Genomic DNA, 56,383 nt, shown 5'->3' on the forward strand with positions numbered 1-56,383 from the left:
GCCGGCTTGGCCGAAAAGCCCGCCTTGCGCGTCACGCCCAAGAAATCCGCCCCCCGCGCCAAGACGCAAGAGCGTATGCGCGTTGAGGCCGAGGCTGCCGCTAAGGCCGCTGCCGAAGCCTCGGCAGCCTAAGCCGCCCGAAAGCTCCAGGCCTTAGGCCCCGCCGATGGCGACACATGAATTGCTGCTGCGCCAGCGCCGTTATCCCTTTTGGTATGCGGCGTTCTGTTCGGTCAGTGACGAGAAGGCGCGTATGACCCAAGGGTTGTGCGCCCTTCTCGATCACTTGCACGAAAGCGGCGTGCGGTTGTCGCCATGCCTGATGGACTGGGCCAGCGGCAACGGCGTCGTCCTGGCCGCCGTGGCGGCGCATTGGCGTCGGATTGCCAAAAAGCCCCTCCACATTCTGGCTTGCGATCGTGAAAGCAGTTTTGTCAGCCAGACTCGCGCGGCCTTGGCCGAGGCGCAAGTGACCTCGTTCGAGGTGCTGCGTTTGGATACGCTGCGCGAGACGTTGGATGCCGAGATATTGGGCGGACAGCCCATCGGCATAAACCTGATCGCGCATCTGGCCTATGAGGCCGACGACATTCATCAATTGGTGATGCTGGGCATGGAGCATCTGGGCCGCATGGGCGTTGCGGTCTTTGCCCATAACCGGCCGACCGAGGATTTGCGCGCCCTGGGGCTTGCCGCCAATAGCGACCTGATGCTGCGCGCGGATCCCGAATTGCGACAGGCCTTTGCGGATCTGGGCGTGCCCTATGTGATGCGGGAATGGACATCGTGTTTGGATATTCCCCCTGATGTGCGCGAAGAAATGTGCGATGCGTCCGCGCTGATGGCCCAACCGTCGCAACTGTCCTTGGCGCGCGCCTTGGCCGAGTTTCTGGTCGAAAGACCTCTCGAGTCCTTGCTCGAGGAAGGACGGCTTGACGCCTATGTCGAGGCGTTGGCGCGATGGCTGAATCGGTCCCCCGGCCCTCTTGAAATGCAAGGCGTGTTTCATATCGCCGCTTTGCCGGATGCCGAGGCTGAGGTCTTGGCCGCCTTGCGGGGCCTGCAACAGAACGAGGCGTCTGTGTCATGACGGACGAGTTGATCTGTCTGGCCGAGATTACCGGCGTGCATGGCATACGCGGCGATGTGCGATTGCGCTGCTTTACGCAAGAGCCGGAGAGCGTCGATCAATACGGCGCGTTGGTGGACGAAAAAGGCCTCAATCCGTGCCAGGTGACGGTGCTGCGCCGCGCGGGACCGGGACAGGTAATCGCGCATATCACCGGGATGGATGATCGCACGCTGGCCCTGGCTCAAAAGGGGCGGCGCTTATATGTGCCGCGCGCGCGTTTGCCCGCGCCCGAGCCGGACAGTTTTTATCACGCGGACCTCATCGGTTTGGTTGTCCAAGATCAGGCCGGGGCCGCTTATGGCCAGGTGATGAGCGTGCAGGATTTTGGTGCGGGACCGGTATTGGAGATCAAGACAGACCCCAAAGCGCCCACTTTATGGCTGCCTTTTCGCGCGCCTTTTATCGTCGATGTGCAGGTTAGTCAAAAGATTCTGATCATTGATCCGCCCATCCTGGTCGATGCGCCGCCGCCTGCATCCGGGGATGAGTCATGAACGAGGCTCCCGCCGTCTGGACAGCCGATGTCTTGACCCTGTTTCCTGACATGTTCCCCGGCCCCTTAGGGGTAAGTTTGGCGGGGAAAGGCTTGGAAAAAGGGCTGTGGCGGTTGCGGACCCATCATATCCGCGATGCGGCGACCGATCGGCACCGCACGGTGGACGACACGCCTTTCGGGGGCGGGGCCGGCATGGTGATGCGTCCGGATGTGGTTAATGCGGCGCTTTTAGCGGTGCGCGAACAGGCGCCGACGCAACGCTTGATTTATCTGACCCCGCGCGGCAAACTGCTGCGCCAGACGCTGGTGCGCGACTTGGCGGCCGGGGCGGGCGTTATTCTGCTGTGCGGTCGCTATGAGGGCGTCGATCAGCGCGTGTTGGACGCCCACGAGGTCGAAGAGATCAGCGTGGGCGATTATGTGCTTTCGGGCGGTGAGGCTGCGGCGCTGGTTTTGATGGATGCCTGCGTGCGCTTATTGCCGGGAGTGACCGGCAATCCGGATTCGCTGAGCGAGGAAAGCTTTGGCGATGGGTTGTTGGAATATCCGCACTACACGCGGCCCGCCGATTGGCAAGGCCGCCTTGTGCCGGAGGTTTTGGTTTCGGGCGATCATGCCAAGGTCGCCGCCTGGCGCGACCAGCAATCTCGTGACGTCACGCAAGCACGACGTCCGGATCTGTGGGAAGCTTGGCGCAACAGGCAAGGTTCAGGTTAGGGCGGCGCGGGTCGCTTTGGGTTCAAGAATGGAAGGTCTCGAAAGGGTAAGGGTCATGCAGAACATCATTGAAATGCTCGAACAGGAAGCCCAGGCCAAGTTGGCGCAGGGTAAATCCATCCCCGTCTTCTCGCCCGGCGATACGCTGCGGGTGAATGTGAAGGTCATCGAAGGCACGCGCGAACGCTTGCAGGCCTTCGAAGGCGTGTGCATCGGGCGTCGTGACGCCGGCGTGCATTCGTCCTTCACCGTGCGCAAGATCAGCTATGGCGAGGGCGTGGAGCGCGTGTTCCCGCTGTTCAGCCCGCGTCTTGAGTCGATCACTCTGGTGCGTCGCGGCGAAGTGCGCCGCGCCAAGCTGTATTATCTGCGCGGTCTGCGTGGCAAATCGGCCCGTATCTCCGAACGCACCACGGGCCACAGCCTGGAAGCGTCCAGCAAGTCCAAGGCCGCCGCCAAAGGCTGACGCCTCTGGAAGGACAAGTCGTTTTTCGAACAAGCCGGGCCTTCTTCGTGAAGGTCCGGTTTTGTCGTTTGTGGTGTCGCTGATTTCTTTTTGCTTGACCGGAGTCACTCCCTCCCTGGCCGATGGAATTTATGGTCCAGACATATCATTCCCATACAAGCTGATGTGGAAATGAAGCGAATTGAGTCTATATCCCCGTTCCCAACACCAGAACGGTCAGATTGATGGATATGTGGGGAGGGTAGTCGCCTTGTGCATATAGGCTTTGCGCTCTATCGAACAAACGGCGCGGGGCGGGTTGTCGTGGCCTATCGGCCAGGCAATTGGTGGCACCGATGGCGCGTAGGCTGTGGGCCAGGTCTGTCACATGGTGGCAGGGCCAGGACAGGCGCTCTTGCGTGGCGACGACGCTGGGAAACCCCGCTTCCTGTCCCCACTGAGCCAACCCGGCGGCAGAGGGCAGGGGATGAAAGCGAGGGCTGAGGCCGCCCGTCAAGGCCAATTCGGCCTCTTGGAAACAGGCGCGGAAATTCTCCAAGCTGCCTTGCGCATAGGCCGCGACCAAGGCGAAGCCGCCAGGACGCAACATGGCGCGCAAGAGACTCAAGGCGGCCACCGGTTCATCCTGACTGTGCAGAAAAGGCAAGCTTATAATCAAGTCATAGCCTTGGGGACGAAATGGGATATCGCCGCCCAAACGGGCCGAGACAACATGTTCAGCGCGACCATGGAGCCTTGCGGATAGGCTGTTCGTCCCATCGTCCAGCACCAAGGCATCCGTCGCATGTGGGCAAGGCAAATCGGCGGCGGCTTCAAGAAGATGATCATCAATGATCGGTAGCCATGCGCGCGCCTGGTTCCATTTCGGCCCTTGTCGAAGGGCGCGTTCTTGGATGCGCTGGCGCTGAAGGGGGTCGATGCGGGGATGGTGAGGCATGGCGCGGCGGCGATCCATGACGGCATGTGGCTTGAAGCTACGCGCCAGGATGCTATCATATCCTTATGTCAGAGCTTGAGGTCATCCTAACTGAACGCGCCGCCGCACGCATCGCCCGTCTTGCGCAGATCGAGGGCAACCCTCAATTGATGCTGCGCGTCGCCGTGGCAGGCGGCGGATGCTCGGGCTTCCGCTATGACCTGACCTTTGACGATCAGGTCCAACAGGGCGATGTGGTCATCAGCCAAAACGGCGCGCGCGTGGTGATCGATGAGGTCTCCTTGGGGTATCTGGAAGGGGCTAAGATCGATTATGTATCTGATCTTATGGAAGAATCATTCAGAATTGAAAATCCGAAAGCCAAAACCTCCTGTGGCTGTGGTGCATCATTCTCAACCTGATAAGAGACATGTTTTCGGCTCGCTTCACGGACGTGTTAGCATCCAAGGATGATTCTTCATATCGACTAGGGGGTTGGCATGCTGCTTTTCCCAGCCCTGGACATTTACAAAGGCTGCTGCGTGCGCCGCAGGCATCACCGTGTGTCCGGCGCGCCCTTGATTATCAACGAGAACCCGGTGCATCAGGCCAAGCGCATCATGCGCCAAGGATTTTCCTGGCTACATTTGCGCGACCTGGATGCCGACCGAGACAGGCGTGAGGTTAACCGCGAAGCCATTTTAGCCATCCTGGCGGCTTCGAATGTGCCGGTGCAGTTGGTGGCCAATCCCAGCACGGTGATCGAGATCGAGGAATGGTTGACGCATGGAGTGGCGCGTTTGGTCTTATCCAGCATGCGGTTCCCCGATGCGCGCATGGTGGCTGAGCTGTGCCGAAGATATCCGGGACGTTTGGCCATCCATATCGAGGCGCGAGATGGTTATGTCCTCTCAGGTAACGGATATACGCCGCCGCGCCGCGCGCTGGATCTGGCTTTGCGCTACGAGGATTGCGGCCTGGCGGCTCTTTTGTTCACCGACACCACCGACGAAGGCGCGCTGGGCTGCGTGAATATCGAGACCACCATCGACCTGGCGTTTTCCCTCAGCACGCCGATGGTTGTGATGGGCGGCGTGTCCAGCCTGACCGAGCTTGCGGCTCTGAAGGCCCATGAGCAGGCCGGGATCGAGGGTGTGGTGTGCGGCAGCGCCCTCCATGACGGGCGCATCCGTCCGGCCGAGGCGCTAAGCCTCGTTGAAAGCTGCCCAATTCCCCTGGCATGATTTTCTCCTTCGCGTGGGCGCGATTTTGCGCTTATATCCTGCCTCCATGAGCAAAAAGAATTCCCCCCAGCAAGCGACGTTGTTTTCCGAAACTCAGGCTTCGGGATATGACGCCCAGGATATCGAGGTCCTCGAAGGCCTCGAACCCGTGCGCCGCCGTCCCGGCATGTATATCGGCGGCACGGACGAACGCGCCTTGCACCATCTGCCCACCGAAGTGCTGGATAACAGCATGGACGAGGCCGTGGCCGGCCATGCCGACCGCATCACCATGCATCTATCTGCCGATGGCACGCTGGCCATCCGCGATAACGGGCGCGGCATTCCGGTGGACGACCACCCCAAATTTCCTGGCCGCTCGGCGCTGGAAGTCATCATGACCATGCTGCATTCGGGCGGCAAATTCAGCGGAAGGCTCTATCGCACGTCGGGCGGCTTGCACGGTGTGGGCGTGTCGGTGGTGAACGCCCTGTCCGAGCATATGGAAGTCGAAATCGCGCGCGAGGGGGTGTTGTGGCACCAGACCTATGCGCGGGGCATTCCCCAAGGCAAGATCAAAAAGATCGGCCCGGCCCAACCGCGTCAGCGCGGCACCTGTATATCCTTTCGTCCCGATCCGCAGATTTTTGGCGAGGAGGCGCGGTTCAAGCCCGCCACCTTGTACCGTTTGGCGCGGGCCAAGGCCTATTTGTCGCGGCGCGTTACCATCGCTTGGTCTTGCGACCCAGAATTGGTGGCGGATAATCCGCAGGTCCCGGCACAAGCTTTGCTGCATTTCCCCGGCGGTTTGCGCGACGAATTGTCCGAAATTCTGGGCGCACGTCCCACTTTGTCCGCCGCGCCTTTTGCGGGCGAGGCCGAGTTTCCGGCCGAGGCCGGGCGGGTGGAATGGGCGGTGGCCTGGCCCGAAGAGGGCGGCGGCTCGTGCGCCTCTTTTTGCAATACCATCGAGACTCCTCAAGGCGGCACGCATGAGGCCGGATTCCGCAGCGCCTTGTTGCGCGGCCTGCGCGCCCATGCGGAGATGACCGGCAATCGCAAGGCGGCGGCCATCACGGGCGAGGAAGTCTTTGGTGACGCGGTGGTGTTGGTCTCGGTGTTCTTGCGCGACCCACAATTTCAGGGCCAGACCAAGGAAAAGCTGACCTCGCCCGAAGGAGCGCGCCTGGTCGAAGCGGTCGTGAAGGACCATTTCGAGCATTGGTTGGTCGAGGATCGCGTCGGCACGGCGGCCCTGCTTGAGACACTGTCGGCGCGGGCCGAGGAACGCTTGCGCCGCGCCCAGGAATCGCGCGATACGCTGCGCAAATCCGCCACGCGCAAATTGCGTTTGCCGGGCAAGCTGACCGATTGCACGCGCCAAGACGCCGTGGGAACGGAAATCTTTTTGGTCGAGGGCGACTCGGCGGGCGGCTCGGCCAAGCAGGCGCGTTCGCGCGAAACCCAAGCCGTGCTGCCTTTGCGCGGCAAGATATTGAACGTGGCCAGCGCATCGACCGATAAATTGCGCGGCAACCAGGAACTGGCCGATCTGACTTTGGCTTTGGGTTGCGGCAGCGGAAAGAGCTTCTCTCTGGCCGGTTTGCGCTATGACCGCATCGTCATCATGACCGATGCCGATGTCGATGGCGCGCATATCGCCGCGCTGTTGATGACGTTTTTCTATCGTGAAATGTTGGGGCTGATCGAAACGGGGCATTTGTATTTGGCTCAGCCGCCCTTGTATCGCCTGACCCAAGGCAACAAATCGGCCTATGCGCGTGACGATGCGCATAAGGAAGAATTGCTGCGCACCGTCTTTGCCGGTCGCGGCAAGGTCGAGATTGGCCGGTTCAAAGGCCTTGGCGAAATGTTGCCCGCGCAGTTGCGCGAAACCACCATGGACCCGGCGCGGCGCAGCCTGGTGCGCGTGATGTTGGCCGAGAATGACGGCAACTCCCCGCCCAATGACGAGCGCGTCCGCACCGAGGATCTGGTGGAAAGCCTGATGGGACGCAAACCGGCGTTGCGATTCAAGTTTATCCAAGAAAATGCCACTTTTGCACGCGATCTTGACGTATAGCCTCGGGTGGACGGAAACTCTGCGCGAGGTTCTTTTGTGTTCACCCCCTCTCTAAGGAAACATCCTATGCGCAACCGAGCTTTGATCCTGGCCCCCGCCTTGGCCTTGGGCCTATTGGTCGTGACGACCGCCCCTGCCGGGGCAAACGGTTTGACACCCTCCGTCCATGCGCCAACAACCCCGGTTCCTCCCGTAGCGCCACAGGTTCATGCTCCGTCCGCCCCTCATGGGGCCGCCGAGACGATCAAAGACCCCGTGGCCTATCGCCAAGGCGTCATGAAGGAGATGGGTAAGGCCATGGGCGCGCTGGGCAAAGGCTTTAAGGACGACAAGGCCACCGCCGCCGATCTACTGCCGCATGCCGAGCATCTGGCGGCGCTAAGCCACATGCCCTGGGATCAGGCCTTCCCCGCAGGCACGGCCAAAGGCCAAGCCGCGATGGAGAGTAAGGCTTCTTCGAAGATATGGACCGATAAAAAAGCTTGGCAGGCCGAGATCAAGGAGTTCCAAGAATCCACCGCCAAGCTGGTGACTGTGCTGAAGTCCGGCGACAAAGCCGCCGCTGCCAAGCAGATGGAGACGATCGGAAAGATCAGCAAATCCAGCCACGGCAATTTCATCCAGCATTAAGCCAAAGTATCCCCGCCGCTTGGGACGATTATCGCCATAAGCGGCGGGATGATTGGCTTATACTCGTTACACAAAAAATCTCATGAGGCCGCCCTGAGGGGTGCTTTTGCGCGCTGCTGAAAAGAGGTTGCTCCTAGATTGAGACAGAACTTGCCGATGTCTATCTGTGCTACAGTCCGTGTGTCGGTAATATCCCGTGGTATCTCATTTCCGCCACATGGCTCCTGTTCCCCAAGGAGCTTCCTGCACCATTCGGATACGGCTTCCGGTCCAATTCTTTTCTTGTGTTGTAATAATGTAGTGCCTCTCCGTAGTTATTTGGATCATTCATATCTAGAATGGAACTCCTATGCAGTTCGAGCGCGCATTCCATGACGCTCATGTTCCATCGCGGCAAATTCTTATGAGTGGTGTCATTGAGGAATACAATGAAACCGGGAGCATCAAAGGGAAGCGTATCTGCATCGGCAGGTTTTGCCCTTTTTGCTTTTCTTGGATTATTCTGAGATTTCGCTACTGTGGCCCTCAAACCTTTCGCTGCCACCCTCCACATCTCCGATCTTTCTAGAGCGTGCATATCTGTCATTGTGACTGGCTTGCTCATTTTATCCTCCTTGATCGAATTTAGCCTTGACATAATTATGCCCGACCATCCCCAAACTAATTATGCATAGAAACGATATAGGAATGAAGTGCGAATTTACTTTCGTGGGGTGTCCACAGCCAAGCAGAAGCGAGACAGGTTTGAACCCGTTTTTTTTGGCTTTTCCAGATTGGACGATTTCGGCGCGGAGAGCGCCGAATCTGTTACCGCGCGAAGATGTCGTCATTCAGCACCGTGTTGATGGCGGATTCGGCGGACACGCTTTCCTTCCGGCCCGTGGCGCGGTGTTTGAGGTCCACGGTGCCGCTCTTGAGGCCGTGATGGCCGATGGTGATGCTCCAAGGCAGACCGATGAGGTCCATGGTGGCGAATTTGCTGCCCGGACTGTCCTCGCGGTCGTCCCAAAGCGGTTCGGCACCGGCCTGGGTCAGGCTTTGAGATAGAGCATTGGCCACTGAGTTCGAATCGGCATGGCCGGGCCGCAACTGGATGATGCCGACGGAAAAAGGGGCAATCTGGTGCGGCCAGACGATGCCCGCCGCGTCATGATTCGCCTCGATCACCGCTCCCACCAGGCGCGAGACACCGATGCCATAAGCCCCGCCATGCGGCGCGATGGGATCGCCTTCCCGAGAGGCCAGTTTTAGGCCCATCGGCACCGTGTATTTGGTGCCAAAGGAAAAAATATGTCCCACTTCGATCCCGCGCGTAGCCAAAAGCTGGGTATCGGGCACCGGACATGTGCGCGGATCATGCTTGTCCTCGGTGGCGGCATAAAGCTGCGTCACATTCTGAAACCAGCTCTTGAGGGCGTCCGTATTCCCGGTGTCATGCGGCATCGACGCGCATGTGTCGAATTCTTGCCATGCTTTGTCGCAAAACACGCCGCTTTCACCGGTTTCAGCCAACACGATCATCTCATGGCAGCAATCGCCGCCAATCTGGCCGCTATCCGCTCGCATCGGAATGGCGCGAATACCGAGCCTGGCAAAGATACGCATATAGGCCATCATCATCTTCATATAGGTCTGCTCAGCAGACACCGCGTCCAGATCAAAGGAATAGGCGTCCTTCATCAGGAATTCGCGCGCGCGCAATACGCCAAAGCGAGGGCGCAGTTCGTCGCGGAATTTCCATTGAATCTGATAGAGCAAGCAAGGCATATCGCGCCATGATTGAGCATGCGCGCGAAAGACATCGGTCACTATCTCTTCATTGGTCGGGCTGAAGATCAGATCGCGGCCTTGCCGGTCTTTCATGCGTAGCATTTCCTGGCCATAGGCTTCCCATCTTCCGCTTTGTTTCCAAGGCTCGGTCGGCTGCAGGATCGGCATGGTGATTTCCTGGGCACCCGCCTCATCCATTCCGGCACGGACCAACGCCTCGATCTTGCGTAGAACACGGTTACCCAAGGGAAGCCAGGTAAATAGGCCAGCTGCATGCTGATTGATCATCCCAGCGCGCAGCATCAGTTGATGGGAAACGGCCACCGCTTCCGAAGGATGGTCCTTCATCGTCGGTAGAAAGAATTGACTCATTCTCATGGGAATCCCCCTATGTCAGGGAAGTTTGAACAAAAACACCAATTTTATGGGGAGTCGCGCATATCCATCCCTAAAGGGATGGTGGCTGGAAACCAAAGGTCATGGTCAAAACGCGCAAAGACGCAGCGCCCTGCCCCAATTGGGGCACAGCCATTTTCTGATCAGCCAAGATGCGATCACGAAGCGCCATAGAAGCCAGACTAAGGGAAGAATGAGTCTGGGGTCAATTCATTCCTGATGGATGCATCCAGCTTCACATGCCTTCAATAGTCTTGTATGCCACATCATAAGGGGCATTCCTGGAGGGGCGGGTTATGACGGCGGATGAAGGAAAGAGATGGGAGATTGAAGCCGAGCGGGTCGCGGCGCGGCTGGTTCAGGCGCGCGAACGAATTGCCGAGGTCATTTTCGGTCAAGAACGGGTGATCGAGCAGGTCCTGGTGACACTGCTATGCGGCGGGCACGGATTATTGGTCGGGTTGCCGGGCTTGGCCAAGACTCGGCTGGTCGAGACTTTGGCCACCGTGTTCGATCTGAGCGCGCGGCGTTTGCAATGCACGCCCGATCTGATGCCCGCCGATATTCTGGGGTCCGAGATTCTGGACGAGGGCGAACATGGCCGCCGCGCCTTTCGCTTTGTGCATGGCCCCATCTTTTGCCAATTACTGATGGCGGACGAGATTAACCGCGCCAGCCCGCGCACGCAGTCCGCCCTGTTGCAGGCTATGCAGGAACATGAGGTTAGCGTGGCGGGACAAACCTATCCCTTGCCCGCGCCGTTCCATGTGTTGGCGACGCAAAACCCGATTGAACAAGAAGGCACCTATCCCTTGCCCGAGGCGCAGTTGGACCGCTTCTTGATGCAGATCGACGTGGATTACCCTGACCGCGATGCCGAGCGGCGCATGTTGCTGGCAACCACCAGCGTTCAGGTGGACGCGGTGGCCAATGTGTTCTCTGCCGATGAATTGCTGGCGGCGCAGCGTCTGGTGCGCGCCCTGCCCATTGGCGAAGACGTGCTGGAAGGCATTTTAGACGTGGTGCGTCAGGCCCGTCCTTCCTTGACCGAGATCGAGGATATTCGCCGCCATGTCAGTTGGGGACCGGGGCCGCGCGCGGCTCAGGCCCTAAGCCTGGCGTGCCGCGCCTTGGCCTTGCTGCAAGGACGTTATTCGCCGTCGCTGGATGATGTGCAGGCTCTGTTGCGGCCTGTGCTGCAGCACCGCATGGCATTAAGCTTCGCCGCGCGCGCCGATGGCGTCGTGTTGGAAGACGTGCTGTCGAGGCTTTCCGAGATTCTGGACTAACTCCCCGCCGAAAAGGTCGCCGATCATGTTGACCGGACACAAACTGGTTCGAAGCTATGAAGGTCGTCGCATCCTGGACGAGGTGGATGTTGAAATCGCGCCCGGCCAAATCACCACTCTGATCGGCCCCAGCGGATCGGGTAAGACGACCCTGCTTCGCGCCCTATCGCTGATCGATCCACCCGATTCGGGTGTGGTGGGCTGGGACGAAACATCCCTTTCCTTTCCCTTTCCAAAAGACGCGCCCTTAGCGCCGCCTTGGCCCTATGTGACCGTGGTGTTTCAACAGCTATTCCTGTGGCCGCATTTGACCTTGCGTGAAAACATCCTGCTGCCCGCGCGTAATGTGTGGGAGGACCAGGACGCCCTGGTTGTCGAGTTGGAAAATCTGGGCCGCTCGCTGGATATGGCGGCCTATCTGGACCGCTTTCCCAATCAGGCATCATTGGGCCAGCGTCAGCGCGTGGCCTTGGCGCGGGCTATTCTGCTCAAACCCCGCTATATCCTGATGGATGAGGTGACCTCGGCCTTGGATGTCGAGCAGGTTCATAAAATCCTGACCTATCTGCCCACATTGCGCGAGCGTGGCATCGGCGTGTTGTTGATTACCCATCTGCTGCATTTCGCCACACACGCTTCAGACCACATCCTGTTCTTGGATGGCGGACGCATTCAAGAATCCGGTCCGCCGTCTATTCTGTTGGAGCCGCAAAGTCCGCGCCTGCGGCAGTTCCTGTCGATTGTGGAACAGGTCAGTTAGGGCATGGCTGGCGTTGCGGGTTGAATCTGCCTAGGATGTCTGCGGCGATTCGCCGGAAATTCGTGCGTCACAGGAGAACCCAGCCATGCGTCCGATGTTCGCAAGCGTGTTGATCTCGGCCATCGTATCGACGGCCATCGCCTTTAGCGCGGTGAATTTGGGTTTATCCGGCCAGGCCCAACCTGTGGCGGCCAAGGCCAAGGAAAGCGCCCATGATCGCGTGATCCGCACCGGCACGTTGCGCTGCGGCTATGCCTTGCTGCCTGTGTTGTTAGAGAGGGATCCGAACACAGGCGCGTTCTCGGGTGTCTATCACACCCTTGTTCAGGAAGTAGGCCGCCAGACCGGGCTTAAGATCGAATGGACGGAAGAGGTGGGATTTGCCAACGCCTTCGACGGCTTAAAGTCGGGGCGTTACGACGCGTTATGCTCGCCCTTTACGCCTACGCCCGGACGCGCGCGGGTGGCCGAGTTCACCATGCCGTTTGCCGCGTTGCCCTATTACATGTACAGCCGCGCCGATGACCGCCGCTTTGACCGCGACTATTCCAAGGTCAATCACCCCGAGGTCAAGGTGGCCTTCTTGGAAGGCGAGATGGCGCAAACCGTGCAGAAAGAGGATTTCTCCAATGCCACGGGCGTATCCTTGACCAATATGACGGACTACTCGCAGGTATTGTTGCAAGTGGCCACCGGCAAAGCCGATGTCGCCATGACCGAGCCGATGGTGGCGGATCTGTTTATCGCCAAAAACCCCGGTAAGTTGCAGCGAGTGCCAGGGGCGCCCGTGCGTATGGAGCCGTTCGGCCTGGTCGTGCCTGTGGGTGAGTCGGCTTTGAAAAGCCTGCTGAACACCACCATCGAGACCATGATCGCCGTGGGTTTTGTGGAAAAGACTCTGGCGCATGCGGCCACGGGGCCTGAGCTATACTTTATCCAAACGCCCGCTTGGCGTTCGGTCAGCCCTCGCTAGAGATGATGTTCTCAACCGTCCTTGATATTTTGTGGACGTATCGCCAGGGGTTCTTGAACGGCCTGGTCGTGACGTTGCAGATGGCCGCGATCATCTGGGGCGTGGGCATATTGGGCGGGGCGGCGCTGGGCTGGCTGGGCGCGCAGCACCGCATGGCCATCGGCCTGCCGTCACGCGCGTTCTCGTTCCTGCTATCGGGCGTGCCGATCCTGGTATTCCTGTTTTGGCTGCATTATCCGTTGCAGGCCATGTTGGATGTGGTGGTCGATCCCTTCATCACCGCCACGCTGACATTCACCATCGTCAATGTGTTTGCCGTCAGCGACCTGGTGCGCGGCGCGATCAACGATTTCCCGCGCCAATACCGCATCTCTGCCCGAGTCTGCGGCCTGACGCCTTCGCAGATCGCCTTCCGCATCGAGCTGCCTTTGCTACTGCGTGAGATTCTGCCCGGATTGATGATGCTGCAAGTGGCCATGCTGCACACCACTCTGTTCGCCTCGCTGATTTCTGTGGAAGAGATTTTCCGCGTGGCGCAGCGCATCAACGCCAGCATCTACAAGCCGGTCGAGATTTATACCGCTCTGGGCATGTTCTTTCTGGCCATCTGCCTACCCATCAACGGCATCGCCCTTTGGCTGAAAGGCCGTTTTACTAGGGATATTTCTGAGCAATAGGGCTCTACATGCGCCAGACTCGCGGCGGCCGCGTCAACCAATCCCGGACACATCCCGGGCTTATGTCGAGACGATAAAATTGATCAGCCTATCGACCAGAAAGATGGTCTTCTTAATCTCCTTGCCTTCCAGCTGGCGTTGCACGGGGGCTTGGGCTTTGGCTAGGGCGGCGATGTGGGATTCGTCAAGGCCCTTGGTGACATGCAGTTCGGCGCGGCGTTTGCCGTTTACATTGACAATCACGGTCACCGTGTCGCTGACCAGCCAGCGCTCCTCGGCCTGGGGCCAGGGGGCATGGGTCAGGCTTTCGCTATGGCCCAGGCGTTGCCAGATTTCCTCGCACATATGCGGGGCGAAGGGGGCCAGGACCAACACGAACATCTCGGCCAGGGACTTGGGAAGCACGGCTTGGCGGCGCGCCAGATTTACGCATTCCATCATGCGCGCGATGGCGGTGTTAAAGCGTAGGGCTTCGATATCGCGCGTCACCTTGTCCACCGTGGCGTGAATCTCGCGCAATAACGCCGGATCGGCGCTGTCGGCGGGCAGGTCTTGGACGGTGGCGCGCATCTGGCCGGTTTCAGTGTCCAGGATCATCGCCCAGGCGCGTTCCAGGAATCCATAGACGCCTTCGATGCCGTTGGTCTGCCATGGTTTGCTGGCCTCCAGCGGTCCCATGAACATTTCATAAAGGCGTAAGGCGTCGGCCCCGTATTCGGCCACCACGTCATCCGGATTGACGACGTTGTATTTGGACTTGGACATTTTTTCGATCTTGCTGACGACCGGCGTATCCGTGCCTTTGACGAAGTTTTGCGCATCGCGCGTTTCGACGTCTTGGGGCAGATAATATTTGCCGTTTGCATCGCGGTGACTGGTGCCCAGGATAAATCCTTGGTTGAACAGTTTTTGGAACGGCTCCTTGGTCGAGACCAGGCCGCAATCGAACAAAACCTTGTGCCAGAATCGGGCATAGAGCAGATGCAGAACCGCATGTTCGACGCCGCCGATATACAGATCCACCGGTCCCCAATATTTCTCGGCCTCGGGGCTAAAGGCTTGCGCGGCGTTATGCGGGTCCATGAAGCGCAGATAATACCAGCACGATCCCGCCCATTGCGGCATGGTGTTGGTCTCGCGCTGCAAGGTCTGGTTATCCAGGGAGACTTCGACCCAATCTTGCGCCCGTGCCAAGGGCGGGCGGCCATCATCGGTGGGGCGGTATTCGTCGATCATGGGGAGCGTCAAGGGCAGGCTATCCGCCGGTAAGGGCAGGATGCGGCCATCGGGATGATGCAACAGCGGGAACGGCTCGCCCCAATAACGCTGGCGCGAAAACAGCCAGTCGCGCAGTTTATAGGTGATTTGACCCTCGCCCAGGCCGCGCTTTGCCAGCCAATCGATCATGCAGCGCTTGGCGGTGGCGGTGTCCATGCCGTCCAGAAAATCGGAATTCACCAACCTGCCGTCGCCGATATAGGCTTCGTCGGCGATCTCGCCGCCGCTGACGACTTCACGAATCCGAATGCCGTAGTTACGGGCGAATTCATAGTCGCGTTCGTCATGACCGGGCACGGCCATAATCGCGCCGCTGCCGTAATCCATCTTCACATAATCCGCGATCCAGATGGGGACGGGTTCGGCCGATGCAGGATTCAGCGCATAAGCGCCGGTGAAAACGCCGGTCTTTTCCTTGGCCGTGTTGATCTCGCGGTCGCGGTCCGAGACGTTGCGCGTCCAGGCGACGTAATCCTCCACCGCTTCCTTTTGATCGGGCGTGGTGATCTGCGCCACCAAAGGATGCTCGGGGGCCAGGACGCAAAACGTGGCTCCGAACAGCGTGTCGGGGCGGGTGGTGAAGACATCGAAGTGAAGCTTGTGATCGCGCAGCGCAAAGCGGACTCGCGCGCCTTCCGAACGGCCAATCCATTGCCGCTGCATCTCCATCACGCTGGGCGGCCAGTCCAGCCCTTCCAGATCGTCCACCAAGCGGTCGGCATAGGCGGTGATCCTAAGCATCCATTGACGCATCTGACGCCGTTCCACCACATCGCCGGTTTCGATATAGCGCCCGTCTTGGACTTCCTCATTCGCCAGCACGGTGCCTTGGGCCGGACACCAGTTCACCGGCACCTCGGCCATATAGGCCAAGCCCATCTCGTGCAATTTCAGAAAAATCCACTGGGTCCATTTATAGTAAGACGGGTCGGTCGTCGAAACCTCGCGCGTCCAGTCATAGGAAAAGCCCAGGCGTTTCATCTGGCGGCGGAAATTATCGATATTGGCGCGGGTGATATCGGCCGGATGCCGTCCTTCGCGCACGGCGGCCCGCTCGGCAGGAAGGCCAAAGGCGTCCCAGCCCATCGGATGCAGCACGTTGAATCCGTTCATGCGCTTATAGCGCGCCACAATGTCTGTGGCCGTATAGCCTTCGGGATGGCCGATATGTAGCCCAGCCCCGGACGGGTAGGGGAACATATCCAACACATAATATTTTGGCTTGGAGGTATCTGTGCCGGTTTTAAAGCATTGGCGCGCATCCCAGATATCCTGCCATTTGGATTCGATTTTCTCGGGATAATAACGATGCGGCATGGTCTTTTCCCTTGGGTCCAAGAACGTCATTAAGCTTTGTTTTACGCTACGCTTAAGAGACGGCGCAAGAAAATGAAGCTTGGACTTTTTAAAGCCGAGCCGAATAACGCGCCACCGGTTATGTCCAACGTATTGAAATAAATGATATAAATTCATGGATTGCGGTAATGGGTTTGTTTGGTGCCGAGCGGCATTATTTCAGGATTTCTTCATATTCCAGGTTGAGAATCGAGGGTAAGAGATGTTCCTCCAAGCCGCGGACAAGCGATATGCAAATTTCTCCCACCCCATCTCAACCACCTGCCGTCCAGACGCAGCCTGCGGCGCACGCGGCTCCTGTGATGCGCGCATCAACGCAAGTCGCGGCCTCTCCTATGACGCGGCAAGCGGTGGAATCCCCTGTCAGGGACAGCGCAACCAACCACGCTCATGGACGGCGCGCGCCGCGCGGATCGATTGTCGATCGGCGGGTTTAGTATTCTCGAGGCATATTATCTCAACAGCCCCTTTTTTATCCGCCGCTGTGGCTGTCAATATGACTTTTACCGACAAAGATCTCCAAACGCCGTATTCATATCTGCGATACCTGGACGAATAAGCCAGAGCGTCTGACATACACTCGCTCCCTCTCATCTTGGAACAAGACACATCCAGCGATAATCCATGGCATCCCCGAATAGGGGGTGAGGCCATATTTATGGTTAACCCAATGTGATGGGTCGCATTCAATTCAAGAGTTGCTATAGCAAGAACGTTTCGTATAAATTAATATAATCTTAACGAAATATGATCCAGGCAGAGGGAGTAGCAAAATGAACCAAAATAAGATTGATCAGGGAATGATAATGCGTGCCCAGATTCGGCGCAGCAGTCGGCGGCGGCGGATGGAGATGGAAAGAGCGCGGTGTCATCAGCGTCAAGATGCGCATGTCCAGGCTTTTGTGACCCGGGAGTACCAGATACGCCGCATGGGTGTGTTGATAGGACTGATGGTGGGGTTGGCGCTGATCTTGGCGGTGATGCCCCTTCGTACAGCGCATGCCTGCGAGGCATCAGAAGGCGTGGCTAGCGCGGTGTTTGATAAAGTCTCGCACGCGGTAGTCGCCGTTGAAGGGCGTCAGGGTAGCAATCAAGTTTTTGGTGCGGCGTTCTTCTGGGATAATCAGGGCACATTGATGACCAGCGGCCACGTTGTGGGTGAGGGTATGGTGGTGCGTCTGGCCGGAGGCCAGACCGTGACCCCCACACTGATCGGTGTTGATCGGGAGAGCGACGTGGCTTTGTTGCGCCTTCCTGCATCGGTGGTTAGCGCGGCACTTCCGGCCACCACAGCCACGGCCAGCAAGGTGGGACAACCGGTTCTGGCGCTAGGGAATCCATTTGGCGTGGGAGTGAGCCTGTCGCGAGGGATCATTAGTGGATTGAACCGGACCATCTCGACCGGCCCTGGTCGTTCGATTATGGGGACAGTGCAGACGGATGCCAGTCTCAATCCCGGCAATTCGGGCGGACCTTTATTGAATATGTGCGGCCAGTTGATCGGCATGAACGCCACCATCATATCACCCGCAGGGGGCACGAATACAGGCGTGGGCTTTGCCTTGCCGGTTGAAAAGTTGCGCCTGGCGGCGGCGCGCATTCTATCGAACGCGAGGCAAACAGCATCGTCGATAGACAATGCGGCCATAGAGCCATCACATGGCATATTGTTGGCCCAATCCGATCCCGTCCATGCGAGATCCTCCATGTCATCTCCGGCGGCGTCGACCAGTATGGCTGCCCCTTTGGGTTTTGTGGGGCGTGTACAGGAGGGGGTACCTGGCGTTATCGTCGTGAAGGTCGATCCTCAATCGCGTGCCGAGCGCGGCGGCAGCCTTCCAGGGGATGTGATCGTCTCGGCGAACGGCCGACATGTGCGTTCACACCAAGACCTCTCCGCCGCCTTGAATGAGGGCGCGCAAGAAGTGGTGCTCGGCATCCACCGTGCCGGTCAGACGCACCAGTTACGGATTGGGGCGGACCCCGTGAGCTGGACAGAGGCTGGGCGGAATTAAGAGAGGGGCTCGCGCCACAAGATCACTCGTTATCTGTGCGAAGCATTTTGAGATTTTTTTGATTCTTAACGGGTCGCGGGATGCTGTTTGTCCCTCGGGGCATCCAAGGCCATCGGCCCGCCGATGCGTTCGGCCAGGGCCTCGCGGGCCAGATCGGCCGCCGCGCCCGAAAGACCCACGGCCCGCAGCGCCATGATGGCCCGCGCCGTTATGAAGATGGGCGTCTTGCCGGGCCCCTCGCGCAATAGACTAAGAACCAACAGCACAGTCTGTCCCTGTCTTCCTGCGGGAGCGGCGCGAGCCAACATCCCTAGTGACGTGGAAATCGAAGGCGAGAGCGAGGATTCGAGATCGTCATCATTCCGCGCAGCTTGGGCATCAAGCCACATATCGTCAGACACGCCAAAGCCCAGCGCCTCGAACACGGTCAAAATATCAGCCAAAGGCACCGCGCGTCCGCCGCCGGATTCGCGCGTGACGCCTTCTGCCCAAGTCGCCATGTCGTCCTGGCGCACGAAACCCGCCAAAAAGGCTAGAGGCCAAAGGGCGTAAGCCTGTTGTCGCGCCTTGGTGGAGGTCGCCCCTTCCCGAGCGAGAGCTTCATACCAAGGCCGCGACGCAGCCATCCGGCCACGAATCAGCAACACCCGCGCAGCATGGGAGTTTAAAGACGATTCCTCATCGTCCGAGGGAGCCTGGCCCTCTAACAATGTCTCGGCTACCTCGCCAATGGCGCTTTGAGCCTCGGCAGGTGAGAGAGAGGTAAGGAACGCCGATGTCACCTTACCCTTGGTGTCGGCATCTTTGGCTGCTCCTGCAGCTTGATACAAGGCCGCGCGCGCCATGGCGTCCTGCGCCTTGCCGGCCAAGGCTTTGCTCAACACATCCGGCTTGACCACATAATCGCGGTACACATTCATCAGTTCACGCGCATCAAGCCCCATATGCAAGGCCATACGTTCGGCCGCCAATACGCGCGACGCGCCATCGGCGGCGCGCATGGGCAATGCAAAGCCTAAACTCTCCAGGCCGACACTCTGCCACGCGCTGTGCGGCAAGGGCAGGTCAAGCAGACGCAAAAGCGCCACATGCAGGGCGTCAAGCGGCGTCTTTCCACTGGCATCGGTCACCGCGCGCGGCAAAGCTTTGTCTGGCAATGTCAGGGCATGGGCCAGATCGATAAACGCCAAGTCCGGAGTGCTGGAATCGGCCAGCAGAGTCGCGCCCAATTGCGCTTCGCGCAATTTGCCCACGCGCAAATGGCACAGCACCGACAATTTCCCCCAGAAGGCTTGCTGGAAACGCTCAAGAAAATCAGGCAAGCGGTCACACGCAGTGGCCGCTTGACCTTCCAGGATCGAGGCCGTGGCCCAGACGCGCCACAAAGGCTCGTCGCCTTGCGTGTCGGCAGTCCCGCGCGGCAGGCGTTCGGCCAGCGCCTTGGCCATATCCGGCGCGCCGGTGCCAAGCAGCCACTGCGCGCGCAACGAGATCAGACTGCGCGATACGCGCTCGTTCGCATCACCCTCAGGCGGTGCGCCGGTACTGGCGGCCAATCGATGCGCCAATGCCCGCCAGAAAGGGGACGGGGGGGCATCCAGTGTCGCCAATTCGTTCAAACTGGTTTCCACGAAATGCCGCGAGGTATCACGCCACAAGGTGCTTGAGAGTCCCCCTGCGGAAGGATCTAGCAACCCGGCCGCTTCGGCCAAAGGCGGGGCCAAGGTCTCGACCGCGATCTCCCGGCTCTCGGGAACATCCGCGCCGCGCAAACTGGGCGTGGACGCGCGCAACTGTGCCGCGGCGGGCGGCAAAGGCGGCGGTAATGAAGACAGATTATCCTGTCCGATGGAAACTGAATTTGTCTTAGGCAACGCTTCGGGAAATACATCCACCGTGGAGGGGGAAGGTGATGCGGTTTCGACCGCAAAAGGAGGCTCGGCCACAACCACTGAAGGGGGAACAGCGGGGGCTTGGGTGGCTGCCAGGGCAAGCCCTGTCATCATCTGGCATGAAAGACCCCATCCAACGGCCAACGCCGACTGGAGCCATAATTTGGAAGACCGCCGATTACTCGACAATGGCCGACGACAGACGGTCATTGGACAAGCTCCGCTCGATCTTGGCCAAAACGGGCGCGTGATTCTCTGTGCGGTACCACAGCAAGCCCACACCCAGAACGGCCACCACCAGAATCGCCCCCAACACATAACGCAGCATGTTTGAATCCCTTTTCTCCGGATGTCGCCTCGTTCGTCTTAGCATATTAGGACCCTGGATGCATCTTGGCTCAAGACTATGTTATAGCCAGAGCGTGGTCGAATGAACAGTCGGAACGAGGGCATTCCTATCTTGAGCTGGTTTCCTAAGCGCAGCATTGTCCTTGTCGGTCTGATGGGCTGTGGAAAAAGCAGCATCGGGCGGCGTTTGGCTGCGCACTTGGCGCTACCCTTTTCCGATTCGGATATGGAAGTTGAAGAAGCTGCCGGATGCTCAGTGGAGCAGATATTCGACCACTACGGCGAGGAGGATTTTCGCCGTGGAGAACGCCGCGTGATCGAACGCTTGCTGGAAGGTCCCTTACAGGTCATTGCAACCGGAGGGGGCGCATTCATAGATGTTCACTCGCGAAAGATAATCAAGGACAAAGCGCGCTCGGTCTGGCTAAAAGCGGAACTGAACGTGTTGGTTTCGCGCACCACTCATGGCCCACGCCGCCATACACGGCCTTTGTTGAACGAGGGCGATCCCGTCAAGGTCTTGGAGCGATTGATGGAGCAACGGTATCCAATCTACGCGCATGCCGATATCACCGTTGAAACCTGGCATACGCCCCCCGAAGAGACGGTTCAGCGTGTTTTGAGTGCCCTACGAAATTTTAACGAGAAAGCGATAGAGCAAACCGCTGCATCTTAACGGCTCGCCTCATGCCGCAGATGCGCCTGGCCCACTTGCAAAGCCGTGCGCCGGTTTTCATGCGTTAGCCAGGTTAATTCAGGCAATCCGCCGCCATGACCAGCGCGCAAATGTCCCTCTTCGGTTGCCGCTGTGCGAAAATATGCCATCACAAACACGCGAATCGCCGCCGTCAGCGACGTGCCAGACCGCCGATGTTCATCAATTAAAGCGCAGATACGGTGAATACCGGACCTTTCCCGGCGACATATTTCCTGCAACGCAGCCCACATCTCCGGCTCTAACCTCACGCTGGTGCGTCGGGAAGCCAGGCTGATATTGCGGCTGACCAATGTGCTACAACGCACAGACGCTCCCTTGATCACCGGACCTAGCGCCGCTTCGACATGTGCTTGATCATGAACCATTGCGTCTTCCCCTAGCAAGTCTGTCGCGTCCTCATAAGGTTGTATCGCCAATTCTTAAAAAAACTTGAAGTTGTATATACCAAATCATCATTTCTTGGCAAGGCCCTTCGCTTGTGGCATGGCGGCACATTTTCCCAGACATGGTTGCCCTTACACGATAGGAATTATACTGATCCGATATGGCCGCAATCTGCCATATTCTATCACGACAATGGAATTGTTATTTTTGCGCATTGCTTAGATGGCTGGCTTGTTGACAAATCAAAGGTGAACTTGTTTCTTGATGGCAGATCACCCCATTCGCAACCGCTAGGGTCGTATGTCTATGCTTCAAGATTTACAACGCCCCGCCGCTTTGCGTCCTGGCGACACCATCGGTGTTGTCGCGCCCTCTTGTTGGCTGGATGAGGGCAAGATCCAAGCCGCTACGGCCTTGCTGGAACAGGCTGGATATCGCGTGCATGTGCAGCCTCAAGTGCATGCGCGGCACAATATTTTTGCCGGCGATGATGCCACCCGCGCCCAAGGCGTCATGGAAGCCTTTTGCAACCCCGAGATTCGCGCCATTTTATGTGCGCGGGGCGGGTCGGGAGCTTATCGCGTCGTAGATTTGCTGGATTACGAAGTCATCGCCAGGAATCCAAAAATCTTCTGCGGCTTTAGCGATATGACGGCGCTGCTGCATATCCTGCAAAGACGCAGCCGATTGGTGACCTATCACGGTACCATGCTTTGGGGCCTGGTGACCCATGCCGATCCACGATTAACGCAACATCTGCTGGATATGTTGGCAGGGAACGTCCAAGACTTCCCGATGGACCAAACCCATGTTCTGAATTCGGGCACGGCGCAAGGATGCTTATTGGGCGGCAATCTTTCGGTCTTTCTCACGTTGCTGGGCACGCCGGACCAACCCGACCCCAAGGGTAAAATCTTATTTTTGGAAGATCTGTGCGAAGAATATTATGCGGTGGACCGTTCACTGCACCATATGAAGCGGGCCGGGATGTTCGAAGGCATAGCCGGTTTTATCCTAGGTGAGATGGTGGATATGCATGACAAGGCCGATAACGGCCCCTATGGCATTTCCTTGGCACAGATGCTGCATGACGTGCTGCCGCCCGGCATCCCCGTTGTCATGAACGCGCCATGTGGGCACGGCTCGATGCTGGCCACCTATCCGTTAGGAGTCCCTGTGCGATTTGAAGCCACAGCCAGCGGTGCAACTTTGCGCCTGATGGAAGCGGCTGTTGGTTGATGAAACAGCCATCATCTGGCGGATAATAAAAGTTTACTAGGACTTGTCGCCACGGTCGATACGCCGCCGTGCATCGGAGATATCGTTTTCCAAACGCCGCTCAATTTCCGCTTTTTCCGACACAAATTTACGACGCATTTCTTCGATTTCGCCGATCTGGCGCTGTCTCTTCATCTCGATCTCGCCCATGATCTTGCTGCGCATATTCAGCAACTCATCGATTACACGAAAACGCATCATACGGATGCGCTGCTGGTCAAAAAAACCTTTGGCCTGTTGGCCGCGCAAACCATAGAGCGACCCACTATCCTTGATAGCTTGGGCATCGCGCGCTGCCTGTTCAAACAACCCGGGACGACCCTCGGGAATGCCTGGGATGCCCAGGCCCGAGGGTGGCGGCACCTCCGTCTGACCGACCGTTCCACCGGATTTCTTAGTTAAATCGCTTGGCGAAGATGCCTGTTGAGCTACGCCTGCATCTGGCGGCGTGGATTCGGTCTGTCCTCCACCAACGGCTGACACGCCGCTGCGCCCTTGATATTTCGGCTCCACTCCGCCGCCGTTGGCACCAACGATGGCAGGATTCCCTTCGCCGTTGGCGCCAGCGATGGGAGGTGTATGCAGCGAATGCACCCCTGTCGCCACTTTTGCGACTTGGCCAGGTGTGCTTTTGGGCTGAGTAGCCTCGGCGCGCGTGGCATGCTTGATATCTTTTACAGGCATGCCCGAGAGATCGCCGAACGCCACAGGCTGACTAAGCGACACCGTTCCACTGGCCCCCGCACCATCGTTGGTCTTATGCACTCTACGACGTACGGGGGCAGCCGAGCTGTTGAACTTGCTTTGCCTTTGACTGACACCGCCGATTAGCAGCAGCACCGTCAACGCCACGACGCCAAGAAACACCCACGTCAAGATCTGTATCAAGATCTCAGAGAAGGACATATCCGCGAATTGTTCAAACCAGGAATAAAGCATGACATCCCCGTATCGCCGCTCGTTCAGCCTAGGCGACCAGAAATATATTAGCCAATTGTGAATTTTTATCCAAGCAGTGCCACCAATTCGCTCAAGATGCCGCGCGCGGCATAGGCGCGTTTATCAAGATTCTCCCATGATCCTAGGATGCTAAGGCGTTGGTCGGGACGCAAACGGACCCGCCCCGCCTGGGCCTGGATCCAGGCGACCAGACGTTCCGGAGCAGGAAAACTGTCTTTGTGGAAGCCGATCACCGCGCCGGTAGCACCCAGGTCCAAGCGGGCGACATGGGCGCGGCGGCATAATTCGCGCACGGCGATCGTCTCGATCAGGTTTTCCACCTCGTTCGGCAAAGGACCAAAGCGGTCGATCCATTCCGCCGCCACGGATTCGATCTCGTCTTGCGTACGAAGATCGGCCAGGCGTCGATACAGCCCCAGGCGCAAATCCAAATCCGCCACATAATCTTGCGGAATAAGAACCGGCAGTCCCAGATTGATTTGCGGCGTCCAAGCCCCCGGCTCTTCCACCGGTGCATCCCCCGGCGCGGCGCGCTGGCGGGCGCGGGCTTCCTGGACAGCCTCCTCCAACATGTTCTGATACAGCTCGATCCCCACTTCGCGGATATGGCCCGATTGCTCCTCGCCCAACAAATTGCCCGCGCCGCGCAAATCCAAATCATGGCTGGCCAACTGAAAGCCCGCGCCCAGCGTGTCCAAGGCCTCGATAATCTGTAGGCGCTGGCGCGCGCTGTCGGACAATGTCTGCGTGGATGGCCAAGTCAGATAGGCATAGCCGCGTTGCCGTCCACGCCCCACGCGTCCGCGCAGCTGATATAACTGCGCCAGGCCGAACATATCCGCGCGGTGGATGATGATGGTGTTGGCATTGGTGAAATCTAGGCCGGATTCGATGATGTCGGTCGCCAACAGCACGTCAAAGCGCCGGGCGTCGAACCCTGTCATCACGTCTTCAAGAGCGGTCGGCGTCAAACGGCCATGAGCCACCGTCACGCGCAATTCGGGCACCATGCTTTGCAAGGCCGTCTGGGCCTTATCAAGGTCCTCGACACGTGGACAGACGAAAAAGCTCTGCCCGCCGCGCCCGTGTTCGCGCATCAACGCCTCGCGCAGGACAACCGGATCGAAAGGCAAGGCAAAGCTTTGCACCGCCAGACGATCCACCGGCGGGGTGGCGATCAAACTCAGACTGCGCACGCCCGACATGGCCAATTGCAAGGTGCGCGGAATAGGCGTGGCGGACAAGGTCAGCACATGCACCCCGGCGCGAAGCTCCTTCATGCGTTCCTTTTGCTTGACGCCGAAATGCTGCTCTTCGTCGATGATCAAAAGGCCCAGACGCTTAAATTGAACCTCTTTGCCCAGCAGAGCATGGGTGCCGACGATGATATCGATCTTGCCTTCGGCCAGTTCGGCGCGCACTTGTTTGGCGTCTTTGGCCGTCACCATGCGAGAGAGCTGCGCCATACGCACCGGCACGCCGCGAAAGCGATCGCGTAAGGTGCGCTCGTGCTGGCGTGCCAGCAGGGTCGTGGGCACGACAAAGGCCACCTGCCACCCCGACATGACCGCCACATAGGCCGCGCGCAAAGCCACCTCGGTCTTGCCAAAGCCCACATCGCCGCAGATCAGGCGATCCATGGGCCGACCCTTGGCCAGATCGTCCAGGACATCATTGATGGCGCGCTCTTGATCCTCGGTTTCGGCATAAGGGAAACGCGCGGCGAATTCTTGATAAATTTCGGTGGCAACCGCCAAAGGCTCGGCTTCCTTCAATTCGCGCTCGGCGGCGATTTTCAGCAGGGCTTGGGCCATGTCGCGCAGGCGTTTCTTCACCCGCGCCTGGCGCGTTTGCCAGGCCACGCCGCCCAGCTTGTCCAACACCGCCTCGCCCGCGCCATAGCGGCTTAGGACATCTAAATTCTCAACCGGCACGAACAGACGGTCGCCGCCGTCATAGACCAGCTTCAGGCAGTCATGCTTTGCGCCGCCGACCTCAAGCGTCTCAAGCCCATCGTAACGCCCCACGCCATGCTCGCGGTGAACCACAAGATCACCGGTCGTAAGCCCCGCCGCATCCATAATCACACGCGCGCCGCGACGCCGCGAAGAGGGCCGGGCCTGTTTGTCGCCCAAAATATCCGTCTCGGTCAAAACGGCCAAATCCGGACTGATGAATCCATGATCCACCGGCAGCACCGCCAGCCCCACCACGGCGCGAGGTTGCTGTATCAAATCGGCCAGACGATCAATGCTGACCTGCGCTTGCAAGCCATGCTCTCGCAGCATATGGGATAGGCGGTCGCGCGTGCCGATGCTGGCGCAAGCCAAAAGAACACGGCGGTCTTGGGCTTGCCATCCCGCCAACAGCTCGATAACGGCGGCATAAGGTCCCTCGGGCTGCGCACGTTCGGATGCGAGGGTGCGGCCCGGGCGTCCGCCGCCATCCATAGTTTGCTCGGCCTGTGGGGCTGGCGCGAAACCAGAAAGAGTCACATGCCGCCTTGCGCGACAAAATGCGTCCCAATCATGGCCGGAGATAAAGAAACTCTCGGGAGCGACCGGACGATAGGGCGCATCCCCCGTCAATATCCGCGATCCCGCCGCCGCCTCGCGCCGCGCGGCATACAGATCGCTCACCTGCTGTTCTCGGCCGGCCAGCACCTGGCCGGCCTGCTCGTCTTGCACGATCATCATGCCCGCAGGCAGATAATCCGGAAGCCATGCCGTGGCCTCAAAAAACAAAGGCAGCCAATGCTCATGCCCCGCATAAGGACGTCCGGCGCAAATATGCTCGTAAATCGGATCGCGCGTCGCTTCGACGCCAAAGGCTAGGCGATATTTGGCGCGAAAGCTGGCGATGGTCTCCTCGTTCAGCGGCACTTCCGAGGCCATCATCAAATCCAGATGATCCAGGCTTTCCAGACTGCGCTGGCTGGCCGGATCGAAATGACGGATGGACTCGACCACGTCGTCAAAGAAATCCACGCGCGCGGCCTTGTCGTGGTGCGGCGGGAAAACATCCACCAGACTGCCACGAACGGCATATTCCCCCGCCTCGCGCACCGTGGCCACGCGCCGATAGCCATGGGCCGCCAAAAACGCATGCAACGCTGTCCGCGAAGCAACACCAGGGGTCAAACGCAGACAGGATCGCGCCACCATCTGCGGCGGCGGCAAGCGTTGCAGCAGGGCCGCCGGCGTGGTCAACACCACGCGCGGCATGTCGAAACCGGCGGATAGATCATGGAGCGCGGCCAAACGCGCGGCCATCACATCGGGTTGGGGGGAGGCGCGGTCATAGGGCAGGCAGTCCCAAGCCGGGAACACCAGAACCTCGATATCCGGCGCAAAGAAAGCCAGACATGCGCGCAAAGAATCCACGCGCCAATCATCGGCGGCGATATGCAATACGCCATCAGACCCGGCCAAGCGCGCCAAATCGGCCAGCAAACGGGCATCATGTCCTTCGGGCGCACCGGCCAGAGTCTGCGCCTGTGTCCAGGAATCCAAAGGGGGCCATGAGATCAATGTCTGGGGCATGGTCGCTTATAGACGATCTTTGACGACCTCGAAAAGAACCATGCCGCTTTCTGGCGGCAGAGACATGGGCTGCAGCCATTCGGGCACGTCAAGGGCCACAAGCCCCGAACGCTGCATCACCTGTTGCAAAGCCAAAGGCGTCTGCGCCCAATGCGTCGGCAGTTTCGTATAGGTCAGGCGTTTTTCCAAACTATTGTCGTTCTGGCCCATCGGAATAGTCACCGCCCCCGCACACAAGGCCACAATATCCACACCGCGCTGGCGCATGATCTGACGCGCCCGATTGTCTTGATCGGGCGTGCCCATTAACGCCAGCAGGGCGTCTCTATTGCCCTCGACATTGCGATGATAGGGGGCGGCCAACACGCTATGGCGCGTGCGAAACAGCAATTCAGGACCCAGATCAATATTCGCCAGGATCAACCGAGAACGATCCCCCATGCCTCGCGGATCATTCAGCACCAGCGCCAATGCGTCCACCGAACATGCCGGCGCAACCGTCTTGGGCGGCGGCAAAATAGCCGAGAGCAGCGCGCGCGGAGGCATCACCACCAATACGGGCGAAAGCGCGGCCACCATCCCCACCTTAAAGGCCAAGAGTTGCCCTGATGACAAGGCCAGACGATCGCCTAAGCGAGCGAAAGTCTGCAAAGCCAGCGCGAAAGGCAAAATGGCAAAGAATTGCGCAAAAGCCGTAAAGCGCGACTGATAGGCCATGGCACAGATCATGCCGATGATCAGCGGCACACCCATAATAACCAATGCCGCTAGATCGGGCGCTTGTCGCCCAGGTTGTTTCCAAGCCTTTGCCCCCCGCCAGATCAAGATGATCAACGCCACAGGCACGGCCAGATTCGCAGTCGCGGAGGTGATGTGATCGAATGCGAGGATTAACCCATCTCCCCGCATCAGCATCGCCCATGGCGAGGTCACCTCATTGATTCGGCTGAGCCAATATCTGGCCAGCAATGGGTCTAATCCCGCAAAAGGGTCGCGGAAGAAAGCCGGGAACGCTGCCGCCAGCATCGCCAGCAATCCGCAGCCCAATCCGCTCGTCACGACCAGTCGCGCGCGCCAGCTCCAGCCCCATCGAGATCCGATAGCCAGAAGCGCCGTGACCAATAAGGCCGCCCATAATCCCGCGATCACCGGCAGGCACAGCACGTCCAAGCCGCCGGTCCAACCATAGATCGGCACAAACTGCGTTCGCCAAATCGCGCACGCTGCCAAGAACAGAGTCAAAGCCCAGATCAATCCCGCCGAGGCCATCAAGCGCCCGCGCCATAGCATCAAGCCGCCCAGAATGACCAATGCCACCGCCGCCCAGGGCAGGACCTCCAGGCTCTCCCACAACCCCATGGCCAGCGCTAACCCGCCCGCCACGGCCCAACCCCAAGCGTGAGGACGAGCCGCCAGACGCAACAACGCCGCGAAGGCCACGGCCAACATGATCAAACTGAATGAATGATGATCCACCCGCCCGGGCTGGAACTGGAAGATCGTGCTGCGCATCGAGATCAGGGCCAAAGCCACATAGAGCAACGAGGGCGTACCCGGAAAGTTCCGCCGCATACGGTCCAGCATCGCCAGCAGGATCAACAGCATCAATAAAGGCACAACCGTCATGGCGACGCGCAACGGGTCGAGATGTCCGGGCAGATGCTCGACCACCGTCATGACACCCGCTATGGCAATATCCGGCAAGCGGCCCCAATGTCCGCGCACGCCTTCGGGCGGGTTCAGCCGTGGTTCGCGCATATCGGACCAGTCTTGCCCCGCGCGCCACCGTTCCACCTGGACCAGACGCATATAGTCGTCGGTATTGACAAGCTTAAGGTGCAGCACGCCTTGATAGGCGTCCCAAAATGCCGATGCCGCCAGCAGCACCAGGACCATGCTCAGCAGCCAAGGCCGCATCGCATGCCCCCAAGAATCGCCCTTTTCCAAAGACCGCCGCCTTATCACCTGTTGAGTCAATAATGGGCCACAAGCAGATTGCTTAACGTGTCCATCTCCTCCAAGGCGCGGCCCGTGCCCAAGGCCACACAGTGCAAGGGATTTTCAGCCACCGAGACCGGAAGCCCCGTGGCGTGGCGCAGCACATAATCCAGCTTACGCAGCAAGGCCCCGCCGCCGGTCAGAACGATGCCGCGCTCGACGATGTCGGCGGCCAGTTCGGGCGCCGTGTTCTCCAGTGCCACCTTGACCGCTTCCAAGATGGCGCTGACCGGCTCGGTCAAGCTTTCGGCCACTTGGCGTTCGCTGATACTGATTTCCTTGGGCACGCCATTGGTCAAGTCGCGGCCCTTGATCTGCATCACGCGGCCCTCGCCTTCCTCGGGCGCGCAGGCGCAGCCGATTTCCTTCTTGATGCGCTCGGCCGAGCTTTCGCCCACCAGCAGATTGTGATAGCGGCGGATATAATTGACGATCGCCTCGTCCATCTTGTCGCCGCCCACGCGCACCGAACGCGCATAGACGATACCGCCCAAGGACAACACGGCGACTTCCGTCGTGCCGCCGCCGATATCCACGACCATCGAGCCGGTCGGCTCGGTCACCGGCAATCCCGCGCCGATCGCGGCGGCCATCGGTTCTTCAATCAAGAAGACGCGCCGCGCGCCGGCGGACTCCGCCGATTCTTGAATGGCGCGACGTTCCACCGCCGTCGAACCGGACGGCACACACACGATGATTTGTGGATTGGCAAAACTGCGGCGATTATGGACCTTGCGGATGAAGTGCTTGATCATCTCTTCCGCGACCTCGAAATCGGCGATCACGCCGTCGCGCAAGGGACGAATGGCCTGAATATTGCCCGGCGTGCGGCCCAGCATTTGCTTGGCCTCTTCGCCCACCGCCAGCACCTGGCGCTTGCCGCGTACCTGGGCAATGGCCACCACGGAAGGCTCGTTCAGGACGATTCCCCGTCCCTTCACATAGACGAGAGTATTGGCCGTACCCAGGTCAATCCCCATATCCGCCGACAACCATCCCATGATTTTGTTCATCATTCCCAGCATCGCGTCCGCCTGTTCTGCCTGTTGAAATCCTTGGTCCGCTTTGCTTAGCGCACCTTCAGGTTTTTTTCTAGTCGCCATCCGTCCCAAGAGACGAGAAGCCAGTGATGGCCATATCTGTCACAATCATGCAACAGCTTGACGTTCGTTGATTATGGTTCCATTATCACAACGGATTGCCTCTTGCGGAGGTTGCGTGAGCCGTCACACAATAGCGACGAATCAACCCCGGCCCCGGTTGTTTTTTGGGCCGATCTAAACTGAGGAGGATGACCTGTGAGCAATGACCTTCGTTCCTTGGAAACCTGGCGCGCCGTTCAAGTCGCCAGCGTACGGAGCGACATGCCCGACCTGTCGTCGCGTCAATTGGCCCTGCTGCTCAACGTGTACTTGCTGGACAAGCCGCACACGGTGCGCCAGTTGGCCAAGGACCTGAACGTATCCAAGCCTGCCATCAGCCGCGCGCTGGATCGCTTGGGTGCATTAGGGTTTGTGCGTCGGCGCCGTGATGAGCATGATCGTCGTAGTGTGCTGGTTCAGCGCACGATGAAAGGCTTTCAATACCTGACCGATTTCTCGCAAATGGTCGAGGATGCCGAGCAGACGACCCGAACAGCCCCTCCCATCACGTTGGAGTGGCTGCGCGGTATTGCCGAACACGACGAAGCAGAGAGCCGTCGCGCCGCCGCCGCTTGATCTTGGGTTCCCTTGCGGGGTTCAGGTTCTGCCTATCCATGCGGGCGCCCGTTCATTCGTGCGCCCGTTTTGGTATGGGTAGCGGAAAATTGGACAGCGGAGAGATGCTTCGCGTATTCTGGCGCGAATCACACAGTCGGAATGGCCAGTGATAATGAGGCCCTAATTAGGCTCTTAAAAGGAGTGTTGTCCTCATGACAAGGTCGGTCTTTGGTAGCCTCGTGGCTCTGGCTTTTCTTAGCGTTATAGCCTTACCCGATCTCGGTCAGGCACAAACTCTGCCGCCGTCTTTGGATTCTACCGCCCGCATAGCAGCCCCCGCTTCCTCCTCGACTCAGGCCCTGCCTGACGAGACAACGGCCCTGTTGTCTAAGGACCCGCCGCCGCTTTCCGCCCCGCAAGACCATCATTCTGCCGATGGGCAGAAAAAGGTGGGCGCGCCCGATATTCAATTCGGGTTTACGCCCAAGACTTCCGCCGCACCCGCATCTGGAAAGATGACCGTCCAGACGGCCCGCTCTAAGAAATCAACTGCCAAAAAGGCCCATAAGTCCAAGCGCGGCAAGGTAACCCGGGCACGTAAATCGGCCCAAAAGGGATTTACCCCTTATCGAAATCACAAAGGCGAAGCCAAACAGATACCCTATAAGACTCCTTTGCCCGATCCCTTGATGCCGGGTGTGCCTGTGGAAGTGACCGTGCGCACGGTGTTGCAGCAATGGGGCAAAACCTATGACGAAAAAGCCGTTTCCACTCAGACCTATCACCTTCCGGTTGAAGACGTGATCGTGTTTTCGATGGCAACAAATGATCCGGCTTGCCCATTGGAATATTTCATTATGTCCTCGATCAACGGCCAAGCCTATACGCCCGCGCGGCGCATCGGCAATTGTGCCGGCAGCTACGGCTTCGATATCCGCAACGGCGTGCTGTATCTGATCTTTCCCCAAGCCGATAGGCGCGTCGAATTCGCCGATCAATGGCGCTATACGCACGGCGTGCCGCAAAAGATTCAACCCTGCTTGGATCCGCCTACAAGTGTTCAGCCGCCCGAACATCCGCGATGTCGCGGGTAATCTGATCGCGCAGTGCCTCAAGATTGGGAAAACGCTTTTCATCGCGCACAAAGCGCCGCAAGGCCACACGGATGGATCGTCCGTAAATATCTAAGTCGTGACCGAAGATATGCGTCTCAAGCAGATCGTGGCTGCCACCCACGGTTGGTCGCGTGCCCAGATTGGCGATACCTGAATAATCCGCCGTCTTATCCTCGACCTCCAAGGTGACGGTGACGGCATAAACGCCCCGTCTTGGGCGCAATTCCTGATCCAATCTCACATTGGCCGTCGGCACACCTATCTGATGCCCCAGACGATTCCCCGAAATCACCGTTCCTTCAAGGCTCCAGAACCTCCCCAAAGCGCACGCCGCATCCTCGGGCCTGCCTTGGCGTAATGCTTGACGAATGGCGCTGGCTGACCATTCCGCGTCATGGCCGCTCTGGCGTGAGATGACCTGCACACGATCCGGCCCCAGCATCTGGCGCAACAATTCCACATCACCCATCTGCCCATGGCCAAAAGCAAAGCCCTCGCCCACGACAACCCGCCCAGCGCCTAACGCTTGATCCAAAACATCTGCGACAAAACGCCGCGCCGACAGAGTTGCCAGGCTCGTGGTGAATTCGAGGCATACGCACACATCAATCTTTTCCGCCGCCAACAGCCGAGCCTTAACCGGCCAAGGCGTCAATCGGAAAGGCTCTCCATTCGCATGTAGAACGCTGCGGGGATGTGGTTCGAAAGTTAAGGCCACAAAAGACCGTTTTTCCACCGCGGCCAAGTCTCGCGCTTGAGCCAAGAGATAACGGTGCCCCATATGCACGCCGTCAAAATTTCCTACCACCACCACGGCATCGCGGTGATGTGTCGGAAAATCGTTGAAGTTGGTTAGCGTTTGCATATTTCCTCAATTCCATGGGCTAAGAGCCATATATCCCGATCTTTTCCCGTGCCTTGGGCTATAGACGCTTCCCGTCCCCGCCTCAAGATCAGAAGATTAGGGCTGTGGATAGAATAAAGGTGTGTGGATAAAATCGTGTGGGGCATTAACGGGGTTTTAGGGTGTCTGCTTCATGATGATCCTCGTCGCGGCTGATAGGGAAAACAACCCGCAGCATCATTCAAGGAGGGGGCAATGGCACAAGAATTCGGAATTCTCGAAGCGTCCTGCGGCAAGAGCTCGGTTCAGGAGACCCTGGAACGCCTCGTGGCCATGACCATCCAAACCAACTTAGTTGCGCTGGACAAGACGGTACATGCCGTCCGCCGCGCCGATCCCGATTACGCCCTGGCCGCCGCGCGCGTCAGCGGCATCCGCGAGCGTCTGTTGCGCGCGGTATGGGAAGTGGGCGAGACCCTGCGTGAAAAACAGCGTTTCGACGCCGCCCGCGCCAAAGACCAAGCATAACCCCCAGCCCCTTGCGCCCACCCGTCACATTACGACAGTGATCCATCCGACATCGCGTTGATGAACGCCCAGTGCTGGGCCGTCAGCGGCACGACGGACAGGCGGGACTGACGCAATAATGACAAATCCGCCAGAGCCGGAGCCAAGCGCATCTGCGCCAAGGTAACCGGCCTGGCCATAGGCCCCACCGGCACCACATCCACGGCCACAAAGCGCCCAGTGGTATCCGTGGGGTCGGGATAGGCCGTTTGCACGATCTTAACCTTACCCACGATCTGCCTTTCCTTAACCGAATGGTAAAAGAACGCCAGATCGCCCAGATGCATCTGGCGCAAATTCCGCGCGGCCTGATAATTGCGCACACCATCCCATGGCGTGCGACCTTCCTCACGCAGCTTTTGCCATGAAAAAGCTTCGGGTTCGGATTTAAGCAGCCAATAAGCAGTCATCGATTTGTCCTCTTAGCGCCTATACGTCCGGAGCGGTTGCCTGCCACCGGAGCGAAGAAACGTTAAACACGGTCGGAGCAATTGGTACAATCAGCAGTACATTTAAGCCACAGCGCATTTCTCCAGCTTATACGATCAGCTTCTGGGTTTAGCATGACAAATAGTCACATTTTGGCAAATGGGTCTGGAGAGAAAATGGTGCCCAGGGACGGAATTGAACCGCCGACACGAGGATTTTCAGTCCTCTGCTCTACCAACTGAGCTACCTGGGCTTACCGCGAGACCGCGTCCGCCTTGTATAGGCAAGACGCGCGCGACTGTCTAGAGGGAAGTATATCTTCAAGATTTATACGTTTCTGGAGCGGGTGAGGGGAATCGAACCCCCGTAGCCAGCTTGGAAGGCTGGTGCTCTACCATTGAGCTACACCCGCGCGCCAGAAACCGTTAGGATCGGATGGCGGTCGCGATTCTGCGGCATGTCGGGATGAAAGGCAAGCGAAGTGGTGCGTCAGCCTGTGGACCCTTATCCGATTGGCCTGTATCCGGGGACGTTCGACCCGGTTCATATGGGGCATATGGATATCATCCAGCGTTCCACGAAATTCGTGGGAAAGCTGATCGTCGCCGTGGCCAGCAATGCGGGCAAAAGCCCCATGTTCACGATCCGCGAACGCTTTGAGATGGTGCAGGAGGAAATCGGCCGTCTCAAGAATCCCCGTGTCGAGATCGAGGTGCGGGTGTTCGACGGCCTTTTGGTGCGCTTTATGAAGAAGGTCAAGGCGAATATCCTGATTCGCGGCCTGCGCGCGGTCTCCGATTATGAATACGAATTTCAGATGGCGCGCATGAACCATCAATTGGATCCCAAGGTCGAGACGTTGTTCTTGATGGCCTCGGACCGCTATCAGTTCGTCGCCTCGCGCGTGGTGAAGGAAGTCAGCCTGCTGGGCGGCGACGTGCATCCCCTTGTGGGACCGCGCGTGGCGGCGCGTTTGGCCGAGCGTTTCGCCGCTCAGCGCGAGACCAGCGATCAATTGCGGCGCGATTTGCTGCGTTTGCAGCAGGGCGAAGATGTCACCTTGCGTCCTTATACGAAAGCCGATCAGGCTGGGGTGATGGATTTGATCCTAGGGATTTTGAGCGAGGAATTCAGCCTGGCCAGCGATGCCCAGCCGGATTTGACGGATATTCGCGGGGTTTATCAGCGCGAGTCCGGCCAGTTCTGGGTGTCCATGATGGGCAATAAGGTCATTGGCACGGTGGGTTTGCAAGATATCGGTTCGGGACAGGCAGCCTTGCGGCGCATGTTCGTGCATGCCGATTATCGCGGACAAAAATTCGGCGTGGCGCGCAAATTATTCGATGCCATGCGCGCGCATGCGGCGGAACATGGAGTGACTCGAATCTGGCTCTCCAGCGCGTCGCGCTTTGCCGCCGCCAATCGGTTCTATGAAAAACAAGGCTTCGCGACCGTGGATAAAACCAAGATACCGCGCGGCTTTCCGCGCGTTGCCAAAGATAGCCGTTATTACCGATTGGATTTGTAGGCACGGACATGACACAGCAGGCTTGGGGAATCCTTGGTGCCGGGGCCTGGGGCACCGCGCTGGCCCTGGCGTTGCGCCGCGCGGGGCAGGATGTGCGTATCTGGGCGCGTCGCGCGCAAACGGCCCGATCCATCACGCATGATCATATGAACCCCGACCGTCTGCCCGGGATCGCCCTTGATCCGGCCATCACGGCCAGCGATGATTTGGCCAGTCTTGCGTCTTGTACGCGGATCATCATGGCATGTCCGTCGGTGCATCTGCGTGCATTGAGCGCGGCTCTGGCCCCGCATGTGACGACGCAAGTCGCGGTGGTCTTGGCCTGCAAGGGGGTCGAGGCGGGAAGTCTGAACCTGCCGCATGAGGTGGCGGCCCAGGAAATGAGGCATGCGCGTCATGCCGTATTGTCCGGACCAAGCTTTGCCCATGACGTGGCCTTGGGATTGCCCACGGCGTTGACCTTGGCCTGCGCGGATATCGAGCTGGGGCATCTTCTGGCACATGAAATCGGCACGCCGCATTTCCGGCCTTATGTCAGCACGGATGTAATCGGCGCATGCATGGGCGGGGCGGTCAAGAATGTGCTGGCCATCGCCTGCGGCATCGCAAAGGGGCGCGAATTGGGCGACAACGCCCGCGCCGCTTTAATCACGCGCGGCTTTGCCGAAATGTCGCGCCTGGGGCTGGCTATGGGCGCGCGCGCGGAAACATTGATAGGATTGTCTGGCCTTGGCGATCTGGTGTTGACGGGTACCAGCGGACAATCACGCAATTACAGTTTGGGTTTTGCGCTAGGGAGAGACCTAAGCCTAGAGGAAGCTATGCCGCCGCATGCCGGGGTGGCCGAAGGCCTATTCTCGGCCCAAGCCGTGGTCGCTCTGGCCCAGCGGCACCATGTGGACATGCCCATCGCGCGCGCGGTGGATGCCGTCGTGAACCAAGGCACAGGCGTGGGGCAAGCCTTGCATGAACTCTTATCGCGGCCTTTGCGCGATGAGGTGGGCTAGGTCAGGTGGCGCATGTCTTTGTAGGTCTGAAGGCATTCCTTTGTCTTCCGTCCTCACTACTCCGGCCTTATCCAACCTCAACCGCTTGTGTCGGGTGCTATGGAGATAGCCTATCTTTGTTCTTGTTAAGCGCTCTTTGGTGCTTTGTGTGCCAACGGATGATGTTCGGCCAGTGCCTGGCTTAGACGGCGCGTGGTGACATGGGTATAGATTTGCGTGGTGGCGATATCGGCATGGCCCAGCAGATGCTGCACACTGCGCAAGTCAACGCCGTGATCCAGCAAATGCGTGGCGCAGGCATGGCGCAGGCTGTGAGGACTGATTCCGGACGGATCCATCCCGGCGCGCCGGGCCAGGTCGCGCAGCAATTGGAACATGCGTTGGCGCGTCAGGGCCTTGCCACCACGCCCGGGGAACAGCCATGGCGAGGCGGCGACCTCGCTTTTTTTTCGGGCTGCGCCATAGGCTTGCAAGGCTGTCTTGGCGCTTTCCGTCAGGGGCACGCGCCGTTCACGTCCGCCTTTACCTCGCACATGCAGCCAGGCGGGAATCTTAACCAAGATATCCGCCCTCAGCGCCAGCACCTCGGAGATGCGCATTCCGGTGGCATAGGTTACTTCCAAGAAGGCCAAGAGTCGTTCATGGCTTGGCGAGGTATCTTGCGCTGCAACCTCGATCAAACGCAGCATATCCACTTCGGACGGCACAACGGGCAAGTCACGTCCGGCATGGGGGCGCGTCAGCAATCGCGTGGGATCGTCCGGACGATCATTCTCGGACACCAAAAAACGATAAAAAGCACGGGCGCAGGAAAGTCTGCGGGCGACCGTGCGCGGGCTAAGATGGCTTTGGGCCTGTTGCCATGTCTGCCAATCCTTGGCCTTGGCCGATAGCAGGGAACCGCCGCGCTGGGCCATGAAAGCAGCCGCGCTTGCCAGATCACTGGAATAGGCCTTGCGAGTCATGACAGAGGCACCGCGCTCGGCGGCCAGCATGTCTAAAAACGCCTCGATTCGGCGCTCATCAACGGATGACAGGGATCCCGAGGAATCCTGGGAAGAATTACGAACCTTGCTCTTCGTTTGCCAAGCCACCGTCCAGCACCTGAAATTTAGGCCGCTTGTTGGGAACGGGCGGCGGCCCCTTGCGTAGCATGGCATCCAGACGGGTGATCCGGCAATAGAGGCTTTCCGTGCGTTGCAACAGGCTGATAAGTCCAGCCGGCATAGGATTGGGATCGCAAGCCTCGATCTCGCCGGGGAGAATATCATCCTCGTCCAGCAAATAGGGCGAAGCGATCAGCTCTTCGCGCGTGATCTCGCCGCTGTCATAGGCCTTCATCGCCATCAGCCAGGTCAGCACCTGGACCAGGCGGGCGGAGATGCGCGTGTTCTGATAGCCGATCGCCAAGGCGTCGGGCGGCATGCCTCGGCCAAAGCTGCGCTGCTCTTGATACGCGATGTAATTGCGCGCCTCGACCGTCAGAGCGACGCTCTCGGCCAGGGTACGATCGATCAAATTCGCGGGTTCGGACATGATCTGGTAAAACTCCATGCCAGTGTTCATCCCGACTTTCGCACGCGAAGTTTTAAAAATCTGTTAGCATCCTCCCCGGGCAAGCCTTGCCCGAGACCATTAACCTTAAATAGTTGCGAGTCCGATGATACCTGCCGCCCGTCTGCAATCCGCCCTGGAAGTCCTGGAAACCATCGATAGCCGGCCACAACCCGCAGATTCGATATTAAATCAGTACTTTCGTGCCCATCGCTTTATGGGGTCCAGCGACCGCGCCGTCGTCGCCGAGCATGTCTATGGCACATTGCGCGCCTGGGCGCGTTTGGGTTGGGTGCTGGAGCAACAAAAAGCCGAGCCATCGCCCCGTCTGCGGCTGATGGCCAAGCTCATCCTGGTTGATGGCAACAAAGCGGATTCGGCGGCGGGTCTATTCAACGGCAGCCAGCATGGCCCCACTCCGCTAACGACCCAAGAGCGGCGCTTGTTGCACAGCCTGCCCGATACTGTGTTAGAGCCATCCGCCATGCCTCAGGCCGTGCGCCTGGAATGCCCGGAATGGGCGGAAGCGGGGATGAAGGCCACATTGGGCGAATCTTTCGAGGCCGAGCTTCGCGCCATGCAAAGCGCCGCCCCCATGGATTTGCGCGTGAATACCCTGAAAAGCACGCGCGAGGCCGTCTTTGACCAATTGCGCACAGATGGCCTGAAGGTCGAAATGGGTCGGCTGACTCCTTGGGCTTTGCGGGTACAGGGCCGTCCGCCTTTGGTCGCGCATCCTTTGTTTCAGCAAGGTGCCGTCGAGGTCCAAGACGAAGGCTCGCAAACCATCGCTCTGGCTCTAGACCCGCAGCCCGGTGAACGGGTGGTGGATTTTTGCGCAGGCGCGGGCGGCAAAACCCTGGCCCTGGCCGCCATGATGAACAGCAAAGGCACATTGATCGCGTGCGATATCTTGCCGCGCCGCTTGGCTCAGGCGACATTACGTTTCCGCCGCGCGGGGCTTTCCAACACCCGCACGCAGTTACTGACCGGGGTCAGCGACCCTTGGATCAAGCGTCATGCCCAAAGCTTTCACCGCGTCTTGGTCGATGCGCCGTGCAGCGGCAGCGGCACATGGCGACGCAACCCGGATGCCCGTTGGCGTCGCTTGGGTCCCGACTTGGCCGAGCTGATCCAATTGCAAGCCCAAATCCTGGCCAGCGCCGCCCGCTTGGTCCGCCCGGGGGGCCGATTGGTCTATGCCACCTGTTCGCTTTTGGTTGAAGAGAACGATCAACAGATCGACAATTTCATCATGAATAACAGTGAGTTCAAGAAAGTTCCTATCTCTTTACTTGATAAGGAGCATACCCCTTTGCGGCTCTGGCCTGCCCGCAATGGCACGGACGGATTCTTCGCTGCCGCCTTGCAACGCGCGCAGGAATAAAACACTCAGGAAGTAAAAAAGTGGGCGGTTATGTCTTAGGGTCGCCCAGCCCACATCTCAGACACTTAGATTTTGTTTGCGATAAGCGGTCTGATCCCGAATACGCTGCGTCATTTCGTGCAGTTCATCTGTGGGGCTGAGCGTGGGGCCGATAGGAATATGTGAAGATAAATATTTTTAGTTACAATGCATTGTTTGAATTTAATGGCGGACAGGGGGGGATTCGAACCCCCGATGCCCCTTACGAGGCATTCCGGTTTTCGAGACCGGCGCGTTCAACCGCTCCGCCACCTGTCCATTGGGCTGCAGGGCATCAGTCGTCTGGAAACAGATACCAATTTTACAGGTTTTTCAACAGATATTGTCATGCCGCCTTGCATGTGGGCCGAGATATTGATCCCCAAGCGATTTTTGGCCCACTTGTTGCAAGATTTGCACATCAGGCACTGCCACGCTATACAGGGGCCTCGGATCCACAACGATGGGGTCGGTCGATTGAGTACCAGAGATGTTTGTTCGCGGCGGCGCTTCCTGGCCTTGGCGGCTGGTGGTGTGGCTCTGCTAGCCTCTTCCCGCCCCGCTTTGGCGGCATTGCCCAGAATGCCCGAACTGCGGGTTCTGGCCATGACCAATACCCATACCGGCGCATCAGCCAGCGTACCGTTCCGTAGCGGGGCGCGCTATCTGCCCGAAGGGCTGACGCAGCTGAACCATCTGCTGCTTGATCATCGTACCGGCGACACACATACCATGGACCCACGCCTGTTTGATTTGATCTTCGATATTCAGACCGATCTGCGCCGCCGATGGCCATCCGTAAGCGAGATTGAGATCATCTCAGGTTATCGTTCGCCACAGTCCAACATGATGCTGGCCTCGCATTCATCTGGTGTCGCCAAGGGCAGTTACCACATGAAGGGCCAAGCCATTGACTTTCGTATCCCCGGCACTCCGCTGGAACAAGTGCGCGCTGTGGCTATGGATCAGCGTGTAGGTGGCGTGGGCTTTTATAGAGGGTCGAATTTTGTCCACATAGATACTGGCCCCGTGCGGCATTGGTAAGGCCGGTTCCTGCTTGAAAGACGGACTATTCCTGAACGCTGCGCCGGGGTAGCGGCTGGCTGCCCCACAACATGGTCTGGGTTTGATCGGATACGGCTTATATCTGTCTACGCATGGCCTCACTAAAGGCAAATACACTATGGCTTGGCGGCGGGAGGCTCGGCGTTGGGGCTGGGTGATCCTCCCATACGAGATAGTTCCTGGCGCTTAGCCAGTGCCATGGTGATCTCACGTGCGCGGGTCGGGTCCATGGCGGCAAGGATCAACGCGACTTTTTGGTTCTTCATCGCTTGCATGACGTCAAGCAGAACCGGCATATCCATGGCCGATAAGATCTTGGACGCCTCCTGCGGTTTCATCTTTTCATAGATGCTGACCAGGCTGTCCAGACGGTTCTTTTGTTCTTGTTGCAGCTTGTCGAGAATCGCATCCAATTGCGTTTGCAGGCCGCGCAACTCGGCCAGCTTTTGATCCATGCGCGTTTCGGTAATCTTGAGCAGAGCTTCACGCTCATCCAGGGCCTTGGCGCGGCTGTCCAGCTCCTCTCGCCGGCCGGTCAGAGTGCGCAGAACTTCCATGCTGGCTTTTTCGGGGGGCATCGGCGGGGGCGGAGCCTGTGTGGGGGCAGGCTTGGGGCCTAGGTCATTCTCTCCAGCTGCGCCGTGCTCTTTTCCCTTCTCTTTCTCTGAGTTCTTGTCGGTCTTGGCTTCTTTATCCTTTGCCTCCTCCTTGGACGCGGTCTCATTGGCTTGCGAGGGGGTCACGCCAAGGCTGGGCATAGGAATGTGCAATTGAATCTCGTGTACGCGGACGCCGAAAGTCATCACGCCCACAAAGACCAGCAGAGGGATCAGACGAATACGTAAAGGCCGATGCAAGGGAGGGTAAGGCATGCGCGGCATTCTAGGACCTCTTCATCCGTTGCAACGCTTGGGCTAGGCGTTGCTCGGACATGGAAAGACCTGGCATGTCCTGATCGAATGGATCGTCCATGATGACCGACTCGCGTCGTTTGGAAGATGCCTTGCTGGAAGCTGAATCCTGCCGGTTGGCAGGAGAGAATTGATGAGACAGGCGTTCGCATGCGGCATTGGCCGATTCGACCATAAAGCCCATCTCGCCGCGTAGCTCTTTAGCCTTGTCGATCGACTCGTCCAATTGTTTTCCGGACAACTCGGTGGCTTGCTTTAACCTGCCGATGCTGTCTTCGGCGCGCATCACGATGCCGCCGAATTCATGCACCAGTCGTTCCATATCCTGACGACTTGCCTGCAGAGCCTTGAAACGGCGTTCCAGGCGCAGGGCATAATAGATGCCTGTTCCCAATAGGCCGATCAGGACGATATCCATGACCAAGCTCAGCGAGATTCCGCTCATGTCGTGGCCTCCCCATGTATTAACAGATCTTTTTCAACGCATACGGCGATATTGCCGCTGCGGCGTCCCATGCGGCCTTGACACAGCGGTACGCTGCCGCTGCGCAGTTCGATGAGGTCTTCGGGCGTGATATTCAGCATGATGCGCGAACCGACTTTCCAATTCAGCACATCGCGCAAAGTCATGGTGGTTTGACCCAGCACCGCGCGCACTGGCATCACGGTTTGCAGCAGCTCTTTGCCCAAATGCATTTCCCATATCGAATCACGGCCAAATTTTTCGCCCATGAACATCTGCAAGAGCATTTCTCGGATCGGTTCCAAGGTGGCATAAGGAATTAATATCTCGACGCGTCCACCTCGATCCTCCATGTCCACGCGTACCTTGGCCAACACGGCGGCATTGGCCGGACGTGCGATGGCGGCAAAGCGGGGGTTGGTTTCCAGACGATCAAATCGAAAGGTAACGGGGGATAGAGGGTCGAAGGACGCGCTCATATCTGCCAGCACCAGACGTACCAGACGTTCCACCAAATTGCGTTCGATGGTCGTATAGGGGCGTCCCTCAATGCGCATGGCGGCTGTGCCGTGCCGACCGCCTAGCAACACATCCACGATGGAATAGATCATGGCGCTGTCCACGACCATGAGGCCTGAATTGTCCCATTCATCGGCCTTGAACACCGCCAGCATGGCTGGCAGGGGAATGGAGTTCAGATAGTCGCCAAAGCGCACGCTGACCACCTGATCTAAACTGACCTCCACATTGTCGGATGTGAAATTTCGCAAGGACGTGGTCATCATATACATCAGACGATCGAACACCACTTCCAGCATGGGAAGGCGTTCATAATTGACCAAGGCATTGTTGACCAAGGCCATAATTCCGTTGTTCTCACCACCTTTCTTTTCGCCAAACCCCAACAGGCTGTCGATCTCGTTTTGGTTTAGAACTCGTTCGCCTTCGCCTGTGGTGCCTGCAGCCGCATTGCTCGTGGCCGCCCATTCGGCGGCCATTTTCTCATCATCCGAATTTTTTTCTGCGGCAGAATTGCCTGCATCGACCGAGGCTGCCCATTCGGCAGCCATCTTGTCCTGGTCAATTGGGGCTTCGCCCTCGGTGTTCTGTTCGTCGGCCATGGTTTTTGAACCTCTCCTTACTGGCTGACCAGAATTTCTTGGAATAACACATCGCGCACCTTGATAGGTTTTGTGACGGCGTTTGTGCGCAAGACCAATTCCTCACGCAGTCGATCGATGCCCGCAGAGCCACGGAAATCGTCCATGCGCAATTCACGCAGATAGATCTGGAATTGGTCCACGATGCGGGGCTTCATCTTCTCCAAAGCCGCGGCTTCTTCGGGCTTACTGACTTCCATGCTAATCTTGACCTTCAGAAAGAGACGGCGATTGCCTTCGGTTGACAGATTGATGATAAGATCGCCGAGACTGAAATAGACTGGATCCGTCTTAACGGCATGGGCCTTGTCGCCGCCTTCGGTGCCGCCCGATTCGCCGCCTTCGGCGGCGGGTTTATCCTTGTGTCCGCCGATGACCCCCGTGGCCACCAAGCCACCCACGCCACCTCCCAGCAAGACCACCAAGGCCACGGCGGCAATAATGATGAGCTTCTTTTTTTTCTTTTTTCGCAGAATCTCTTGGGCTGCGCCCTCGGCTTCCGCCTCGCCGCCTTCGCCTTCCTTGGCGCCTCCTTTGGAGTCCTTATCCCCGGCCGATTTGGCCTTGGGGTCGTCGGCTTCCTTGGGTTCTTTTTCTGCTTTCTTATTAGCCACAGCCTACTCCCATGCGCAGTTGTGCGCGCGATCCACGCCCTCTTATCTTTCTTGATAGAGGTGAAATGGTTAAAGCGGGGTTAGGATGAGCAGGCGAGCCTCAAGAATTTCCGTTGCGCCATTTTTCCAGCCAGGCCGGGAAATCCTCGGGGGGCATGGGGCGGCCCATGTAATAGCCTTGGGCTAGATCGCATTGTCGTTCGGCCAAAAGATTCCAGACTCGGGCATCTTCAACGCCTTCGGCTACGATCTCAAGGCCCAGATTGTGGCCCAACGCGATGATTGTGTTCACGATGACGCTGCATCCCTTGTTGCTGGCCATATCCAGAACAAAGGACTTGTCGATCTTCATCTCGCTAAAAGGCATGCGCTGCAGCTCTTTCAGAGACGAATAACCAATGCCGAAATCATCGATGGCCACGCCGATGCCGCGTAGGCGCATCCGCACCAGCACGTCCAGGGTCCTGGTGGTGTCGCGCATGGCTTCGGTTTCGGTGACTTCAAGAATGATCCGCTCGGCAGGCAGATTGTGTTGCTCACAAAGCAGTCCTACCCTTTCGGGCAAACTCAAATCCAACAAGGCGCTGGCGGGCATGTTGATCGAGACATTGATAGCCTCGCCTTGGGCATGCCATTTGGCGGCCTGGGTAATTCCCATCACCATGACCCGCTCGGTCATTTGTCCCATCAGTCCTTCTTCGCTGATCTGATCCAGAAAATCGGAAGGAGGCAGAACCCCGCGCGTGGGATGGTTCCAGCGCACAAGGGCCTCGACCCCACGGACTCGCCGCGTCGCAATTTCAATAAGAGGCTGGTAATAAAGAATAATTTGTCCTGTCGCGATGGCTTGAGATAAGTCCGCTCCCGGCGGTGCTTTGGTGTCAGAGCCGATCAATTGATCCAAAGTGGCGCGCAGCAGCGTGATATCAATGGGTTTTTCGAAGACAGTTACAACATCCAGTCCGTGGGCGCTGCCCAGACGGCGTGCGCTGTTCAGTACGCGAGGATCGCTGCCGCTCATCAGAATCACCTTGGCACTTTTGACCTGCTCGGCCAGATAGCGCAGCATTTCGACACCATCCGTGCCAGGCATCATCAGATCCAGCATGATGGCATCGGGAGTGAAGGATGCCAACAGGCCGGGGACGGAGTCCGGATTGCTCAGTGTTTTGACCTCAACGCCACGGTCGGCGGCGATCTCCGCGATGGTTTCGCAGATATCCACTTCGTCATCAATGACCAAAAGGCGCAGAGTTGTCATGGTCGTCTCCACCGGCCACATGCGACCGGAGCATCAGCCGAGTGTGACCTGGAATCGGTTAGCATTCGGTTTACAACCGAGGGCCTCATCTGCATTTTATGTCGATCCTTGGGGGCTTGAGGGAAGATTCTCCGCTTCCTGGAGCTGCCTGGCGATGGCGCGCCGGACATCTTGGGGCGTATAAGGCTTATCAATGACCGGCACCGCTGTGCGCGCCAGAAAATCGTGGACATGTGGGCTGAGGGTGTCGCCGGTTGCGAAAAGAATGCGGCGTAGATACATCGGAAAGTTTTTTTGTAATGCGTCATATAGTCCCGGTCCATCCAAGACAGGCATACGCAGATCGCTAACGATGAGGTCATAGCCGTTCGTGGCCAGTTTTTGTAAGGCAACCTCGCCATTTTCGGCGATATCGCAGCTGTGTCCATCGGGCGCGAGCAAATCGCTCAGAGTCTGGGCAATCTCTATTTCATCGTCAACCAGCAATAGACGTTTGGGGGACATGCTTGCGATGGGGGCAATGGCGGGTTTGGCCGCTTCGACATCGTCGCCATAACTATCCTCTTGGCCGTGATAGACGGGCAAGCGGATGATGAAGGTGGCCCCGCCACCGGGTGTTTCATCCAACAACAGACGTCCGCCATGGCTTTCGACGATATTCAGGCTCAGCGACAATCCGATACCCGTCCCCGAGCCTGCGGGTTTGGTGGTGAAGAATGGTTCGAAGATGCGCGTACGAATCTCGGGAGGAATACCAGGGCCATTATCCGAGACGACGATCTCTATCTCGCCCGTCTGAGGCAGACTTCGTGTGACGAGGTTCAGCGTGTGGGCACCTGGCAAAGCTTGCATGGCTTGCTGTGAGTTGACGACCAGGTTGGTGACCACTTGGCTAAGCTGGTCGCCATCGGCATAAACCGTTGGAAGATTAGGATCCATTTCCAATTTTAGGGTGACGTTGTTGGTGCGCAGTTGATATCCCAGCAGTTCTACCACGCCCTCGACGATGGGATTGAGTTTGACCTCGTGGCGCTCGGGCGGTTTGCGCCTTGCCAGGGCCAGGAAGCTACGCACAATGCGGGTACAACGCTCCACGGCCTTCTTGATCTTCTCGGCGCGACCGATGATCTTGGCATCGCTGGAGCCCTCCAACAGCAATGTCGCCTGCCCGACGGCCACAGAGAGCGGATTGTTCAGTTCATGCGCCACGCCAGCCAACAGGCCTCCCAGTGCCGCCATTTTCTCACTTTGCAGCAGGGCTTCGCGCTGCTTGGCAATTTCTTCTTCGGCGTGTTTGCGTTCGCTCAGGTCATTGATTCCGACCACGGCTGCAGCCTCGCGCTCATAGATGATCGGACGTCCCAAAAGCGAGGCGGGCAGGGGGGTGCTATCGCTGCGTAGCAAGGTAATCTCTGGCAATTCCGCAGGCCGTCCCGAAGCCAGATCGTGCAACATCGGTTGCAAGTCTTCTTGATTGGCGCAGAAGTGACGCAAAGAATGCTCACGCAAATTCTCGATAGGAATGCCGAACATGACGGCCGCGCTTTCAGTGGCGAAGAGCAAGGCGCCGTCGCTGCTACGAATAATGATAACTGGAACAGGGTGCGCTTCGGCTATGCTACGAAAGCGTGTTTCGCTGGCTTTTAAGGCGACCTCGGCACGTTTCTTTTCGCTGATATCTCCCGTCGATCCGACCAGGCGCAAGATGCGTCCGGTGCTGTGATCGCGTAAGGCCACGGCGGTGGTGTATAACCAACGCTGGCGGCCATCTTGGCGAACAAGACGATATTCGATGCTGATGGACCGGCGGTTGCTGCGGCGAAACTGACGCCATATCCGCAAAACGCGCCGCGCATCGGGCGGATAAATCAGATGTAGCCAGCAGCGCAGACCGGCAAATCCCGGCGGCAGACTGCTGCCAATGATGGATTTCAAGCGGTCCGAGAAATAGGTGTTGCCATCTGTCAGGTTCCATTCATACAGGCCCTCATTCGCGCCCTGAGCCGCCAATGAAAAGCGTTCGTTGCTAATGGCCAACGCACGCTCCTTGGCTTCTTGTCGGTTGGCGAACTGGCTGGCGATGACCACGGCAAAGACCATGGCGGCCAAAGACGTGGTGAAATGCATCAGATTCAAATTGGCGAGATGGACGTTTAACAGCCCCATGTCTTTCAAAGGTGCTTCCAGCATACCGACGAACAAGATGGCGAAGGCCAATAGATGCGTCTCACTGCTGGGAACGCGGTGAATAAAGGCCAACGCTCCTGCCCAAAGGATCACCAAGCTGCCCAAAATAATGGCATATTTCAAAATACCAATATTGATATAGAAGGACGGACTGAACAGAATTGCCCACATGAACAGAACGATAAACATCAGCAAGGCAATCTGCAGCACAATCTGCATAGGGCTGTTCTTATTATAGAATTCTAAGAATTTCATCGTAAAGACAACGCTTGAGGCGTAGAACAAAGCCATGGCCGCCTTTTTGATGATCTCTTTGCTCATGGTTTCGGTATAGCTGTTCTCGCCCATGAACAAATCTAAGGCCCCCATATTCACAGACAACGATAAAAGCATGGAAATCAAAAAGATATGGCTGCTATCGCGCACCACGATCCAGATAAAAAACAAATACAAGCACGCTGTCAGCATAATTCCATAGAAGATTCCTAGCGTGAAGGCGGGTGAGGCCACAGAGGACACGCTGGGGATATGCACCATGGATTGCGCCCATGCGGCGGTCGGGCAAATTCCGGCCAGCATCGCCAACCCCAGCAGGACTAGCCATGTTCGAGCACGGAATTCGGGCATGACGGAATAAGGATCCCTCATGCGGGTTAATGTCGCCGCAAAACCTGAAAAAAGCTTGAAGATGGAATGCCAAGTCAGTGGCTTTGCCGGAAAAAATCCTTCAGCAAGGCGGTGGGCTTGGGGCAGGGGATGGCGGCAATGCGTGGATAGCCAGACGGGACCGGGGCCATTACATGATTCGGAATCTGTTGCGCCTGGGCCGCGCACAAAACTGCAAGGATATGTTGACAAGCCGTGCTTGGCGGCTTATCAGAAGCGGGACAAGCTAAAGCGCATCCGTCCCTATCGGTCGGGCATTGCTTTAGGCCCAGGTGGCGGAATTGGTAGACGCGCAGGTTTCAGGTACCTGTGGCAGAAATGCCGTGGAAGTTCGAGTCTTCTCCTGGGCACCATAATTGAGTTATCGGCACTCAAGAGCCGAAAAAACCTGAAAGGACGGGAGGTTAGCACAGTTCGATAACCCTCGTTTTTTCGGTATCTGAGTTTCTCGTCAAAGGCGAGTTTTAGGACTGTTTTTTGGGCTACGAGGTCGCCAGAAACCCAGAGTTTCTGCGGATTTTCGAGAAAATTAAGGGCAGTTCTATAAATTTTCTGAAAACGTCGTGCAAATCTGATTAAGGGGTTCTTGTGGACATTTTTTCAGCCATTAAAAACCGCAGAAGTTCTCGAACTTTTATTGAGAAAAAAATATCTCAGGAGATGTTGGAGAAATTAATTTATTATGCTTCTCTCGCTCCTTCGCCCAAAAACAGACAGCCTTGGAAAGCTATTTTGCTACAAGATAGCTACAAGGACGAATTTGTAACCTTCTCTTTTGCGTGTATTGAATCTCTGAAAAAACAAGAAAGGAGGTTTGGAAGTCTGGAAATCAGTTTAAACGCGATGAAAGAAGCGGATAGTCTTTTTATCATTTATAATCCTTTTTGGGAAGAAAGCCCATCAGAAGAAAAGACCCGTTGGCAGGAATGTGATCTACAAGCCATTGGGGCTATGGTTGAGAACTTAATACTGTCAGCAACGGCCTGTGATATTGGTTCATTATGGATCAATGATTTTCGGTTTATTAAAAAGGAAATTCAAGACTGGCTTGTCCTACGAGAAGATATTATAGCTATAGTTGCACTAGGTTATATGCCATCTCTTCCTTTTTCAAAACGCAGGAAATCAATTCAAGATATTCTCGAAGTCAGGCAGAAAAAGCAGTGATTGCGCTTTCGTTTTTATAGAGAGCCCTTTAAGAACGGGCCCCACTCAACCATTGTGTTAATCACTTCGTGGGCGCCCTCATAGTTTGATATAATTCCATTTGGGCGCACCAGCCTTCGCTCACTGCGTGAGCTACGGCTCGGCTAGCCAATACTATCCGGCGCAGTGAGCGAAGGCTGCCGCGCCGAAGTTGCGATTTGCCGCGCCAGGGCGTTGCCATCTTTCCGCAAGACAGATACTCTCCCTTTATGAAATATGTCTATATCCTGCACAGCGAAACAGGCGAGCATTTTTATGTCGGCGTAACGGACGATTTGCGGGCAAGGCTCAAAATGCACAACGCAGGAAATGTTCCACACACATCAAAATATAAACCATGGAATCTAAAAACCTATACGGCGTTTTCAGATGAAGACCAAGCTTTTGCTTTTGAGAGGTATCTCAAATCGCCATCAGGCAGGGCGTTTGCGAAGAAACGATTGTGATTGGAACTGAGTCATAAAAATGGGAGAATACAAAATGCGGAATCTTCTTGAAACGTTTGAAGAAGACATGAAGAGTTGGTTAGAAATAAGCGAGTTTTTACGGCGATATGAAGAAGTACACTCTTACATTCGAAGAGATCAAGATGGGATTAAAAATTTTAGATTGGGGAAAGGTTGCTTAAAGAAATTTAGAGATGAGCTTACGCCCTGCAAGAGATTCATCAAAACCCATCAAGAGCAATACGTACAAATCAGATCTCCTTTGAACAGCATCTACCCAGATTGTTTTGTTAAGGACAGAAATGGTTCAGAAAAAGAAATTGAAATCACTATTACACAAGGGGCTGAACGAACTGTTTTAATGCAAGAGTTGAACGAAAAAGGGGATGGTATAGGGTTTATGGGCCTTACGGATGAAGAACCATACGCTGCTCACAGAGAAGCAATGAAGCTAGAAGCAATGGAGCAACACCAAAGCGCATATTCTACGGAGCAGGCAATACAATGTGCTGTTAAATCAATACATATATGTGTTAAAAAAAAGAACAAGCCTAGAGCAGATGGGCTTGTCAGGAGAAGAGACATTTTACTTATCGAACATCACCTTCTTACTTTGTCTCTCGCCAATTGGAAAGTTAACATGTCAAAACTTAAGAAAGCGGCGCAGTCATCAGAATTTAGAGAGGTTTATTTAGTCGGGTTGACTGGTGAATGCGGAGATACTTGTTGGCCTTTAAAATCTTAACAATTTGAATCCCTGATTGGAACCTGACCCCGCGCCGCTCTAAAAAACGGGCGCGTTCATAGACGGCGGATTTTGCTGAAGATTATTTAGGGTTGCTCCACACTCAACCATTGTGTTAATCACTTCGTGAGTGCCCTCATAGTTCGATATCATTCCATTTGGGGGGCACCATCATGGTTCATCCAGCTTGGGTGCGGCCTTTCTCAGTCGGGCGTTGCCGTATAATTGCATCCGCATGACTTGCAGCGGTAGCGTTGCAGACCTCGCACAAATCCATTCCTGACATGCTCGGATGATCCGCATTTCTTGCAGGCTATTTCCATCATGGCTCCCTCCTGTTTCGGGCTTCATCCATGACTTTCTACCAGCCAAATCCTTTTGTCTATCTTAAATTAACACTCTCATATTTTTATATCTGCGACAGGGGGTTAAGTAGTTCAATTCCATTTGGGGCTCTACTCAAAAAGCAACAGCAAGTATATCGGGGTTCCATAAAGGAACTTGCCGCCGGACAGGTTCCTGCATACCGTCCCGCCAAAAGGTATAAGTCGCTGGAATTTTGCCCCCTTCGAACCCATAACCTGCGACACAGCAGCCTTCTTGCGATGCGGCATGAATGATAACGGGGCCTTTATGTCCGTTATTTATGGCGGCAACAACGCGCAACGCTTTGTTCACAGCTTGGTCAACAGATAGACCGTCTTCCATATAAATGGCTGTGCGTGCAGCAAGAGAAAAACGTGTTGCTATTTCCCCTGTCCATGTACAAAAAACGGCACCCTTGGGAAAAGCACAAAAACCCGCACCTGCTGTACAAGAATCTCCAAGTCGTCCTGGCAATTTTCCTCCCCATCCTGACGTGCTTGTTCCAACAAACCATTGATCTTGACCATCCCAACTTATGCATCCAACTGTGTCATGTGTTAGCGGAGAACGATCATCTTTATTTTTTTCTGACGAGTTCGCTTTTTTTGCTTGGACGGAATCGGCGAATTTGTTGGCGCCAATTCCAACTAAATAATTATGAGGCGTTACACCTTTTTTTTGCTGTTTCCAAAGTTCTTGTGCAACAAGAAAAGGGTGTTGATAGCCTTGAAGGCATCCAACGCCAGCAGAAAGGAGATTTTGTCCAGACATAAGGCCCGCATCAAGCGTCACGTTCCCATCTCTATCGGGATAACCCGTTGTACCGACCGAATCCAAGCCCGCATCTTCAACGGCGCAAATTCTTGCCTCAACAGCCTTAAGGGGATCTTTTTTTTGGGTTAGAATTTCTATGGCGCTTTTAAAGCCTATAAATTCTTTCCAACTTATGTCATCACAAGATAAGAGTAGCAAAGTAATCTCCAGTTCCAGTTATGGTTGGCTTGCGAAAAGGATAGATCATATTTTAGAAAAAGTCATTTCTAACGATGCTGAACTTCGCTAAATCGTTAAGATTTTAACCAAATTCAAACTTAAAAGGGAAGGCAAACTTATGTTCTTCAAAAAAAGGCTTCCGCATTAGACGGCGGATTTTGCTGAAGATTATTTAGGGTTGCTCCACACTCAACCATTGTGTTAATCACTTCGTGGGGGCCCTCATAGTTCGATATCATCCCATTTGGGAGGCACCATCATGGTTCATCCAGCTTGGGTGCGGCCTTTCGCAGCCGAGCGGCTGTCGATAGGTGCCCCAGCATAGCAGCGGGGCATCTTCATCATGAAAGTCACATTACACGAAGGCGATTTGCCCGATGGGTTGGACCTTGGCTCGTGCGTGGCCATGGATACCGAGTCCATGGGCCTGAAGCCCAAACGTGATCGGTTGTGCTTGGTACAGCTTTCATCGGGCGATGGCACGGCGCATTTGGTGCGATTCAAACCCGGTCCGCAGCCTTATGACGCGCCCAATCTGCGCCGTCTGCTGAAGGACCCCAATGTTACCAAGATGTTTCACTTTGCCCGCGCGGACCTGAACGCCATGCGGCAGTCGTTGGGCGTTCTGGCTGCCCCTATTTATTGCACGAAGATCGCCTCGGTATTGGCGCGCACCTTTACGGATCGCCATGGTCTGCGCGACCTGTGCCGCGATTTGTTGGGTATCGATATTTCCAAGGAGCAGCAAACCTCCGATTGGGGCAATCCCAATTTGTCGCAAGCGCAATTGACCTATGCGGCCGGAGATGTGATGCATCTGCATGCGTTAAAGCAGAAGTTGGACGATATCCTGACTCGTGAAGGTCGCTTGCCCCTGGCTCAGGCCTGTTTCACCTTCCTGCCCGTGCGTGTGGAATTAGATCTGAACGGCTGGGAAGATTCGGATATCTTCGCTTATCGTCCCACGCCGCGCAGGGATTGAGACCGGCGGGCTTGTCAAAAGCCTACGGATCATGAACGCCAAAGGACAAATCCACCGTGAAGCTGGTGAATGTCGAGCATGATGCGGCGTTGGTCTGTGTAGCTTTTGTCCCGTTATGCATAGGGAATATCACACTTCTCACTTAAAGATGTCTGGCCTCGTGCCATGACCATCCTCGGCGCGTTCGGGTGATTTCGGCTAGGCCCAATTTGGACAGGCCATGCACATGAACCCCGGCGGGATCGTCGGCGAAGGTGGATTTCAGCAAATCCAGCAAAGAGGCGCGGTTGGCGGCGTTGGTGATTGATCCGGCGCAATCCATGACGATCAGGCCGCATAATTGCCGCCAGCGCATATGACGCGCCAGGGCCTTGACGGCGGCGGCGTTGACGGCGTTCAGGCCGCGCATGGATCCGGCATTCACATCCACCGCGACCAGCGCGGATGTCGGTTCGATCATCAGGCTGCCGCCTTCGGGCAGGGGCGCATAGGGGGTCGAGATTTCCCGCAAGGCGTTCTCAATCGCGGTTTCGTCTTCCTCGCTTGGGGATTCAAGAATGATCGCACCGGGATGATCCTCCAGGGCGCGTTCAAGGACGGTCAGAGCCGGTCGCGTTTCTTGCGCGTCATCCTCCGCGCGTAGAATTCGGGGCAGTTTCCCAGGCGCGGCCTCGGCCACCACACGCAGTTTCAGCGTGTCGCCTGCCGCCATATCGCCAGGGGTTGGGGCTAGCCAAGCCTGCCCAGCCGAACCTATATCCACAATGGCCGATTTGGCCATGAGCCGTTCGATACGTCCAAGGGTGACCATGCCATAAAGGGGCACGGCTTTTGCGGGGATGGCATAAATATCGGTCACGCCGCCATCGCGCAGCGCGGCGGCGACATCCATTCCTTCATGGCTTAAGCGGGCAATGCGGATGATGGATGGGGCAGTGATGGACATGTCCGGTTACATGACCGGATAGCCCGCGCCTTGCAACATCTGGCGCGTCTCGAACAAGGGCAGGCCGATGATGCCGCTGGCGCTGCCGCTGATAAAGCGCACATAGGCCTCGAAATGCCCTTGGATGGCATATCCGCCCGCCTTGCCCAAGCCTTCGCCGCAAGCGACATAGGCTTCGATCTCACGCTCGTCCAGACGCTTGAGGGCGACGATATTGGTGGCGACACGGCAGGCGGGAGCCTTGCCCGGTCGTGCCAGAACCACGGCGGTCATCAGGCGATGGCGGCGTCCCGACAGCAGACGAAGACATTCGCGCACCATTTGGGGCGTGTCGGCCTTGGGCAGGATACGCCGTCCGCATGCTGCCATCGTATCGGCGGCTAAGACAAGATCATCGGGATGACGTTGCGCGACCGCCTGCGCCTTGGCCAGAGCCAGACGGCGCACGGCTTGCAACGGCACTTCGTCAGGGAGTTCGCTTTCGTCGATATCGGCCGGGTCCACGATATCTGGCCGCACACCGATCCTATCCAGCAATTCCAGGCGGCGCGGCGAACAGGATGCCAAAACCAGTTTCATCAAGAGCCTATAGGGATAGCCGCTATTTGTGGCGGAACGTGATGCGGCCCTTGGTCAGGTCATAGGGCGTCATTTCCACATTCACCTTGTCGCCCACCAGGACGCGAATGCGGTTCTTGCGCATCTTGCCCGATGTATGCGCCAGCACGTCATGCCCGTTGTCCAGTTTGACCCGGAACATGGCGTTGGGCAGCATCTCGGTCACGGTGCCGGGGAACTCGATTAGATCTTCTTTACCCATCACGACTCATTTGCATTTTAGGATACACGGTCCGCACATTGGCGCTTTCCTGCGATATGGTCAAGCCATACGGCCTTGGACTCTCAGTTATTTTTATGGGGCCGTTCGCTTCTGACGACTTCAATTGGAGCATATCGGTCGATAGAAATTCATATTTGATATATTCCATAATGTCTTAACCTAAGAAGCAAGTAGTCGCCCCATCTGGAAGACGACAAACTTGCTGCCGAACTCCACTCCAGCAAGATCGTCGGCTTTCTCCGATGAGGTCAAGAGCGTCCTGTTGGGACGCAAAACCGAGATGGAGGATTGAGGCCAGAGGCGCTTTAAGCGGCTTTTGTTACCTCTGCGGTGTAATCCTCGATCAATTGTCGGGTGATGGCACCGGGCGTGAAGCTTAGATCGTCAATGCGGCCAACGGGCGTCAGTTCGGCGGCGGTGCCGGTGATGAACACTTCCTGCGCCTGGGCCAGGTCTTGCGGCCAGATGGCGCGTTCGACCACCGTGATGCCGCGCCGCCGCGCCAAGTCGATCACTGTGCGGCGGGTGATTCCGTCCAAGAAACAATCGGGCGTTGGCGTGTGCAATTCACCGTTCACGACCATGAAGAAATTGGCCCCCGTGCATTCGGCAATCTGACCACGGTAATCCAGCATCAGGGAGTCGTTGAATCCTTCGCGCTCGGCTTCGTGCTTGCTGATGGTGCAGATCATGTATAAGCCGGCGGCCTTGGCGGCGACAGGCGCCATATCGGGGGCCGGGCGTACCCAGCGGCTTGTTTTTAAGGAAATGCCTTTCTCGCGCGCCTCCAGGCCGAAATAGGTCGGCCAGACCCAGCTGGCGATCACCACATGAATCTTTGTCTGCTGCGCGGCAATGGCCATCATCTCGCTGCCGCGCCAGGCGACGGGGCGCACATAGCCGTTTTCCACTTTCTGCGCGGCCACCACGGCGCGCGTGGCGGCGTCGAGCTGCTCGACCGAATAGGGAATCTCGAAGTCCATCAACCGGGCCGAGTCTCGTAGACGCTGGGAATGTTCGGTCAATTTAAACACGCGACCGTTATAGACGCGCTCGCCCTCGAACACGCAGCTCCCGTAATGCAGGCCGTGGCTCAGCACATGCAATCTTGCCTCGCGCCAAGGAACCATCTGGCCGTCATACCAGATCACGCCGTCACGATCATCAAATGGAATCAAAGCCATAGCCTGCCTCTTGGGGTTCTTCGAGGATGTAAGCGTGGGTGGAGATTAACAGGAAAAAACTTCATCCGCCAATCCGTGCCTTCAGCCATCCTTAACCAAAACCGTGCTTGTTTCGATTCCACGATCTAGGAGATATCCGGCATGAGCGAGGCGGAAGCCGGCGGCGTCGTGGTATTGAACCGCCTGTACGAGATTTTGCCCGGCTCCCCCTTGCCCGAATTGGACACTCCGGGGGCCAGCGCCTATGCCGCGCGACTGCGCGGCGATACCAGCGGGGCCTTGTTTGCCTTGCGCTGCACCAGCCACTTGTCTCCGCGCAGCGATCAGGCGGCGGCGATCAAATCCGTCAGCAATCCTGCGGTGATGCATCTATTGGATGCCGGTGTGGTGGATTGGGCAGGTGGCGGGCGAAGTTTTGTCTTTATCTATGAACGACCCATTGGCAAGCGGCTGATCAACAGTCTTCAAGACAACATCGTCGTCCCGCGCGAGGAAGAGGCCAATCATCGCTATATTCAGCCTCTCGTCATCGCCCTGTCTGAATTGACGCGTGCGGGCATCACGCATGGCGGATTAAGGCCGACCAATCTGTTTTGCCAAGAGGGTGGCACAGTGATGCTGGGTGATTGTCTGGTGGCTCCGCCCAGCCTTGGACAACCGGCCATGTTTGAAACCGTCGAGCGCGGCATGGTGCATCCGGCCTCGGCGCGTGGCATTGGCACACCGACGGATGATTTATTCGCCTTGGGCGTGACGTTGCTATTCCTGCTACTGGGACGCAATCCTTTGGGCAATATGGATGACGAGACATTCTTGCGCAAACGCATCGAACAGGGGTCTTTTGCGACGCTGATTAGCGGTCACCGCTTTGCACCTGCGCATCACGAATTGCTGCATGGCC

General features: G+C 57.3%; 54 protein-coding genes and 4 tRNA genes (2 of these 58 only partly in view). 29 read left to right on the forward strand and 29 right to left on the reverse strand.

Annotated elements, in window-relative coordinates:
• The 5 genes in view from rpsP to rplS are tightly spaced (at most 55 nt apart) and all read left to right on the forward strand, a layout consistent with a single transcriptional unit that may run on beyond the window.
• Positions 1–132: the 3' portion of a 30S ribosomal protein S16 gene (gene rpsP, locus IPI58_09030; GenBank protein QQR68955.1), read on the forward strand. Its footprint begins 237 nt before the window's first position; 132 of the gene's 369 nt are visible here — the last part of the coding sequence; its start codon lies beyond the left edge, outside the window; its stop codon occupies positions 130–132.
• A 34-nt stretch (positions 133–166) separates the two neighbouring features.
• Positions 167–1,090 carry a hypothetical protein gene (locus IPI58_09035; GenBank protein QQR68956.1) on the forward strand — a complete coding sequence of 308 codons (924 nt, stop codon included), beginning with the start codon at positions 167–169 and terminating at the stop codon, positions 1,088–1,090.
• A complete protein-coding gene (gene rimM / locus IPI58_09040; protein QQR68957.1) occupies positions 1,087–1,626 on the forward strand; it encodes a 16S rRNA processing protein RimM in 540 nt (179 codons plus the stop codon). The genes IPI58_09035 and rimM overlap by 4 nt, the downstream gene beginning before the upstream one ends.
• Complete coding sequence (gene trmD / locus IPI58_09045; GenBank protein QQR68958.1) at positions 1,623–2,345, forward strand: tRNA (guanosine(37)-N1)-methyltransferase TrmD; 723 nt, start codon at positions 1,623–1,625, stop codon at positions 2,343–2,345. Before rimM ends, trmD begins: the two co-directional genes overlap by 4 nt.
• A gap of 55 nt (positions 2,346–2,400) precedes the next feature.
• Positions 2,401–2,811: a 50S ribosomal protein L19 gene (rplS, locus tag IPI58_09050; GenBank protein QQR68959.1), complete on the forward strand. Its 411-nt coding sequence runs from the start codon at positions 2,401–2,403 to the stop codon at positions 2,809–2,811.
• Positions 2,812–2,998: 187 nt separating this feature from the next.
• On the opposite strand, the gene IPI58_09055 is transcribed toward rplS, so the two are convergent.
• Positions 2,999–3,748 carry a hypothetical protein gene (locus IPI58_09055; GenBank protein QQR68960.1) on the reverse strand — a complete coding sequence of 250 codons (750 nt, stop codon included), beginning with the start codon at positions 3,746–3,748 and terminating at the stop codon, positions 2,999–3,001.
• Positions 3,749–3,813: 65 nt separating this feature from the next.
• Between IPI58_09055 and erpA the strand changes: the two genes are divergently transcribed.
• From erpA to IPI58_09075, 4 genes are all read left to right on the forward strand, one after another.
• Entirely contained in the window at positions 3,814–4,149 is a 336-nt protein-coding gene (gene erpA, locus IPI58_09060; protein ID QQR68961.1) for an iron-sulfur cluster insertion protein ErpA, read from the forward strand.
• A 78-nt stretch (positions 4,150–4,227) separates the two neighbouring features.
• The gene (locus IPI58_09065) at positions 4,228–4,971 is read left to right on the forward strand and encodes a 1-(5-phosphoribosyl)-5-((5-phosphoribosylamino)methylideneamino)imidazole-4-carboxamide isomerase (GenBank protein ID QQR68962.1); all 744 of its coding nucleotides are present in this window, start codon (positions 4,228–4,230) and stop codon (positions 4,969–4,971) included.
• A gap of 46 nt (positions 4,972–5,017) precedes the next feature.
• Positions 5,018–7,033, forward strand: coding sequence for a DNA topoisomerase IV subunit B (parE, locus tag IPI58_09070; protein QQR68963.1), 2,016 nt, complete (start codon positions 5,018–5,020; stop codon positions 7,031–7,033).
• A 66-nt stretch (positions 7,034–7,099) separates the two neighbouring features.
• A complete protein-coding gene (locus tag IPI58_09075) occupies positions 7,100–7,663 on the forward strand; it encodes a cytochrome c (GenBank protein ID QQR68964.1) in 564 nt (187 codons plus the stop codon).
• A gap of 169 nt (positions 7,664–7,832) precedes the next feature.
• On the opposite strand, the gene IPI58_09080 is transcribed toward IPI58_09075, so the two are convergent.
• Both IPI58_09080 and IPI58_09085 read right to left on the reverse strand, forming a co-directional pair.
• The gene (locus IPI58_09080; protein QQR68965.1) at positions 7,833–8,267 is read right to left on the reverse strand and encodes a hypothetical protein; all 435 of its coding nucleotides are present in this window, start codon (positions 8,265–8,267) and stop codon (positions 7,833–7,835) included.
• 203 nt (positions 8,268–8,470) lie between these two features.
• Positions 8,471–9,811 carry a proline--tRNA ligase gene (locus tag IPI58_09085; protein ID QQR68966.1) on the reverse strand — a complete coding sequence of 447 codons (1,341 nt, stop codon included), beginning with the start codon at positions 9,809–9,811 and terminating at the stop codon, positions 8,471–8,473.
• Between the two features lie 314 nt (positions 9,812–10,125).
• On the opposite strand from IPI58_09085, the gene IPI58_09090 reads away from it, so the two are divergent.
• From IPI58_09090 to IPI58_09105, 4 genes are all read left to right on the forward strand, one after another.
• Positions 10,126–11,118, forward strand: a complete 993-nt coding sequence (locus tag IPI58_09090; GenBank protein QQR68967.1) for a MoxR family ATPase — start codon at positions 10,126–10,128, stop codon at positions 11,116–11,118.
• Positions 11,119–11,143: 25 nt separating this feature from the next.
• Positions 11,144–11,878: an amino acid ABC transporter ATP-binding protein gene (locus tag IPI58_09095; protein QQR68968.1), complete on the forward strand. Its 735-nt coding sequence runs from the start codon at positions 11,144–11,146 to the stop codon at positions 11,876–11,878.
• 85 nt (positions 11,879–11,963) lie between these two features.
• Complete coding sequence (locus IPI58_09100; protein QQR68969.1) at positions 11,964–12,851, forward strand: transporter substrate-binding domain-containing protein; 888 nt, start codon at positions 11,964–11,966, stop codon at positions 12,849–12,851.
• 2 nt (positions 12,852–12,853) lie between these two features.
• Positions 12,854–13,528, forward strand: a complete 675-nt coding sequence (locus tag IPI58_09105; protein QQR68970.1) for an ABC transporter permease subunit — start codon at positions 12,854–12,856, stop codon at positions 13,526–13,528.
• Between the two features lie 60 nt (positions 13,529–13,588).
• Here IPI58_09105 and IPI58_09110 read toward each other — a convergent pair whose 3' ends face one another.
• Entirely contained in the window at positions 13,589–16,123 is a 2,535-nt protein-coding gene (locus IPI58_09110) for a leucine--tRNA ligase (GenBank protein ID QQR68971.1), read from the reverse strand.
• A gap of 812 nt (positions 16,124–16,935) precedes the next feature.
• Here IPI58_09110 and IPI58_09115 point away from each other — a divergent pair.
• Positions 16,936–18,177, forward strand: a complete 1,242-nt coding sequence (locus IPI58_09115; protein ID QQR68972.1) for a trypsin-like peptidase domain-containing protein — start codon at positions 16,936–16,938, stop codon at positions 18,175–18,177.
• A gap of 65 nt (positions 18,178–18,242) precedes the next feature.
• On the opposite strand, the gene IPI58_09120 is transcribed toward IPI58_09115, so the two are convergent.
• Together IPI58_09120 and IPI58_09125 are read right to left on the reverse strand one after the other, a co-directional pair.
• Entirely contained in the window at positions 18,243–20,183 is a 1,941-nt protein-coding gene (locus tag IPI58_09120; protein QQR68973.1) for a hypothetical protein, read from the reverse strand.
• Between the two features lie 64 nt (positions 20,184–20,247).
• Positions 20,248–20,397 carry a hypothetical protein gene (locus tag IPI58_09125; protein QQR68974.1) on the reverse strand — a complete coding sequence of 50 codons (150 nt, stop codon included), beginning with the start codon at positions 20,395–20,397 and terminating at the stop codon, positions 20,248–20,250.
• Between the two features lie 102 nt (positions 20,398–20,499).
• Here IPI58_09125 and IPI58_09130 point away from each other — a divergent pair, with 102 nt between their 5' ends.
• The gene (locus IPI58_09130) at positions 20,500–21,093 is read left to right on the forward strand and encodes a shikimate kinase (protein ID QQR68975.1); all 594 of its coding nucleotides are present in this window, start codon (positions 20,500–20,502) and stop codon (positions 21,091–21,093) included.
• Here IPI58_09130 and IPI58_09135 read toward each other — a convergent pair.
• Positions 21,090–21,500, reverse strand: a complete 411-nt coding sequence (locus tag IPI58_09135) for a ribbon-helix-helix domain-containing protein (GenBank protein QQR68976.1) — start codon at positions 21,498–21,500, stop codon at positions 21,090–21,092. The two genes, IPI58_09130 and IPI58_09135, sit on opposite strands and share 4 nt — an antisense overlap.
• Before the next feature lie 325 nt (positions 21,501–21,825).
• On the opposite strand from IPI58_09135, the gene IPI58_09140 reads away from it, so the two are divergent.
• Complete coding sequence (locus IPI58_09140; protein ID QQR68977.1) at positions 21,826–22,758, forward strand: LD-carboxypeptidase; 933 nt, start codon at positions 21,826–21,828, stop codon at positions 22,756–22,758.
• A gap of 36 nt (positions 22,759–22,794) precedes the next feature.
• Here IPI58_09140 and IPI58_09145 read toward each other — a convergent pair whose 3' ends face one another.
• The 4 genes from IPI58_09145 to IPI58_09160 all read right to left on the reverse strand — a co-directional run bounded on the left by IPI58_09145 (position 22,795) and on the right by IPI58_09160 (position 30,313).
• Positions 22,795–23,736, reverse strand: a complete 942-nt coding sequence (locus IPI58_09145) for a hypothetical protein (GenBank protein ID QQR68978.1) — start codon at positions 23,734–23,736, stop codon at positions 22,795–22,797.
• Between the two features lie 65 nt (positions 23,737–23,801).
• Positions 23,802–27,299: a transcription-repair coupling factor gene (gene mfd, locus IPI58_09150; protein ID QQR68979.1), complete on the reverse strand. Its 3,498-nt coding sequence runs from the start codon at positions 27,297–27,299 to the stop codon at positions 23,802–23,804.
• Positions 27,300–27,305: 6 nt separating this feature from the next.
• Positions 27,306–29,216 carry a hypothetical protein gene (locus IPI58_09155; GenBank protein QQR68980.1) on the reverse strand — a complete coding sequence of 637 codons (1,911 nt, stop codon included), beginning with the start codon at positions 29,214–29,216 and terminating at the stop codon, positions 27,306–27,308.
• Between the two features lie 56 nt (positions 29,217–29,272).
• The gene (locus IPI58_09160) at positions 29,273–30,313 is read right to left on the reverse strand and encodes a rod shape-determining protein (GenBank protein ID QQR70097.1); all 1,041 of its coding nucleotides are present in this window, start codon (positions 30,311–30,313) and stop codon (positions 29,273–29,275) included.
• Positions 30,314–30,661: 348 nt separating this feature from the next.
• Between IPI58_09160 and IPI58_09165 the strand changes: the two genes are divergently transcribed.
• Positions 30,662–31,015: a MarR family transcriptional regulator gene (locus tag IPI58_09165; protein ID QQR70098.1), complete on the forward strand. Its 354-nt coding sequence runs from the start codon at positions 30,662–30,664 to the stop codon at positions 31,013–31,015.
• A 194-nt stretch (positions 31,016–31,209) separates the two neighbouring features.
• A complete protein-coding gene (locus tag IPI58_09170; GenBank protein ID QQR68981.1) occupies positions 31,210–32,091 on the forward strand; it encodes a hypothetical protein in 882 nt (293 codons plus the stop codon).
• On the opposite strand, the gene ribF is transcribed toward IPI58_09170, so the two are convergent.
• Positions 32,048–32,977 (reverse strand): riboflavin biosynthesis protein RibF, encoded by a 930-nt coding sequence (ribF, locus tag IPI58_09175; protein QQR68982.1) that lies wholly within the window; start codon positions 32,975–32,977, stop codon positions 32,048–32,050. The two genes, IPI58_09170 and ribF, sit on opposite strands and share 44 nt — an antisense overlap.
• A gap of 234 nt (positions 32,978–33,211) precedes the next feature.
• Here ribF and IPI58_09180 point away from each other — a divergent pair, with 234 nt between their 5' ends.
• A complete protein-coding gene (locus IPI58_09180) occupies positions 33,212–33,484 on the forward strand; it encodes a hypothetical protein (GenBank protein QQR68983.1) in 273 nt (90 codons plus the stop codon).
• A 29-nt stretch (positions 33,485–33,513) separates the two neighbouring features.
• Here the strand turns inward: IPI58_09180 and IPI58_09185 are convergent, their stop codons facing one another.
• The 3 genes from IPI58_09185 to IPI58_09195 form a co-directional block, all read right to left on the reverse strand.
• A complete protein-coding gene (locus tag IPI58_09185) occupies positions 33,514–33,933 on the reverse strand; it encodes an EVE domain-containing protein (protein QQR68984.1) in 420 nt (139 codons plus the stop codon).
• Between the two features lie 196 nt (positions 33,934–34,129).
• A tRNA-Phe gene (locus tag IPI58_09190) sits at positions 34,130–34,205 on the reverse strand.
• 85 nt (positions 34,206–34,290) lie between these two features.
• A tRNA-Gly gene (locus IPI58_09195) sits at positions 34,291–34,364 on the reverse strand.
• 72 nt (positions 34,365–34,436) lie between these two features.
• Between IPI58_09195 and coaD the strand changes: the two genes are divergently transcribed.
• Complete coding sequence (gene coaD, locus IPI58_09200; protein QQR68985.1) at positions 34,437–35,480, forward strand: pantetheine-phosphate adenylyltransferase; 1,044 nt, start codon at positions 34,437–34,439, stop codon at positions 35,478–35,480.
• Between the two features lie 8 nt (positions 35,481–35,488).
• Entirely contained in the window at positions 35,489–36,487 is a 999-nt protein-coding gene (locus IPI58_09205; protein ID QQR68986.1) for an NAD(P)-dependent glycerol-3-phosphate dehydrogenase, read from the forward strand.
• A gap of 125 nt (positions 36,488–36,612) precedes the next feature.
• Here IPI58_09205 and IPI58_09210 read toward each other — a convergent pair whose 3' ends face one another.
• Together IPI58_09210 and IPI58_09215 are read right to left on the reverse strand one after the other, a co-directional pair.
• A complete protein-coding gene (locus IPI58_09210) occupies positions 36,613–37,647 on the reverse strand; it encodes a tyrosine recombinase (GenBank protein ID QQR68987.1) in 1,035 nt (344 codons plus the stop codon).
• A complete protein-coding gene (locus IPI58_09215) occupies positions 37,550–38,023 on the reverse strand; it encodes a DUF1465 family protein (GenBank protein ID QQR68988.1) in 474 nt (157 codons plus the stop codon). Before IPI58_09215 ends, IPI58_09210 begins: the two co-directional genes overlap by 98 nt.
• Before the next feature lie 124 nt (positions 38,024–38,147).
• Here IPI58_09215 and IPI58_09220 point away from each other — a divergent pair, with 124 nt between their 5' ends.
• Positions 38,148–39,428: an RsmB/NOP family class I SAM-dependent RNA methyltransferase gene (locus tag IPI58_09220; GenBank protein ID QQR68989.1), complete on the forward strand. Its 1,281-nt coding sequence runs from the start codon at positions 38,148–38,150 to the stop codon at positions 39,426–39,428.
• A gap of 205 nt (positions 39,429–39,633) precedes the next feature.
• On the opposite strand, the gene IPI58_09225 is transcribed toward IPI58_09220, so the two are convergent.
• A tRNA-Ser gene (locus tag IPI58_09225) sits at positions 39,634–39,725 on the reverse strand.
• 81 nt (positions 39,726–39,806) lie between these two features.
• Between IPI58_09225 and IPI58_09230 the strand changes: the two genes are divergently transcribed.
• Complete coding sequence (locus IPI58_09230) at positions 39,807–40,490, forward strand: DUF882 domain-containing protein (GenBank protein QQR70099.1); 684 nt, start codon at positions 39,807–39,809, stop codon at positions 40,488–40,490.
• A 137-nt stretch (positions 40,491–40,627) separates the two neighbouring features.
• On the opposite strand, the gene IPI58_09235 is transcribed toward IPI58_09230, so the two are convergent.
• From IPI58_09235 to IPI58_09260, 6 genes are all read right to left on the reverse strand, one after another.
• Complete coding sequence (locus tag IPI58_09235) at positions 40,628–41,383, reverse strand: hypothetical protein (GenBank protein QQR68990.1); 756 nt, start codon at positions 41,381–41,383, stop codon at positions 40,628–40,630.
• Positions 41,384–41,393: 10 nt separating this feature from the next.
• On the reverse strand, positions 41,394–41,867 hold the full coding sequence (locus IPI58_09240; protein QQR68991.1) for a hypothetical protein: 474 nt from the start codon (positions 41,865–41,867) through the stop codon (positions 41,394–41,396).
• Entirely contained in the window at positions 41,864–43,006 is a 1,143-nt protein-coding gene (gene fliM / locus IPI58_09245) for a flagellar motor switch protein FliM (GenBank protein QQR68992.1), read from the reverse strand. The genes IPI58_09240 and fliM overlap by 4 nt, the downstream gene beginning before the upstream one ends.
• Positions 43,007–43,023: 17 nt before the next feature.
• Positions 43,024–43,659, reverse strand: coding sequence for a flagellar basal body-associated FliL family protein (locus tag IPI58_09250; GenBank protein QQR68993.1), 636 nt, complete (start codon positions 43,657–43,659; stop codon positions 43,024–43,026).
• A gap of 100 nt (positions 43,660–43,759) precedes the next feature.
• A complete protein-coding gene (locus tag IPI58_09255) occupies positions 43,760–44,920 on the reverse strand; it encodes an EAL domain-containing response regulator (protein ID QQR68994.1) in 1,161 nt (386 codons plus the stop codon).
• 96 nt (positions 44,921–45,016) lie between these two features.
• Positions 45,017–47,734 (reverse strand): PAS domain S-box protein, encoded by a 2,718-nt coding sequence (locus IPI58_09260; GenBank protein ID QQR68995.1) that lies wholly within the window; start codon positions 47,732–47,734, stop codon positions 45,017–45,019.
• A gap of 305 nt (positions 47,735–48,039) precedes the next feature.
• Here IPI58_09260 and IPI58_09265 point away from each other — a divergent pair.
• From IPI58_09265 to IPI58_09280, 4 genes are all read left to right on the forward strand, one after another.
• Positions 48,040–48,126, forward strand: a tRNA-Leu gene (locus tag IPI58_09265).
• A gap of 235 nt (positions 48,127–48,361) precedes the next feature.
• A complete protein-coding gene (locus IPI58_09270) occupies positions 48,362–48,940 on the forward strand; it encodes a nitroreductase family protein (protein ID QQR68996.1) in 579 nt (192 codons plus the stop codon).
• A 248-nt stretch (positions 48,941–49,188) separates the two neighbouring features.
• Complete coding sequence (locus IPI58_09275; GenBank protein QQR68997.1) at positions 49,189–49,425, forward strand: GIY-YIG nuclease family protein; 237 nt, start codon at positions 49,189–49,191, stop codon at positions 49,423–49,425.
• A 34-nt stretch (positions 49,426–49,459) separates the two neighbouring features.
• Positions 49,460–50,170, forward strand: a complete 711-nt coding sequence (locus tag IPI58_09280) for a hypothetical protein (protein QQR68998.1) — start codon at positions 49,460–49,462, stop codon at positions 50,168–50,170.
• Between the two features lie 459 nt (positions 50,171–50,629).
• Here the strand turns inward: IPI58_09280 and IPI58_09285 are convergent, their stop codons facing one another.
• Positions 50,630–51,508, reverse strand: coding sequence for an isoaspartyl peptidase/L-asparaginase (locus IPI58_09285; protein ID QQR68999.1), 879 nt, complete (start codon positions 51,506–51,508; stop codon positions 50,630–50,632).
• A gap of 364 nt (positions 51,509–51,872) precedes the next feature.
• Here IPI58_09285 and IPI58_09290 point away from each other — a divergent pair, with 364 nt between their 5' ends.
• Positions 51,873–52,511 (forward strand): ribonuclease D, encoded by a 639-nt coding sequence (locus IPI58_09290; GenBank protein ID QQR69000.1) that lies wholly within the window; start codon positions 51,873–51,875, stop codon positions 52,509–52,511.
• A 142-nt stretch (positions 52,512–52,653) separates the two neighbouring features.
• Here the strand turns inward: IPI58_09290 and IPI58_09295 are convergent, their stop codons facing one another.
• The 4 genes from IPI58_09295 to IPI58_09310 all read right to left on the reverse strand — a co-directional run bounded on the left by IPI58_09295 (position 52,654) and on the right by IPI58_09310 (position 55,482).
• Positions 52,654–53,457, reverse strand: coding sequence for a ribonuclease E/G (locus tag IPI58_09295; protein QQR69001.1), 804 nt, complete (start codon positions 53,455–53,457; stop codon positions 52,654–52,656).
• A 6-nt stretch (positions 53,458–53,463) separates the two neighbouring features.
• The gene (gene maf, locus IPI58_09300) at positions 53,464–54,036 is read right to left on the reverse strand and encodes a septum formation protein Maf (GenBank protein QQR69002.1); all 573 of its coding nucleotides are present in this window, start codon (positions 54,034–54,036) and stop codon (positions 53,464–53,466) included.
• Between the two features lie 22 nt (positions 54,037–54,058).
• The gene (gene infA / locus IPI58_09305) at positions 54,059–54,277 is read right to left on the reverse strand and encodes a translation initiation factor IF-1 (protein QQR69003.1); all 219 of its coding nucleotides are present in this window, start codon (positions 54,275–54,277) and stop codon (positions 54,059–54,061) included.
• A 326-nt stretch (positions 54,278–54,603) separates the two neighbouring features.
• Positions 54,604–55,482, reverse strand: a complete 879-nt coding sequence (locus IPI58_09310; GenBank protein QQR69004.1) for a branched-chain amino acid aminotransferase — start codon at positions 55,480–55,482, stop codon at positions 54,604–54,606.
• A gap of 141 nt (positions 55,483–55,623) precedes the next feature.
• On the opposite strand from IPI58_09310, the gene IPI58_09315 reads away from it, so the two are divergent.
• A protein-coding gene (locus IPI58_09315; GenBank protein ID QQR69005.1) for a serine/threonine protein kinase crosses the window boundary here: on the forward strand, positions 55,624–56,383 show its beginning. It continues 1,256 nt past the right edge of the window; only the first 760 of its 2,016 coding nucleotides appear in the window; the start codon lies at positions 55,624–55,626; its stop codon lies beyond the right edge, outside the window.

The sequence above is a fragment of the Alphaproteobacteria bacterium genome (assembly GCA_016699305.1).
GTDB lineage: Bacteria > Pseudomonadota > Alphaproteobacteria.

What these genes read in the sequence shown, in the direction of transcription:
- IPI58_09205 (QQR68986.1), top strand. Translation starts at nt 35,489, where the DNA reads ATGACACAGCAGGCTTGGGGAATCCTTGGTGCCGGGGCCTGGGGCACC.
- IPI58_09240 (QQR68991.1), bottom strand. Translation starts at nt 41,867, where the DNA reads ATGAGCGGAATCTCGCTGAGCTTGGTCATGGATATCGTCCTGATCGGC.
- IPI58_09125 (QQR68974.1), bottom strand. Translation starts at nt 20,397, where the DNA reads ATGCTGCGTTATGTGTTGGGGGCGATTCTGGTGGTGGCCGTTCTGGGT.
- IPI58_09080 (QQR68965.1), bottom strand. Translation starts at nt 8,267, where the DNA reads ATGAGCAAGCCAGTCACAATGACAGATATGCACGCTCTAGAAAGATCG.
- IPI58_09230 (QQR70099.1), top strand. Translation starts at nt 39,807, where the DNA reads ATGTGGGCCGAGATATTGATCCCCAAGCGATTTTTGGCCCACTTGTTG.
- IPI58_09035 (QQR68956.1), top strand. Translation starts at nt 167, where the DNA reads ATGGCGACACATGAATTGCTGCTGCGCCAGCGCCGTTATCCCTTTTGG.
- erpA (QQR68961.1), top strand. Translation starts at nt 3,814, where the DNA reads ATGTCAGAGCTTGAGGTCATCCTAACTGAACGCGCCGCCGCACGCATC.
- IPI58_09185 (QQR68984.1), bottom strand. Translation starts at nt 33,933, where the DNA reads ATGACTGCTTATTGGCTGCTTAAATCCGAACCCGAAGCTTTTTCATGG.
- IPI58_09180 (QQR68983.1), top strand. Translation starts at nt 33,212, where the DNA reads ATGGCACAAGAATTCGGAATTCTCGAAGCGTCCTGCGGCAAGAGCTCG.
- IPI58_09260 (QQR68995.1), bottom strand. Translation starts at nt 47,734, where the DNA reads ATGCCCGAATTCCGTGCTCGAACATGGCTAGTCCTGCTGGGGTTGGCG.
- IPI58_09115 (QQR68972.1), top strand. Translation starts at nt 16,936, where the DNA reads ATGAACCAAAATAAGATTGATCAGGGAATGATAATGCGTGCCCAGATT.
- IPI58_09275 (QQR68997.1), top strand. Translation starts at nt 49,189, where the DNA reads ATGAAATATGTCTATATCCTGCACAGCGAAACAGGCGAGCATTTTTAT.
- IPI58_09290 (QQR69000.1), top strand. Translation starts at nt 51,873, where the DNA reads ATGAAAGTCACATTACACGAAGGCGATTTGCCCGATGGGTTGGACCTT.
- IPI58_09095 (QQR68968.1), top strand. Translation starts at nt 11,144, where the DNA reads ATGTTGACCGGACACAAACTGGTTCGAAGCTATGAAGGTCGTCGCATC.
- IPI58_09310 (QQR69004.1), bottom strand. Translation starts at nt 55,482, where the DNA reads ATGGCTTTGATTCCATTTGATGATCGTGACGGCGTGATCTGGTATGAC.
- IPI58_09090 (QQR68967.1), top strand. Translation starts at nt 10,126, where the DNA reads ATGACGGCGGATGAAGGAAAGAGATGGGAGATTGAAGCCGAGCGGGTC.
- IPI58_09170 (QQR68981.1), top strand. Translation starts at nt 31,210, where the DNA reads ATGACAAGGTCGGTCTTTGGTAGCCTCGTGGCTCTGGCTTTTCTTAGC.
- rplS (QQR68959.1), top strand. Translation starts at nt 2,401, where the DNA reads ATGCAGAACATCATTGAAATGCTCGAACAGGAAGCCCAGGCCAAGTTG.
- IPI58_09165 (QQR70098.1), top strand. Translation starts at nt 30,662, where the DNA reads ATGCCCGACCTGTCGTCGCGTCAATTGGCCCTGCTGCTCAACGTGTAC.
- fliM (QQR68992.1), bottom strand. Translation starts at nt 43,006, where the DNA reads ATGGCCGACGAACAGAACACCGAGGGCGAAGCCCCAATTGACCAGGAC.
- IPI58_09065 (QQR68962.1), top strand. Translation starts at nt 4,228, where the DNA reads ATGCTGCTTTTCCCAGCCCTGGACATTTACAAAGGCTGCTGCGTGCGC.
- IPI58_09100 (QQR68969.1), top strand. Translation starts at nt 11,964, where the DNA reads ATGCGTCCGATGTTCGCAAGCGTGTTGATCTCGGCCATCGTATCGACG.
- IPI58_09295 (QQR69001.1), bottom strand. Translation starts at nt 53,457, where the DNA reads ATGTCCATCACTGCCCCATCCATCATCCGCATTGCCCGCTTAAGCCAT.
- infA (QQR69003.1), bottom strand. Translation starts at nt 54,277, where the DNA reads ATGGGTAAAGAAGATCTAATCGAGTTCCCCGGCACCGTGACCGAGATG.
- IPI58_09140 (QQR68977.1), top strand. Translation starts at nt 21,826, where the DNA reads ATGCTTCAAGATTTACAACGCCCCGCCGCTTTGCGTCCTGGCGACACC.
- IPI58_09055 (QQR68960.1), bottom strand. Translation starts at nt 3,748, where the DNA reads ATGCCTCACCATCCCCGCATCGACCCCCTTCAGCGCCAGCGCATCCAA.
- IPI58_09215 (QQR68988.1), bottom strand. Translation starts at nt 38,023, where the DNA reads ATGTCCGAACCCGCGAATTTGATCGATCGTACCCTGGCCGAGAGCGTC.
- IPI58_09160 (QQR70097.1), bottom strand. Translation starts at nt 30,313, where the DNA reads ATGATGAACAAAATCATGGGATGGTTGTCGGCGGATATGGGGATTGAC.
- IPI58_09120 (QQR68973.1), bottom strand. Translation starts at nt 20,183, where the DNA reads ATGATGACAGGGCTTGCCCTGGCAGCCACCCAAGCCCCCGCTGTTCCC.
- IPI58_09110 (QQR68971.1), bottom strand. Translation starts at nt 16,123, where the DNA reads ATGCCGCATCGTTATTATCCCGAGAAAATCGAATCCAAATGGCAGGAT.
- parE (QQR68963.1), top strand. Translation starts at nt 5,018, where the DNA reads ATGAGCAAAAAGAATTCCCCCCAGCAAGCGACGTTGTTTTCCGAAACT.
- IPI58_09280 (QQR68998.1), top strand. Translation starts at nt 49,460, where the DNA reads ATGCGGAATCTTCTTGAAACGTTTGAAGAAGACATGAAGAGTTGGTTA.
- IPI58_09085 (QQR68966.1), bottom strand. Translation starts at nt 9,811, where the DNA reads ATGAGAATGAGTCAATTCTTTCTACCGACGATGAAGGACCATCCTTCG.
- IPI58_09220 (QQR68989.1), top strand. Translation starts at nt 38,148, where the DNA reads ATGATACCTGCCGCCCGTCTGCAATCCGCCCTGGAAGTCCTGGAAACC.
- IPI58_09130 (QQR68975.1), top strand. Translation starts at nt 20,500, where the DNA reads ATGAACAGTCGGAACGAGGGCATTCCTATCTTGAGCTGGTTTCCTAAG.
- IPI58_09105 (QQR68970.1), top strand. Translation starts at nt 12,854, where the DNA reads ATGATGTTCTCAACCGTCCTTGATATTTTGTGGACGTATCGCCAGGGG.
- IPI58_09135 (QQR68976.1), bottom strand. Translation starts at nt 21,500, where the DNA reads ATGGTTCATGATCAAGCACATGTCGAAGCGGCGCTAGGTCCGGTGATC.
- rimM (QQR68957.1), top strand. Translation starts at nt 1,087, where the DNA reads ATGACGGACGAGTTGATCTGTCTGGCCGAGATTACCGGCGTGCATGGC.
- IPI58_09210 (QQR68987.1), bottom strand. Translation starts at nt 37,647, where the DNA reads ATGCCATGCTACGCAAGGGGCCGCCGCCCGTTCCCAACAAGCGGCCTA.
- IPI58_09235 (QQR68990.1), bottom strand. Translation starts at nt 41,383, where the DNA reads ATGCCTTACCCTCCCTTGCATCGGCCTTTACGTATTCGTCTGATCCCT.
- IPI58_09075 (QQR68964.1), top strand. Translation starts at nt 7,100, where the DNA reads ATGCGCAACCGAGCTTTGATCCTGGCCCCCGCCTTGGCCTTGGGCCTA.
- mfd (QQR68979.1), bottom strand. Translation starts at nt 27,299, where the DNA reads ATGCCCCAGACATTGATCTCATGGCCCCCTTTGGATTCCTGGACACAG.
- IPI58_09155 (QQR68980.1), bottom strand. Translation starts at nt 29,216, where the DNA reads ATGCGGCCTTGGCTGCTGAGCATGGTCCTGGTGCTGCTGGCGGCATCG.
- ribF (QQR68982.1), bottom strand. Translation starts at nt 32,977, where the DNA reads ATGCAAACGCTAACCAACTTCAACGATTTTCCGACACATCACCGCGAT.
- maf (QQR69002.1), bottom strand. Translation starts at nt 54,036, where the DNA reads ATGAAACTGGTTTTGGCATCCTGTTCGCCGCGCCGCCTGGAATTGCTG.
- IPI58_09255 (QQR68994.1), bottom strand. Translation starts at nt 44,920, where the DNA reads ATGACAACTCTGCGCCTTTTGGTCATTGATGACGAAGTGGATATCTGC.
- trmD (QQR68958.1), top strand. Translation starts at nt 1,623, where the DNA reads ATGAACGAGGCTCCCGCCGTCTGGACAGCCGATGTCTTGACCCTGTTT.
- IPI58_09145 (QQR68978.1), bottom strand. Translation starts at nt 23,736, where the DNA reads ATGCTTTATTCCTGGTTTGAACAATTCGCGGATATGTCCTTCTCTGAG.